The organism is Anabaena sp. FACHB-83, assembly GCF_014697485.1.
Lineage (GTDB): Bacteria > Cyanobacteriota > Cyanobacteriia > Cyanobacteriales > Nostocaceae > Nostoc_B.
On record NZ_JACJRY010000017.1, the window covers coordinates 1 to 56,944 of the forward strand.

Sequence of the window (56,944 nt, forward strand, 5' to 3'; positions counted from 1 at the left end):
ATCTTTTTTACGCAATTTTGCTCCAACTACAACAGAAATGGTTGATAAACTAATCTCAGTTGCACTCGACTTAATAAATCCTCAACATTTAAGAAACTGGTTTGCTAGTTGCTGCTACTGTACCTCATAACAGCCGTAGGTGCTGTATATAAAATATATAACGGAAGAATTACAATTGAACATATTTTACCTCAACGTAATCTCAATGAGTATTGGAGAGAAAGATTTACAGATAAAGAGCATGGTGAATGGTTACACAAACTTGGAAATTTAACATTGATTAGTGGTACAAAAAACTCTGAAGCACAAAATAGTTCATTTGATAAAAAGAAAGAAATTTATGCTAAGAATAATAAAAAAGTTTCATTTGATATAACAAAGGATGTTTGTGAATATTCAGAATGGAATCTTGTTTCGCTTACTAGCAGGCATCAAGTTTTAGTAAACATAGCAAAAAATATTTGGATGGTTTAGACAATTCCTAAATCAACCACATTCTCAGTCTTTTTTATACCTTTTTCAATCCATATTAAATTCACTTCAGTTTAGTGAAAATGTCAGATGATTTTGATGAGCCATTGGCAGACTTTGAGGAATACGCTCCATGAGGCTCATGCTAGATAAACAAAACGTATTGACAATGTAAATACACTTTGTCTACCATATTAAGGTATGGATGTGTATTTCGTGCTTAATGGTGTCACCTTCGTCTGGAATGAAGAAAAAGCTTGGATAAATCCCAGCAATCATGATGGCGTGACATTTCAACAAGCCACAGAGGCATTTTTCGATCCGTTTTTAGTGATTGTTGATGCAAGTCGCAATAATGAGGAAAGGGATGCTGTAATTGGCTTAGACAGACGTTGGAATCTTCTATATGTCGTCTACATTGAACGTGAAAACGACATAATTCGGATCATTTCTGCTCGTAAAGCGACACGCAAGGAGCGAGAATATTATGAAAGCTGAAGCACTTAAAAAGCGACTAGATAAAAATCGTCCAATGACGACAATCACAATTCGCATTCCCGAAGATGTCATTGAAGATTTGAAGCGCATAGCACCATTGCTGGGATTTTCTGGCTATCAGCCACTAGTTCGTGCTTACATTGGGCAAGGGCTAAGAGTTGATTTGGAAAGACTAGAGGATGATACAGTCTCAGCACTGATTAGCAGCTTGAAACGTCATGGTGTGAGTGATGAAGTTATCCATGAAGCCCTTAGTGAAGTTACTCAAAGGTAGTTTGATGGCGATCGCCACAACTCACATGAAAGGTTATTAGTGGGAAGCGATCGCCTATCCATTCTCTAAGGAAGTTGAAAACGAAATGGAAGATGAATTACGTCCTGAGTACGATTTCGCTCAAATGCAGGTAGGCGTTAAGGGTAAATATGTTGAGAGATATCGTACACAAACAAACTTAGTGCGTTTAGATCCCGATGTTACCGAAGCTTTTCCCAACGATGAAGCGGTGAATAACGCATTAAGATTACTAATTCAGATTACCCAACGTCAGCAATCTAAGACTGATGTACAGCAAACTGAATAAAAGTTGTTTTTAGTGAAGTTTTTTGGCTGTGAATTATAGCAATATCAAAGTTATGACGATTAGCGATCGCTCTCATCTTTTACAATAAAATTTTCAGCCTGAGATTCTGCTTCATAAATCAAGGGATATAGTGAAAGCCTATCTCTAATGTCTCTAGCTAATTGATCAAATGTGATACAAATTATCTTCCGTGAGTCTACTAAAACCTTATTTAAACGCCATGTCAATCTAGCTTTATCAATAGGAGAAATAAAAGCATCTCTACCGATAACAAGAATGCCATAAAATTCTATATTCTCACTGCCGAAAATAGAACGTGCTAGAGAGGTATTTTTAAAATCATCGATTTTCCAAAACCAATCAATGATTTGACTAAATCCATGTTCAAATTTAGGCGACCAATCTGATGTGCTTCTGCCTTTATCTATAAAAATACTATCTTGAGCAGCATCTTCAAATTCAATAAAACAGTAAGTATTATTTACAGAATCGCCGATTACCAAGTCAGCACGAAAATCACCATATAAGGTGAACTCATGTTTAATTTGGTTAAATCTTACAATCAGAGGAACGTAAGAACCAATAAACGCAGACAAATGTAGTCTTTGCTTAAAGAAAGGAAGTATATCCTGATTCTCTTTTAATACACTATTACTATTAAGTAAATTCTCAAGTTCTTCAAGTTCATATAGACACTGTTTAAGGTCTAAAGTAAAAGAATCCAGACCTTTCATTTTTCAGCCTCTTTTGATGAGCCATATAATATCTCCAGGCGCTCATGATTAACTATATCAATAACAGTTACTTTTCCCGGCTTAAAATCAAAAATAATTCTATATGCGCCTGCTCGCCCAATAAAACAATTAGGTATATAGTTTAGTTTATTAATTGACATTGATGAATAATCAGGAAATAAGGCCAGGCTATCGATAGCACGAATAATTTTTTCTTGTTCTTGATTTGGTAGGCTATCAAGTGATATTTGTGCTTTATCTAGTAAAAAAACTTTATTTATGTTTAACTGTTGATTATTAAATTCAATACCTGAACTCATAAAAATGGCGTAATTTTATGGATGATATTTATATTATACGTCTTATTACCTGACATCCACTGTGTTTCTAAGACTTGACATTCTGCTTGATATTGAGCAATTTCTTGTTCCATAGCTTCCTGATTAGCGTAATAATAGGCAAGCGCGGCATAAACTTGCGCCAAGGATAAGTATGGATACTCTGTCACAATATCTTGAGGAGATAAGCCAGCTTGAAAATCCATGATAATGTTCTGCACTGTCATGCGTGTACCAGCAATGCAAGGGCGATCGCCAGCAACTCCAGGTGTGCTTACAATTAAGCTACCAATATCAACTATTGCTACCATGTTTTTCCTAGTTATGAACCTCTTGAAAGGTGATCGGCGTTATCTAATCATAACTGTTTATGAAGTTACTGAGCTTGAGGGCTAGACTTATGTATGGATATAGATGTGAATATTGTGAATGCACTGTGCAACCTCGAACAGTTAAGCGTGAAGCATTTAAACATAGGGATGGTTTCGTCATTCTTGAAGATGTGACTATAGGCGTTTGTGATACCTGTGGAAATCGCTACTATTCAGCCGATATTCTTCATACGGTTCATGCTGTAGCAACTGGAACAAAACCCCCTGAAAGAACCGAACAAATTCCGGTTTCCCATCTAGAATCAGCATAATTAATGCTGTATAACTTTAGGGGGTCAAGTTAACAGTAAACATAAAGAAATTGAAACCAAAATGGAAGATGAATTACGTCCTGAGTATGATTTTGCTCAAATGGAAGGCGGGGTTAGAGGTAAATATGTTGAGCGATATCGTACAAAAACAAATATAGTACGCTTAGATCCTGATGTTGCTGAAGCTTTTCCTAACGATGAAGCGGTAAATAACGCATTAAGATGACTAATTCAGATTGCCCAGCGTCAGCAAGCTAACACTAATGTACAGCCAACAGAATAAAAGTTGTGTTTGGTGAAGTTTTTTGTTGGTGGATTGAGGTTATGACGATGAGCGATCGCTCTCATTTTTCACAATAACATTTTCAGCTTCTACCTATGCCTTATAAATCAAATCCAGATTGCCAAGTATCAGTAAGCTAACAATAATTTACAGCAAACAGAATAAAATTCCTCTGATGTAGCAGCTTTTAGCCAAGTTCTCATGAATTAGCAACGCTGAATGTTAAACTAAATTGAGTTTTAGAAGCATAGATTGAGACATAAGGATGGTTAGCAATTGAAGGAGTTTGACAAACCCATTCCACAAGAAAGGCTTGACATTGTTGAGAAGACACGAGCTAACTTATTTGCTTGGCGTGGTCAGTTTTCACCTCAACTTATTGAAGTTATATTAGACTCATATTGTCTACCTAACTCAGTTATTCTTGACCCTTTTGTGGGTAGTGGAACTGTTTTGCTAGAAGCTGGCACTCTCGGATTTAAATCCTATGGTTTTGAAATCAATCCATCCGCCTTAATTCTTAGTAAAATCTATGAATTCATAAATAATTCTCAAAGAAAACAGGTTATAAAAGTTATTAAGAATTTAATAGATAAAGAATTTATATGTAAAATTTGTGCTAGTAGTAACCAGTTATCAGATTTAGCAGTAAAATTAAGAGAAGTCAGAAATAATTTATGTGAAGAAGAACGCAAACTATTTGAGGCTTTAATCATACTCCTAGATATCGGTAAAAGTAATATTAATAATGAATTTGTCCAGTGTAAATTTGCTGATTTGACTAGCTTAATCGAGAAACTTCATTATTCTGAAAACCCAATTATAGTTGCTTTAAACGATGCCCGTTCTCTTCCATTAAAAAACGACAAAATAGATTTTGTGATCACATCACCACCTTATATAAATGTATTTAATTATCATCAAAATTATCGGATCTCTGCTGAGATATTGGGGTGGGACATATTAAAGGTAGCCAAGTCAGAAATTGGATCTAATAGAGCAAATAGAAGTAACAGATTTTACACGGTAGTACAATATTGTCTAGATATGGCTGATGCTCTAAGGGAGCTTTCAAGAGTCACGAAAGATAAGGCTAGGCTTGTGTTTGTTGTGGGACATCAATCTAATGTCTTGGGATTACCTTTTTACAACGCTGACATTATTGAAAAAATTGGAGTAAGAACAAATCTCTTTCATAAAGTTTTGAGGCAAAAGAGAGAATTTAAGAATAAGTTTGGAAAAATCATTAGAGAAGACGTAATTAACTTTATCAACTTGAAAAATCAGTGTGATCAGGAAAATGTTGATCAAATTGCCAGAGAAGTAGCATTTGATGTACTGAAAAGTAGTATTGTCTTAGTCCCACCCAAAAACCTTGAATATTTAGAAAATGCAATTTCCAAAATTAACGATATTCAAGGAACACCAATTCTAGAAAGAAAATCACATATATATCAATCCCATTATTCTGTTTAATTAGGAAAAATCAAAATTATCAGCAAATTCAATTTATGTCTGAACTTTCTCGTCCTCACTACACGAAACTAAGTGCTTGTCTCAATAACCGTCGGCTACCGGAAGCTGATAAAGAAAGGCTAGAAGAGGCTGTGAGAAAGTATCACCAGTGGATTGCTGATTTAGAAGCAATTGAACGTGGTCAAGTAGATACAGTAGAAAAGTTAGTAGAAGCTACTAATCGATACAAACGTTTTATTGAGCTTGATTTAATATTCGACAGTTCAGAGAACTTTTTATATAGGCAGAAGGGCCAGCTAAAACTAGATAATACTATTTTAGAGGAATTTTTACCGCAAGTAGTTTTTCGTAGTTTGCGAGGAATAGATGATTCTTTTGAGTTAGGGCCAAGAAGTACATTCTCAGGTCTTTCTTTTCTATCATCTCTGGGAAATCTTGGTCAAGGCGGTGAACCAAGTATTAGGACTAAAGATCAGGATTTCATACTTGGTAAAAGATTATATTTAAAGTCATCCTTTGACCCTGGATTTCAGGACTATAAGTTGATTGAGTCACATTTAGGATATGTGTGTGCAGAATGCAAGACCAACTTAGATAAAACTATGTTTCAAGAAGCAGTAGCCACCAGTAGGGATTTGAAGATAGCTGTTCCTGGCTCTTTATACTTTCTCATTTGTGAATTTCTTGATATGACACCAATTTCCATAATTTCAACTCAAATTGATGATGTGTTAATCGTACGAAAAACTAAGCGGATGTCTTCTAATATTCGACAAGAGTATCGAACACCAGAGGAAAGACAGTTTCATAGACAGGAATATGTAGACTTTTTGGATGCTTCTAAATACTACCCTGATGTATTTCAAAGGATGATTGATAAGATACAGGCTCTAATTGATGATACAAGTCCATCAATGGAAAACGTTTTAGAGCAGGGGCATTTTTAATAATATTTCTTGTGACCACAATGGATTTTATTAATCTGGATGTGCTTCTGTGTTTGCGATCGCAATTCAGCAAGATACAACCTACAAAGCTTGCAAGCTATAATGCCACAATTTTAAACAGGACTTACGCACCAAAATTGTCTGTGGGGATTGGGTGTGGGGGTGAAAGGGTATGGGGTGTAAGGGTTTTGAATACTTACACCCTTACACTCTCATACCCCTGCACCCTTTACTAAAACCTTATTTTTTCGTTTTTTTGCGTAAGTCCTATTAAATTAGGGATGTTAATTCAAAGAAAGTCGCAGAAATAGACTTCGTATACCCATTTGTTATTTATGCGATCGCTAATTTTGTAACTTGTTTTACAGCAACGCCATTATCCTGTACCTTGCTGTTTCTGTTTATCCAGTTTCTCTTGAATTGCTTCACGACAAAATTCAGGCGGATCATCTTGTTGTTGTATCGCCTCCTTCATTTCTTTCGTGACACGTAAATTGACTTGTTCAGTCAAGGGTTTATCACCTTTTCTTTTTCCTGGTTCTAAATTTTCCGGCGTTCCTTTAGGGTTCGGCATTCATGTAGAAATATAAATATACCTTGAATCGATTGATAGCAATCGAATAGATTGTTTAATCGGTAGGTAATTGAGCCTGGAAAACTTGTTACCTACCGAACCACTTTATGAAATGGCAATTTCTATTCTATGTTCACAAGAACAGAACTTGAACTGTTGACGCTGGCTCAACTGAAAATTTTGTGTAACCGCTATGGTTTACGTCCAACAGGGAACCCAGGATACAAAGTCAGCTACATCACGACACTGATGGCGTTCCCTGTATTGGCGATAAGTCAGATGAAGGATAACCGAGGTTTGAGAATACCATCATTCGAGAGTTATCAACATCTCAGCGTTGCGTTGGATGAAATGAATCAACCAACCTTAGAACAGATAGCATTAATCAGGATTTCAATGGAAGGTAGGCGTATGGAATATCCGGCGAGATATGACCAGGAACAATTACTCAATCGTTATCATGCCAAAAATTACCTAGAACAAGCGATCGCTTTGCTGGAAATCAAGTAATATCTATTCCGTCGCCAGTCGCAGAAATAGCTTTTGCATACACATTTGTTATTTCTGCGATCGCATTTGCCACATAGCGGTTCTCGCTGGAGTCAAATATAGAGTGTTAGAATTTAACTATTGGCAGTACATACTTACTGGTGTAAAAGTTAGCAGGGTTCTACAGAAAAACATCACCAAAGAGTTAATTAGCGTGAAAAATTCAACGCTAACTTTAGTAAGCAAGGTAAAAAGTTGCTAGGCGGTAAACATATCCCACGTAAGTTAATGAGGATGACGACAAACTTACTATTTGCTGAATTATGTAAAATGACATTAACCTGATCTAATGTTTAACCCTTCATTGTTCATGAAGGGTCTTAGAATCTATGAAACTTTCAGTTACCCTGAACAGCAAGAATCAATTTGTTTTAGCATTAGTCTTGAAAAGTGCGATCGCATTTTCACCCTTGCTGCTGTCTACTGGTGTGGCGAGTGGACAAACTACACCACCCATCACCCAAGAACAAACTATCGCGCAAGTTCTCTCTAATCAAGAACGCGCAGAATTAAACCAACTGCGAAAGCAAGCACCATCTAATGGCATTTCAACAACTATCTTGCTCAATCTTTGGTTAGTCATATTAAGTTTATTTCCTGTAGCTGTGATTGCTTTATTTTGGTTGTTACGGCGGGTAGCCATTAGAGAAATTGTTGATAAAGCAATGGGACAGCTACAAGGCATCGAAAATTTGCAAAATCAAATAGTGATTGTTAAGCAAGAAGCGGAAAATCTGATTCAAGAAGTCAAAAAAATCAATCGAGAGTTAGAAAATGAATCGGAAGCCCTCAAGCAGAATATACAGCAAGAAAAAGAGAATTTATCTAATTTTCAATCTGAGATATTGCAATCCAAACACAATATTTTATCGGGGTTAGAAGTAGAAATCAAGAATCTACAAAATCATCTAGATAATTTAGAAGCTGAATTTAGTCAGCAATTACAACAATTGCACCTAACCATCCAGCAAAAACGCGATACCAGTTTGGAAAATATCGGTAATTTAGAATCTGATTTTGCTTCCCAGATTGCTGAAATCAAAATAGGCACTGAAAAACATAAGCAGATAACTTGGGAATATTTGGAAAAATCCCAAAATGAATTTATATCTCAGTTTGCCAATTTACACGCAGATTTTCAACAACAAAAAGATAATTTAATTGCGGAATTGCTCAAAACGCAACAAGAATTTATCTCAGAATTGGCGGGAATTAGAGTCGATACCGAACAACAAAAAGATAGAACTAAAAATAATATTGCAGAATTAGAAAATAGCTTTAATTTGCATATATCTAGCTTAAACTCGGCAACTCAGCAGCAAAAAGATGACTTACTGGCAGAATTAGTCAAAAACCAACAAGAATTTATCTCAGAATTGGCAGGAATTAGAGTCGATGCTGAACAACAAAAAGATAGAACTAAAAATAATATTGCAGAATTAGAAAATAGCTTTAATTTGCATATATCTAGCTTAAATTCGGCAACTCAGCAGCAAAAAGATGACTTACTGGCAGAATTAGTTAAAACGCAACAAGAATTTATCTCAGAGTTGGCGGGAATTAGAGTAAATGCTGAACAGCAAAAAGATAAAACACTGGATAATATTAGAGAAATAGTCAATAGTTTAACTGCTCAACTCTCTGGCTTACCATTGGAGTATGAGCAACAAAAGCAGGTTTTATTAGAAAATCTAGAAAAAATCCAAACAGCCGCACAGTTAGATATTAGCAACCATAAAGATTCAATTATCGAAAATCTGGAAAAATCTGGTTTAGAGTTTGCGGAACAATTTTCAGAACTGCAAGTAAATGCTCAAAAACAAAAGTTATTCCTTCTTGAAAAGCTGGAAAAATTAGAAACTGAATTTGTGTCTCAACTGTCAGAATTACAATTAGATGCTCAACAACGTAAAGAGTTAATTCTCCAAGAAATTACAGAGTCAAAAACAACCCAACCTCAAGCACCACCAGTATCAGTAGAAGCTGATATCCAACAAGGTGATGATTTATTTGCCCAAAAACAATATGAAGCAGCGATCGCCTGTTACAATCAAGCAATAAAAATCCAGCCGGAGAATGCCACCGCTTGGTTAAAACATGGTCTGACGTTAGCAAGACTGAAGCGTTATCAAGATGCGATCGCTTCTTATGACCAGGCTATCAAACTGCAACCAGATTATCATCAAGCGTGGTGCGATCGCGGCGTGGCGTTTGGTAATCTGCGTCAGCATAAGCAGGCTTTTGCTTGTTTCAATAAAGCCACAAAAATCAAACCCGATGATGTCACGGCTTGGTTAAACCGGGGTTTATCTCTCATAGAATTGGAAGAATATGAAGAAGCATTAGCTTCATTTGAGCAAGCGATTAAATTACAACCCAACTCGCCCAAAATCTGGGATAAACGCGGTTACACGCTGGTAAGATTAGGTATGGATGACGATGCGATCGCTGCATTTAATAAAGCCATAGAACTTAAGCCAGATTACGCAATTTCTTATTATAATAAAGCAGCTTGTTATGCTCTCCAAAAACAAGCTCAATTAGCAATTGAATGTCTCCAACAAGCAATAGAAATTAATCCCAGATATAAAGAAGATGCGGCCAATGATATCGATTTTGACGAAATCGCTAAAAATGAACGATTTCAACAGTTAATTGCTGATTAATTTGATATAGCAATTCTAAATGATGTACAAACATCCATCTCCCTTGTCTACCTTGTCTACCTTGTCTCTGTTATTCACCTATAAAATCAGACTGCTATATCCTATTAAACTTGCAACTCAAATCCAGCCAATACATCTTCCCCAGATAAAATTGCAGGTATTGACACAATTTCTACAGCTTTTCCTTGTCGATAAATTTCCACGTTGGCATTTTGGGTATTAATCAACCAACCCAAACGTAACCCATTATTTATATATTCCTGCATTTTCTCTTGAATAGTTATCAGGCTATCTGTTTCCGAACGTAATTCAATTAAAAAGTCAGGTACGAGTGGCGGAAATTTTTTGCGTTGTTCTGGCGTTAAGGCTTCCCAGCGTTCTAACTTTACCCAAGCCGCATCAGGAGAACGTTTTGCACCATTCGGTAGTATAAAGATAGTCGAAGAACTAAAAACCTTGCCTAATTTATTTTGACGATTCCAGTTATTGAAGTCTGTAATTAAATCTGCTTCTAGATTTCCGCTTTCTCCTCCCACGGGTGCCATAATTATCAACTCCCCTGCGGCATTCATTTCTAGGCTTAAATCACGATTAGCAATACACAATTGGTAAAATTGCTCATCAGTTAAATGAGTTATCGGTTCTAAATTCAACACAACTGTATTCATGTCAACTCTTCCTGATATCTTTTTTGTTATATGATAATTTTATTTAATTATTAATTCTACAGTTTAACTTACTTCATACTTGAAATTATTTGGTTAATAATTTCATCTTCCTTCCCAGTGACAAAGTTAGCAAAACGTTGTGCTAAAGGTGGAACAAAAACAAGAGGATTACTAAATCCTGAAAAAATATGCAAACCTGCAAATTCTGGGATAGCACCAATTACAGGTAAACGATTGTTGCTAAAGGCAACTAAACAATGATGCCAAGTTCCTGGTAATTTAGCCATATCCGGTAACACAGCAGCAATACTATTTCGTAACCAATTTTCGCTGTCTTCGGTGTTTACCTCTGCATCAGGATTTGTAAGCACACGACTAATTTGACCTACACGCAAGCTACCATCTAAAAATTGCACTGCACCTACATCTAATATTGGCGAAACTAATTCATCGTTCAATTCATCCCACAATTCATCAGCTTGTGTCGATGCTGCTTCTAATTGAAATCTTTGCAGATTCGCAGGCATTACTAAAGTTTGCAAATGTAAATCTACAGGTGGAATTTCAATCATTTCGGCGTGAGTAAAATACACTTTAATAGAAATACCTGCTGATTTGAGTAATTTGCGGCTGAGTCCACCAGCGCAAATTACAACATTTGTACTGTGATAAGTTCCGGTATTTGTTTGGACACCACCTTTCAATATTTGCAGAACTTGACTAATTTGCATTTCCCCACCAGCGCGTAAAAAAGCTTGGATGTAAGCTTGTGCGGTTTTCTCTGGATGAATATGTCCATGTTTCACAGTTAAAGCGCCGGAAATAACTTCCCGATTTATTAGTGGTTCTAACTCATAAGCGTCTTGTACACTGAGTAAACTTGGCGGTACAGCACAATTAGCATAGACGCTGGCGGCGGTTTCTGGGTGAGTATCGGCTGCAATTGTCAGTAATAAATCTAATTCTCGCAATTCAATATCAGCATCTAATTCTTGAGACAAGACTTGATAACGATCGCTCGCTTCTTGGCATAATTGACGAGTGAGTGGTGTTGTTCCTGACCAATAAGCTAGTCCACCATAACTATATCGAGTTGCATTGTCTGGTGTGGCGTGTTGTTCCAACAACAGCACACGCAAGCCGACTTTGACTAATTCATAACCCAGTGTCGCACCTGTAATTCCGCCACCAACCACAATCCAATCGTAGGTTTTCATTTAATATGTTGCTTGTAGACGACTCAAAAGATATTCTCCCGCAAGGATGGGAGAATAAATAGGCGCACGTTCCTTTTGGCAAGTTTCCAAACAAGCAATTTCTGTATCATCATTAGGATGACAGAAAAATGCTATTGAATAGCGCGATCGCTTTACCCTATAATCATTGGGAATCATTACCCGATGCTTAGTTGAACAAAACACATCATTTGTCCAACGCTGCATCAAATCTCCTGTATTCACAATCACCGTATCAGGAATTGTCGGCGCAGTTATCCACTCTCCAGTTGTTGTTTGCACTTCCAAACCACCCACATCATCTTGGAATAGCAAAGTAATACTGCCATAATCAGAATGCTCCCCCGCACGCACTTGTCCAGGTTTCGGAAGTTCTTGGATTGGCGGATAATGTAGCAGTCGCAGAGTATGATTTTGCTGATTGTGTCTAATCGTTAAAAAATCTGTTGGTAATCCCAACGCCAAAGCAAATGTTGTTAATACTTTGTTAGCTAGTTCTGTACAAGCTTTATAAAATGCAATAATACAAGAGTTGTTTGCTAAACTCACACCATCAATAGAAAACGCAACTTCTACCTTGCTAAAATTAAAAGCTTCTTTTAAGTCTCCTGGTTGACTTGGATTAAGTCGCTCTCTTTCTCTGCCAACATAACCAGTATTACTAAATTCATCTTGCCAAGCTATTTGTTGTTTAACTTCTAGCGGTAAATTAAAAATATGTTGACTATAGCTAAATACTTCTGCAATCAATTCTTTTGAAATGCCATGATTTTGCAAATACATAAAGCCAACTTCATGGCAAGCTTGATAAATTTGTTTCACCACAGCATCTTGAGCTTGTGAATCACTATTTATCAAAGCTGGTAAATCAATAATTGGTATTCTGCACATTGGAGAAATTATATATAGCGTTTGTCAGTTTAGTGCAGTACAAGAGGCTAGAGGCTAGGAACTAGAGAAATGCACCTCATTGAGATGAGAAACATAAATCTTAAATCATGCGGTAACAACTTCTTTCTTCTCTTCCTTTGTGTACTTTGCGTACTTTGCGGTGCGTTTTCATAATTTCTTGTTCACGACTGATCTAAAATATACATAGTAAGGAAATTATTTTGCTAAAAATTACTCAATGCGAAACTGACAAAGACAAAGCCCATATCAAAGATTTGCTCTTGGAATATTTTAGCTGGATAAATTCTATGTGGAACCAGGAATTTAACCTGAGTTTTGATGTTAATTCCTCCTTAGAAGAATGTCTTGCTCAACTTGATGAATTTATGCCGCCAGCCGGACGCTTACTTTTAGCAAGATATAAAGGCAAAATTGTTGGTTGTGTTGGCTTACGCCGCATTGAGCAGGAAATTGGAGAAATAAAAAGGCTGTACGTCCAGCCAAAGTTTCGCGCCCAAGGTATAGGCCGAGAATTATTAGAAAATATTATCTATGAAGCTGCCAATTTAGGTTACTCAAAACTGCGCTTAGATACGGCTCCTTTTACGAAAGCCGCGCAGGCACTGTATCATTCACTCGGTTTTCAAGATATCGCACCATATTTTGAAAAAACAGAAGTCCCTCCAGAATATCGAGATAACTGGATTTTTCTGGAATTGAGACTTTATTGAATCTAAAGTGTGTAATTATTCAGTTTTTAGGCAAATAAACACCATTATTACTTATATTTAAACAACTTTACTAGTATCGCAACATTGGCATAATCAATTCCTTCTATAGCAATCTGCGATAAAGATTTATGAAGAAAATTTAACATAATTGCATATAATGAAGTTATTCAACTATAAGTATTTTTGCTTACTGCCATGATAGCGGATGGATTTCCTTGGCTAACCGCGATTATTCTGCTCCCACTCGTTGCTTCCATGCTCATTCCCGTGCTGCCTGATAAAGACGGCAAACTTGTGCGCTGGTATGCCCTAGGTGTGGCGATCGCGGATTTTATCTTGATGTGCTACGCCTTTTGGAAGCATTACGATGCCAGCAGTGCAACGTTTCAACTCGCGGAGAAATATACCTGGGTGCCTCAGTTGGGGTTCAGTTGGGCAGTTTCAGTCGATGGAATATCCGCGCCACTTGTGCTACTGGCAGGACTAGTCACAACCCTTTCAATGTTTGCGGCATGGCAAGTTAACCTCAAGCCACGCCTGTTTTACTTCTTAATGTTGCTGCTATATAGCGCACAAATCGGCGTATTCGTCGCCCAAGACTTACTGTTGTTCTTTATTATGTGGGAACTAGAATTAGTTCCTGTTTACCTACTAGTCTCCATTTGGGGTGGTCAAAAACGCCGTTACGCTGCCACCAAATTCTTACTTTACACCGCCGCCGCTTCTATTTTTATTCTCGTAGCAGGCCTAGCAATGGCACTCTACGGCGACAATACAACCTTTGATATAGTCGAACTTAGTGCCAAGAATTATCCCTTAGCTTTAGAACTGTGGTTATATGCTGGGTTATTAATTGCCTTTGGTGTCAAATTAGCAGTATTTCCCTTGCATACATGGTTGCCCGATGCCCACGGTGAAGCATCTGCTCCTGTATCCATGCTATTAGCAGGTGTACTGCTGAAAATGGGTGGATATGGATTAATTCGCATCAATTTAGAAATGCTCTCCGATGCCCATGTTTACTTTGCACCAGTTCTCGCAACTCTTGGTGTCATCAATATTATCTATGGTGCATTAAACTCCTTCGCTCAGACGAACATGAAGCGCCGCCTCGCTTATTCGTCTATTTCTCACATGGGTTTTGTATTGCTGGGAATTGCCTCCTTCACCGATGTCGGTGTCAGTGGTGCAATGCTGCAAATGCTTTCCCACGGTTTAATTGCCGCAGTTCTATTCTTCTTAGCTGGTGTTACCTACGATCGCACCCATACAATGGCAATGGAAAGTATGGGCGGTATTGGTCAGCTTATGCCAAAGGTATTTGCCCTGTTTACTGCTGGTGCAATGGCATCACTCGCACTTCCCGGTATGAGTGGCTTTGTGAGTGAACTGCAAGTATTTGTTGGCATTACTACCAGTGACATTTACAGCCCTACATTCTGCACCGTGATGGTGTTCTTAGCCGCAGTCGGCGTGATCCTCACCCCGATTTATCTGCTGTCGATGTTGCGACAAGTATTTTACGGTACTGGCTCAGAACTCACCTGTGATATTGGTAACTCTGCTTTTGAAAATCAAGAAGATGAAGGAACAGTTTGCTTCGGTACAGACTGTCTCCTACCCAGCGAAGCAGTTTACCGAGATGCCCAACCCCGTGAAATCTTTATCGCCGCTTGTTTCTTGGTGCTGATTATTGGTGTTGGGATTTATCCTAAATTGGCTACACAAATGTATGATGTCAAAACCGTGGCGGTGAATAGCCAAGTACGTCAATCATATATTCAATTTGCCGAAGCCAAGCCCGAAATCTATGCCAAGGGATTATTTGCACCCCAAGTTACCCAGCCGGAAGTTTTAGGAATCATTAAATAAATTCTTCCACCAAAAAATTAATTAGCCGTTATTAACTGCGTGGTGATGTATGCAGTTGATGACGGCTAGTTTGTTGATTATGTACTTCACTCACTTACAGGACTGACGCACAAAGATTATTCATGGAGATTGGGTGTAAGGATTTTGTTATCATTTGCAGGTTTTGTTGTAATTTTGTTTTCTTATCTGAACTGTATTGGGTGATGTGGTGCGATCGCAAATCTTCAGAACAGTAGATTGGTTAAACCCAACCAAGCCCAGTAATTAAAAATACATTTACTATACTTACTAGTATAAATACTGAATTACCTAGCAAATTCACTAATATTTTTAAGAATATCACCGGATTACAACCAGTATTAGCACGAGTAACATTTAGCTCATAACACCATATCAAATGCTGAGTTAAGGGCGAAACGTCAAATTCACCTTCCCCTACTCAGATAGTGTTGTACAAACACACAGCATGAGTCTTTCTCAGCATTAAATGATTGTTATACAAAAAGCACATGGCGATTAAGTATAAACAGCTATTACTGGTTGGCTAATCTTATGCAAGAAATTTTGAACTTACTGAAAAACATTGACTACTCTGGCATACCTATCGGCAAAATAGTGACTGTCATTGTTGTCTTAACTTTGACACAGACCTTAAGACGATTCGTAGTGGAATTAATAGTTAGAACTATTGAACGCTTTACAAAACAAACCAAAACCGACCTCGACGATGAACTAGTAGGGATTATCAAACCGTCTTTAAGTTGGTTAATTTTGATTGCTGGACTATGGTTTGTCAAAGAAATTCTGTCACCAGAATTAGGCATTCAATTAAGCGAGTCAATTGGTAAAACCCTTAACTTAATCGTCGTTTTTATCGTTGCTTATGCTATTTATCGAGCCGCTTCCATTTTAGGTCAGATTATTGCTAACTTAGTACTGCATACTGACACAGACCTTGATGAATTACTGAGACCATTAATGCCGAAAATATTTCAATCGGCAGCAGTTATAGTCATTACGATTAAAGTCAGTGAAATCTTTTTAGGACAATCAGCCGCCGCCTTAGTTGGTTTATTAGGTGGTGCTGGTATTACTCTAGGTTTGTTGTTCAAAGATATTGTCTACGACTGGTTTTGTACAATTATTATCTACTCTGATAACCTTTATCGAGAAGGTGACTGGGTGGGAGTAGCAGGCGTTGAAGGTTTTGTTCAAGTTCTCAATATTGGATTTAGAACCACAACCTTGCATGTATACAAATGGGGTTCTATTTTAAAAATGCCCAACTCTAGAATGATTACTGGCATTGTTGAGAATTGGTCACAAAATCCTGGTGAGGAATTAAAATGGGGCATTAGCTTAACCCTAAAGATTGATAATATTTCCGCCCAACAAACTGCTAGAATCTGCGATGCAATTCAAGTAATGCCTGAATCTATTAAAGGCTTATCAAAAGAAATTATCGTCCGCTTTAGTCAGATAGAGAATAATGCCCGTGTGATTAATATCGTTGGTTTTGTTAATGATGACAAACTCTATTTTGCCGCAGAGAAAAACTTAAATCTAGCCATTCTGGAACTGTTAGAAAAAGAAGGCATTGATTTTCTATCTGTGGAACTGGAAACTACCCCAGAAAAGCATAAGCTTAGTCAACTGGGAGTGAATAATTAACTTACAATGACTGAATTAAACCTAACTTGCAATTGACGGGTTTCGACTGCGCTCAACCCTCTTTTAGTAAGACTATCGAGCATTGAGCGTTCGCGTAGCGTCTCCCTTGGGGAGAAGTCGAAATGCACCTTCTAAATAATTCTGTCAACCTGATTTTAAAGTACTGAGTGCTGAGTAAAAAGAAGGGTTACTTTTTTATGTTTTCTTGTGTACGTAGTTCATAACAGCTATTTAATAAGTTACAAAACGGATTTAAATTTATTTAAATCCCTACTTTTAGATATATGACCATTCACTCTATTGCTAGTTAAGCTAAAACCAGATACTAAAACAAGTGCCAAGATATGAATAAAACATTAATCACTAGTGTGATTTTTGCCATGTTAATTTTGTTGATTTTTTCTCCTTTTGCTGCGCTGGCTAGTTTAATGATTGTTTTGCTAATAGCAGCAACCTTTTGGTTTATCAAAAACCTATTGCAAATAATTTTTAGTGGCAATGTTCAGCCAACAGAAGAAAGAGATTGACAATCTATTACACGTAATTCGCTAATCTTATTCGTTCATTTCTTTATATGTAGCCAATGCTGAAGGTGACAAGCGGCTGAGGTAACGGAATATCCAATATTTCACAACCGTATCTAAAATCACGGGAAATGTGGCAATAAATAGAAATATCAAACTTGTATTAGGTGCTAGTCCCAAATGCTCGGCTAACCCTTCGAGAATTACTTCCCAACCGTGTGGTGAGTGGAAACCTACAAATATATCGGTAAACAAAATAATCACAAAAGCTTTAGCACTATCACTCAAGCCAAATATCAGTTCATCTATCAAAGACTTAATCGCTGCAATTTCTTTTTTACCATTAGCAACTACAACAGCAAAGGCGACTAAAGAAATTAAATCAGCAAAAACATTACTGATCGCTTCTTTACTTTTTTTGCGGAATTCTTGAGCTATTTCAATAGCTTTTTCTTTAACACTAGACTCAATTTCCTCTGGAGATAAACTAGGCGATTTCTTGAGGAGGGTTTGAAATTTTAACTGTTCTTCAAAGGTTTTTAACTCTTTGAAAGCTTCTTCCTCCATTTCAGAATTAATAAAAACAGCAGCGAGTTGTTGACTTCTAACACGCTCTACTATAGGACTCACTAAAAATTCTTTAGAAAAACGCTGTGTTAATAACGGAATCACAATTAACAGTAACAAGAACCGCACGGAAGTTCGGGTGCGATTTTGGGAAATGTGGTAATTCCGAATAAAATCGGCTTCGGCGTTGGGCGAAAAGTCTGTGGTAATTCGATTAATGGTTCTCCCGATAGAACTGGGGAGAAAACCTATACTTTGATTGTTGCCGGCAGGATTGACAACATTAGATGTATTTTGATAAATTTCACTGTCAATTTTTAGGGGCTGAGATACCGATTGTTGATTTACTTTGCTAATTATTAAGGTTTGTTGCTGATACTTTTCAATAACTTCATCAATAAACTGGAGTTTCTCTAATAAAACAGGGTTGGAAATTTCTAATAGTGCGCGGCTGGACTGGAATTCTGCGAGTCTCAGTTTAATAATAGTTAAATTTTGGCTCAGTACGTTCTGCCAATACGACATGACATTTGGTGTCTCATTTACGGATGCGGCAGAAATGATTTGATTGTTAAAATGCTCTACTTCAATATTTCTGATTTTCTTGGCAGCATCATAAGCTTGGGCAAGCGATCGCTCCGGTGTATTGACAAACCATTGTTTCAGCACTTCCCAATATTCATATACCTTTTGCCGCAGCAAATCACTATTCTTTGTAAACAAAAAATTCTTCATTGCCGTATTCAGTGTAAACTAGAATTAAGATAGGGTAATCATGAGTTTAAAATCTCACGATTACCCTATCAAGCATTAATAATTAATTACTCTGAATATACACCAATCAACGGATTTGGTACAGGGAAGGGACGATTTTCTAAAATCTTAAATTGACCAATCTCGGCATCATAAGCAAAAACTTCACCAGTCTCAATTTCATAAATCCAAGCATGAAGAGTCAATTGACCACTATGCAGTCGAGAACGAATAATTGGATGAGTTTCGAGATTTTCTATTTGTGTCAGTACATTCTGTTCAATAGCAATTCTTAAAAGCTTATCGCTGGGGCAATCTTTATAGTTATCCATCACCAAACGGCGAGTTGGTTCAGCGTACTGCCTCAACCAGTCATAAACTAATGGCATTTGCTGTGCCAAGCTACCTATCTGTAATAGTCCTCGCATGGCTCCGCAATGAGAATGACCACAGACAACTACATCGTTGATATCTAAAGCCTGAATTGCATATTCAATTCCTGCACCTTCCGCACCGTGATGGGAGCCATACGGAGGAATAATATTCCCAACATTACGAATAACAAATAAATCTCCTGGCTGACTCTGGGTAATTAAAAAAGGATCAATCCGAGAGTCAGAACAAGTAATAAATAATACTTCTGGTGTTTGTCCTTGCGATAAATTTTCAAATAATTCGCGGTGTGTAATAAAATAATTATCGTGAAATTCATTCAGCCCCGCAATTATGCGTTTAATCGGCACGGTTAAAAACTCCTGAGTAATCAGATAAATAGGATTTTTAGAGACGTTGATACTATCAATACGTCTCTTCAGAGCTTATCTAATGTGCAATCCACTTGGCATCAGAGACAATACACACACCTCCGAATTTTTTTAAAATCGGCTCAATTTCTGTTACTAATTCTTCTTCTTGTTCTTGTGTGCATACACTCATAATATAGCCATTAGTGAGTATATGACTTTCTAAATCATTAAAAACTCTACCTCTATCTCCTTTACCTGTAACATCTTCAATTACAGTGTAACCGGAAACTCCGATTTTCTCTAAAATATCTAGAACTTTTGGTAGTTCTAAAGAATTTGTGACTATCTCAACTTTCTTGATGGCTTCCACTTATTTAAACTCCGATAGCTTTGATAATGTTGAAATACAAAGGAATGCCAATAATAATGTTGAAAGGAAAGGTCAGTGCTAAGGCCATAGATACATACAAACTAGGATTAGCTTCTGGAACTGTCATTCGCATCGCTGCGGGAACTGCTATGTAAGAAGCACTGGCGCAAAGGACTGCAAATAGCAAAGCATTACCCGCAGACATACCAATTAATTTGGCAATAATTATGCCGAAAATGGCATTAGCTACAGGCATTAATATCGAAAAGGCAATTAAAAAAGAACCAGTTTTCCGCATATCTTTGATTCTTCTGGCCGCAACCATCCCCATATCGAGTAAAAAGAAGGCTAAGACTCCATAAAAAATTTCTTGGGTGAATGGATGTAATTTATCCCAACCTCTTTCACCTGTGAGTGTACCAATAATCACGCTACCAATCAGGAGAAAAACTGAACCATTTAAGAATGCTTCCCGTAAAACTTCACTCCAAGAAAATTCTCCTTTTTGGTTTTCTTTCGGTGGCGCAAACAATCTCACTAGCAAAATCCCCACAATAATTGCTGGTGATTCCATTAATGCTAATGCGGCTACCATGTGTCCGCCAGAAGAAATATTTAAAATTTTGAGAAATGATTGAGCAGTAATAAATGTCACTGCACTAATCGAACCATAAGTTGCTGCGATCGCGGCTGCATTGTACGCATCTAATTTGACTTTTAAAATGAAAAATGAGTAAACAGGTACAGCCGAAGCCATCAAAATCGCGGCAAAAAGTGTGATGGCAATTTCAGGATTGATGCCACTTTCGGTAATTTCATATCCGCCTTTGAAACCAATAGCTAGTAATAGGTAAAGGGAAAACAATTTAGGTAAAGGCTGCGGAATTTCCAGGTCAGATTGCAAAAAAATTGCCAGCATTCCTAAAAAGAAAAATAACACTGGCGGGTTTAAAATATTGGACAGAATTAAACTGGAATTCATGTCTAGCACCCCTGATATTGATTCTGAAGAACAACCAAAAAACTAGCCGATTGATTCATGAATATAATCTCTGTAACAAAAGATTAACTATTTGCGGTTAATATATTTCAACATTGTGACCAAGGTGTGTTTTTTATATGTCATTGCTATGAATTAGCTCAAGAATACACTTGCTGATCGGTACACACATGAAAATTTCAGTAGTTAATTAAAGCAAATCCCTATCTAAAACAAGACTTTGCTCATACTCAGGGAAACTCGGTTTAAGTTAAATTTATTTTCTAGTGGGAACTATCACCGTGATTTTACGGTCAATGATGTTTTACACTTTCAGTAAGATACCTGATATTTTTGAGGAAGTTAGGTGTTAACCATGAAATTGAGGTTGTTTGGCCAAGGCTTGATGGGAATCGGAGTCTCTTCTGTAGCGGCGTTGAGTATGGTTGCAACTATTGACCAGCCTAGTTATGCAGGCGGGACGATTTTTAAGTGTGAAAAGCGTCAAGGTGTACCTGTGACAGTTGCTCAAACTCAAGATGGTAGGAAAGTTCCGATGATTCAATGGTCATCTCAAGATTACTTTCCTAGAGAATGGAACTCAGAACGTCGTTGTTATGAAGTGTCGCGGAGATTTCAAAGAAGTTATGACAATGGCAGACTCAAGTACATTAAAACAGGCACTTTGCGCGGACAACCTGTAGTGTGTGCGGCGGTAAATCAAAGTGCGCCTTGTACTGATAGTTCTTTGTTGTTTACTCTCAAACGTGGTAGTAATGCGAAAGCAACTTTGAGAAGACTGATGAATCGTCGGGGGTTAGTCGCGGGGAATGTTCTGAATGAAAGTGGGGGAGACTCATTGAACATTGATTTTGATACATATTTAAATAACGCGACAAATGACCAAAATAGCGATATTAATCAAGATATTAATGAATAATGCGATCGCTATTTTTTATCTGTTGTAAACCCCAATGAATGGTTCTCCGTTGACACTGGTTGTCTGTCTTGGCAGTATTTCCGTGATTTTGTCGGCATCAGCACCAGTTGTCAGTATTCCTACACCAAATTACATTGCTCGGTCGATTACTGTCAAAGTTCTATCTCAAGATTTTTTGGGTTCTGGTATTTTGTTGCGGCGTAGTGGTGCAACATATACAGTACTGACCAATGCTCATGTATTACAAGCTGGTGATCCTCCCTATCGTGTACAAGCGCCAGATGGTAGGATTTATAGAGCTAATTTACCTCAAAACTTAAACTTCGGAAAAAACGATTTGGCTGTGTTGCAATTCAAAAGTGCAGGCAGTATCTATGCAATAGCATCTCCTGGTGCATTTCCCGCATCAGGAGATGAGGTATTTACTGCGGGTTATCCGGCTGTGGAAGAACGCGGTAAAAAACAAAGCTTGGCCTTTACCACAGGCAAGGTGAGTTTAGTTCTAGCCAAACCTTTAGAGGGCGGTTATCAACTAGGCTACACCAACAATATTAAAAACGGGATGAGTGGCGGCCCTTTATTAAATGTTCGGGGTCAAGTGGTCGGAATTAATGGGATGCAAGCTTATCCATTGTGGGATCAACCATCAGTATTTGCTGATGGTTCTAAAGTTGATGCAAGATTGCATCAAATGATTATTCGGCTCAGTTGGGCTGTACCGATGACAAAGGTGAGACAGATGATGCCAAAAGCCGAAAACACTACAGTTACTACTGTATTTAGTCAAGCTGATTAGCGGGCGAAAAATTTTGGATTTAAGATGTCTAACGTTCTGTCAATCTACCGTCATCATTTTTTACATTGGTGTGAGATTATGAGACTTAATCGTGGATTTACAACAGCAATTGTCGGGGTAGCGATCGCCTTTACGCAACCAGAAATTGCTCAATCTTTAACTGCACAGGATGTCACTAATCTTGCTCAAAATATTACTGTCATGATTAGTGGCCCGCAACTTGGCTCTGGAGTGATTATTTACCGCAAAGGCAAAACCTACAGCGTGCTGACTAATTGGCATGTTGTTGATGCGCCAGGAACTTACACCATCCAAACAAGAGGTCAGACCCAATATCAAATTCAACCCACGTCTATCACCCGTGTTCCAGAAGCGGATTTAGCAATTCTACAGTTTAACAGCGATCAAGCCTACAACGTGGCGATTTTTGGCAATTCTGATGCCACCAGGGAAGGCACAACAGTATATGTATCCGGCGCACCAGAACCATTACACGGCATTGAAAACCGTACTGTGTTAGTACCAGTGGGACAAATTATTGGGACTAATTCACAAGATAAAGAAGGTTACACCTTAATTTATAGCAACACGACTTATCGCGGAATGAGTGGTGGCCCTGTGCTAGATGATAATGGCCGTTTAATTGGGATTCACGGACGAGGTGCGAGATCCGACGGGGAAAAAGTTGGGTTTAATTTAGGCATTCCTATCAACATCTTTGTTAATTCCAAAGCTGTGAGAACTTTGAAATTAGCAATACCGATTTCTCAACCAAAAGATAAACCTGCATCGGCGAATGTTCCCGCCATTGGTAGACCATCAGTAATCAATGGTTCTGGCGGAGCCGCAGGTTCTTGCCCTGGTAGAATTTGCTAAAGATGGCAGAATTTAGAATAAAACATTTTAATTTACACATTTTTTCAGATGAAAAAAATTTTAAATCTTAGTCTTGTAACTGTATTACTATTGCCAAGTTTGCTAAATTTTACTGGTGAACAAGCGATCGCCCAAACTGCGATCGATGAAGATAAACTCAATACAGTGAATGGGATGCCTTGGGCTGGCGGTGGTTTGCCTTTTAGTAAACTCGTAAATATCCAAGATACCCTAGTCAATTCCGCTTTAGGCAAAGTAGTTATTGATGCCCACGGTGAAGACCCTTTAAGCAGTTTAATTAAAAGTCCCTTTAGCGGCCCTCGTCCTGGCAGATTTGTAGTTGTGTCTCTGTGGGGAAGCAAAATTGAAGGCTGTTTTGCTAAAGTCGTCGTCCAAACCGCCCCAGCCGATGGCCAAGCAACATTAGAACAAATCGCCCCCACCACCATCGAGTTAGGTATTGATGGTCAAATTCTGCAATTAACTCCTAGCCCTAATAGCAAAGTCAGAGGCTTTTCTGGCAAATATACATATACCGAATATGAAAACAATCAAAATGTTTCATATAGCAACACTTGGTATATGTCAGATACTTTGTTTGCTATTAATGCCGATGCTGCTAACATTTTACGCAAAGCTCAACCCAAAGAAGTCCGCGTTCGGTTAACTTTTGCCAATGGTGATACCAAAGTCTTTCCCATCGGTAAAGGAACTGTAAAACATTGGCAAGAAGCCTATGGTTTTAATAGTGCTTGTACTGCACCAAATCAACCGTAAATAAAGTAAAAGGCAAAAGGCAAAAAATAGATGCTATGCCGTAGTTAAAAAACTATAATTAATAGCTAATTATTGGTGATTTTCAAACCTAGCGATTAGCTATTTTTGTTTTTATGAAAATCCCTAAATATAAACCAATACGGTTCAGTTATTACTTTTTTCTTCTCTTCGCGCTCTTTGCGCCCTTTGTGGTTCGTTAAAAAAAATGAATTTAACAAAAAGTTTTAGGAACTCAACAGAGTCTTGAGAATGTTGGGTTACGCTATCGCTACACCCAACCTACACAATAATTACAAAAATCTTGATTCTCTCTGTGCCTTTCCGCCTCTGCGTGAGAAAATTCATCCCGTATTTATGCAATATTTTACATAAAAACAGCGATCGCCACCTTACACAGCATCATAGTAGGTTGAGTGCGATCGCACTTTTTCCTTTTTACTTTTAATTCCTCGGCTTTGGTGATTCAGGAATAATTTCTGTCACGACTCGATTACCTGTTTTACCACCACTCACAACAATGTTGTCTGTTTCCAAATTACCGACGGCTGTATCTCCATTAAATGTTAAGGCTGGGCTGGCTTGGCGATAAACTACATTTCCCTGCGCCTCTAATAATTTTTTATCGAGATACCAAGTTAAATTCTGAGACGTTAAAGACTGGCGACGCTGACCAATGGCGTTGACATTTCCTACTACATAAACTGTTTTTTGGGGGATTTTCATCTCAGCTTGATTACCAGTCACCGTCAGTTTTTCTTTCCGGTGAAATACCCGCACAGGAGAATTTGTTTTGATATTTTCTGTATTCATATCCCAAACCATAGAGTTACCAATGATCTGCACTGGTGGTTCTAATAAATCTGCTTGGGCATTTTTGTTGATGGTAGCAATTTTAGTTTTTAAGTTAAATTCAGCAGAATTACCGCGACCACGGTCAGTAATTTGATTATTTTTATACCGTTCAAATTGTAAAGGGCGATCGCCAATTAATTTTTCTTGTTTAACCTGCCAAATTAAATGTTCTGTCCGCATTTTAATTTGGGGATCAGTCGCATTAGCAACGACTTTACCGATAAATTCGGCTACTTGTTCGCGGGTTTTGACTCGTGCTTCTTGGGCTATGGCTTGTAACTGTTTATGCCTACCATTGATTTGATTCCGCATAATCAGTAAACCATCTTTGGGTAGCCATTCCATTTCGTTACCTTGCAAAACCACACCATTAGTAGGGTCTGTGGCTACAATTTTACCTTTGAGAAATAGCCGTTTACCATCTTGTTCAATATCTGCTAAGTCGGCTTTAATTTGATAAACTATTTTGCCATCTTGATATAATTCTCCATAAGGATTTTCGGCTTGAGCTATTTCTTTTTCTTTGGTGTATCTTGCCTTTTTGGCTTTGACTGTCCAAAGCGGTCGTCCAACTTCATCAGCTTGTTCTAAGGTGACATCAAAAAAAGTTAATTTACTCTCAGAATCTTCTGGCGAGGAACTTTGATTATTTTGATTGGAGTTTGTCGCAGGTTTACCACAAGCCCCTAAACTGAGCATTAACAGTAAAGTCAAGAGTAGGTAAGACCATTTAGTTTTAAGTGAGTAGAATTTTAAAAAACTCAAGTCATGAAAGTGGGGGGATTTATTTATTCCCCCCAAAAATCTAAAATTTATTTTTGCTATGTGCCTACCTTGCTGCTTCATGTATCTTGAATTTCTAGATGTCCGTCATGGTCTGTTGGGTCATCCAAAAAACCCATTCCCGATAAGGGGCGATAGGGGTAACTTTGGCGTGGTGTTTTTTGGATATCTTCTTTGATAGCTTCTAAATCAATGTAGCGATCGCTCACATTAATTAAACTATCACTGGTCATGGAGCGTAAACTCACAACCTCTACCCTGACACCACGATAGCTTACAGAATTGACGGCGTAGGCTAAATCGCCATCTCCACTCACCAACACCGCCGTATCATAAGAATCAACCAACGCCATCATATCAACGGCGATTTCGACATCTAAGTTGGCTTTCTTGGAACCATCTGGGAGTTGTACTAAGTCTTTGGCAATGACGCGATAGCCATTCCGACGCATCCACAACAAAAAACCTTGCTGCTTTTCGTTGGTTCTATCGACACCAGTGTAGAAAAAAGCCCGCAACAGCCGAGATCCACCTGTTAAACGACACAACAACTTGGTGTAATCAATTTCAATTCCTAATTGCAAAGCCGCATAAAATAGATTTGAGCCATCAATAAATATAGCGACTCGGCCTCGATTCTCTAAAACTTGTTCCGGCGTAAATATCGAGTCGTTTTCTAAATTATTCAACATTGTTGTCATACCTCATTTTTATCTTGATATTTTTGATACAAATTTCCAACTTTGACTTTTAGCTAGAGAGTTTTATGATAATTTTCCGGGGCTAATGATTTAAGTTCAGCCCCGATAAATTTTTTGAGAGATTTGAGAGATTAGAAAATGTTCTGAAAGAAATTAAAAAAACTAATCGTTTTTCGGAGGTTCTATGCGTTTAAAAATTGGTTGAGGATTCCCCAACAGTTGTTTATTAGATAGTAACCCCCATTGGGAATGAATGGAAAATGGGGCAGCAGTTGCTGTTTGATTTTGTTCGTTAAAGTTGATTCCAAAACCCAGTTGCTGATAAATTTCGCTACTGATATTGGGAATAACTGGTGAAAGAAGATATGCTGACAGTCTAACTGATTCCAAAACTGCGTAAAGCACTTTTTCTACTTCCTGCTGCTGTCCTTGTTTATATAGTGACCAAGGGGCTTGATCATCAATAAACTTATTACTGGCTTGTACCAATGACAGAACAGCTTCGCAGGCTTGGTTAAAAGCTAGTGCTTGATATGCTTGTTGTACCTGTTCCCCTAGACCTAAACCAATCGTTTTCAAAGGATTTGCCGCAGAAATGGTTTCATCTGAAACTGACACTTGATTGCCAGCACAGTATTTTTTCACCATGTTCAAGGAGCGATTTAACAAATTACCTAAATCATTTGCCAAATCTGCATTTAAAACGTTGATGAATCTACTTTCATTAAAGTCGCCATCTTTGCCAAATTCGATTTCCTTAAGAAAGTAATAACGAACGGCATCACTACCATATCTCTCAACTAGAGCGATCGGATCAAGGGTATTACCCAGCGCCTTCCCCATTTTCTGCCCATCTTTGGTCAAAAATCCATGCCCAAATACTCTGTCTGGTAAAGGTAAGTCTGCCGACATGAGCATTGCTGGCCAGTAAACTGCATGAAACCGCAGAATATCTTTGCCAATTAAATGCAAGTTAATCGGCCACCATGTTGCTAAAGCGTTGGCTAAGGTTGGTTCAGCATCAGGTTCTAATAATGCTGTGACATAACCCAGCAGCGCATCAAACCAGACATATAAAGTTTGGTTAGGATCAGTCGGAACAGGAAAACCCCAGTCAAGATTAATCCGGGAAATGGAAAAATCTTGTAAACCTCGGCTGACAAAGCTTAAAACTTCATTACGACGGCTTTCGGGTTGAATAAAATCTGGGTGCGATTGATAAAACTCTTCTAATTGAGTTTGGTATTTAGATAAGCGAAAGAAATAATTTTGTTCGTCTCGCCATTCAACTTCTTTATTGGTATGAATTGGGCAACGCTTACCATCTAATAATTCTCTTTCTTCTTTAAATTCTTCGCAGGCTACGCAATACCAGCCTTTTTGCTGCCCTTGGTAGATATCGCCTTTTTGCCAAACGCGCCCAAAAAATTCTTTAACAATCGCTGCATGTCGCGGCGCAGTTGTCCGGCTAAAGCGATCATATTGAATGTTTAATTTCTCCCATAAGCTAACAAAACTGGGAACAATCCCATCACAAAATTCTTGGGGCGCTTTGCCTAAAGACTCTGCTGAACGTTGAATTTTCTGCCCATGTTCATCTGTACCTGTAATTAACAGGACACGATGTCCCTTGAGTCTCTGATATCTAGCCACTACGTCTGCGGCGATGGTTGTATAAGCACTTCCAATATGAGGGACATCGTTTACATAGTAAAGGGGTGTTGTCAGTGCAAATGTCTGGTCTGTTTTATCCACTAGGTTCATGCAGAATAAAAAACAAATTATTAAAACGTTTTATACTTAGTTATGAAAGCAAAACTACGCAATTATATTACATTACTATCTCTTTTTCAAAGTTCACCTTAATATTAGCAAATTTCTAGAGTTCAGAAATGTTTTGTAATAAGTACAAATTTGGCTAATTTCGGCTCTAAAAACAGAAAGGAGAATTTCATAAGGTTGATCTGAGGTTGTTTCTTACATAGATTGTGACCAAAAGTACAACGCTCTAAACATAGAAAAATCGTTTGCTTTTATAGATAAGACATTTCTATCCTAAGAGGGTCGTAGTATCAGTAAAGAAATGTAAAAATTAAATCAAGATAAACTACGATATTTTCCCAAAAATATATTTAGATATGAGTCTAAATAGCCCCTTAGATATTTCTCGCTTATTTTTAGCAACTTTTTCCACACGAATGTTTTGCTATTACGAGGATCGCATTCCTCGTGATGCAAGTTTGTTAATAGTGAGCAATCATCGCAGCTTTATGGATGCCATGATTTTAATGAAGGCGTTATCAAGTCCGATTCGTTTTGCTTGTCATCACTACATGGGACAAGTGCCAATTTTGCGCGAAATTGTCACCGGACAATTAGGTTGTTTTCCGTTAGAAACAGTGGAGAATCGGCAGCAAAGCTTTTTTGCTCAATCACAGATGCTATTAAAGTCTAAGCAGATGGTAGGCGTTTTTCCTGAAGGGGCCGAACCGATGGTGCAATCGACTCCAGCATCGGCGGTGGGGGAATTTCAGCGTGGATTTGCCCATTTAGCGTTGCGGACTGGCGTACCAGACTTAGCCATTTTACCAATTGCGATCGCCTCTTTAGAAGAAGTCAACACCACAGCTTTTCCCCTAAAACTGTTGAGTTTGTTTGACCCTTCCGAACCTTTATTTAACCAATATGGATGGCATCCATTAGTGATATATCAACGGGTAGCTGTACTCATTGGTCGCCCTTATTGGATTACAAACGATCATCAAAGTCAATATCACGGCAAACAAGCCAGAAAAGTTATAGCTGAACTCACACAACACTGCCACAGTGAAATCGCAAATTTACTACAACAAGGATGTTATTGATATACAACACCACGGCAGAATTTTAAAGATGACTTTGCTGGTGTTTTAATTGTAATTTTTTTGCTGATTTTAGATATATATTGCTAAATATGATCTGACAGAATCTTTATATAAGACTAAATTATATTTACAATAATTTGATTGCAGGTTTAAGTGAGTTTTTATTAGCTGAGTTATGATTTTAACAGACTTTTACCTGTAATACTGTCGAAAACTTAAATTCACTATTTTGAACTGATAATTTTTGTCTGTTTATGGGAATCATTTAAAAAAAAATCTCAAAGGATAATAATTGTATGCAGGTAAAACGATAAAAATCCTCAAGAAAATTAAAGTTGTACAATGCCAGAAGTTGAGTTAAAGCCGTGTTTTCTGACTCCGAAACGAGTCCAACCAGAGTATCCGTTGTTTGTTTATTTACCGGGAATGGATGGTACTGGTGAGTTACTGCGATCGCAAACATCGGGACTAGAAGCAGGCTTTGATGTTCGCTGTTTGGCGATCCCCAGAAAAGACTTAACGACTTGGGAAGAGTTGACTAATAACGTCTTGGACTTAATTCACGCAGAATTGGAGAAAAGTTCCCAAAGGTCAATTTATTTGTGTGGAGAATCATTTGGTGGCTGCTTGGCGATGAAGGTAGCTACTAAAGCCCCGCATTTATTTAAACGGATTATTTTGATTAACCCCGCCTCAGCTTTTCGCCTGCGTCCGTTTTTAGATTGGGCATCCCATTTATCATGCTTAATACCAGAATCTTTGTATGATATTGGTGCATTGGGTTTATTACCGTTTCTGGCATCTTTAGAACGCCTAGACAGAAGCGATCGCTATGAGTTGCTAAAAACTATGCGTTCTGTCCCATCCGTAACAGTAAATTGGCGATTGACTTTATTGCGAGAATTTGAGGTTGACGATGACAAATTACGCCGTCTCACCCAACCAGTATTGTTAATTGCTGGTGCAAGCGATCGGCTTTTACCTTCGGTTACAGAAGTGAAGCGAATCGCTGCTATTTTACCTAAATCTCAGGTTTTCATCCTGCCTAATAGCGGTCACGCCTGTTTGCTCGAACAAGATGTCAGTCTGTATGAAATTCTGCAAAACAACAACTTCTTAGAAACTTTGAATCACAAGCTTTACAAGCTACCAGTGAAGGAATTCGGTTGAGCAGGAGGCAGTGGTTCGGCTACGCTCACCAACCGGAGGCACTTTGGCAAAGCCGGAGAAGTCAAAAGTAAAAAATCAAAAGTCAAAAGTATTCTTCATTTTTGCCTTTTTACTTACCACTAAGCGGTTGAGGCAGGGAGTAGACAAAAAGTTTTTCACTCAGTACTCAGTACTCACACTTCGACTTACCTCGACTTCGCTCGGTACAAGTCGCTCAGTGTACGGCACTCAAACTTGTACTTGTTGGAAGATGTCAAGTTAGTCTGGATTTCGCTACAAACAGATTAGAGCGACTGGCATAACAATGACAAACCAACCCCAAAAACAACCAGAAGTAGAAATCACTAATCAAACATCCGCTAAAGAGAAATCATCGTTATTTGACTCTTTGGCGACGACTGGTAAAACATTGTTTGATACAGCCTTGGGCGTGGGTGTAGCCACAGCTAAACAAACACATAAGTTATTTGGACAAGCAACTCAAACTACTGGCCAAATAGTTGATCGCCTCAGTCAAAATTGGCTGATTAGAAGGCTATCGGGTTTTTTAAATCTGAATTGGCTGATTGGTGCTAGTGAAAATGTTGATCTAGAAAAAGCCGCCACCACCGTTAACAAACTCAAACAAAAATACCCCCAGGAATCGCCTAGCCAGATTTCTCACCGCATCATGCTAGATACCGCCACCAAAGCAGGTGGGATTGGGTTTGCCAGTAGCATTTTACCAGGGGTAGCAGCAGCATTATTAGCAGTTGATTTAGCTGCGACGCTGAAATTGCAATCGGAAATGCTGTATAAAATTGCGGCTGCTTACGACTTAGATTTAAAAGATCCAGCCAGGAAAGGCGAAGTTTTAACAATTTTTGGTTTGGGGTTGGGTGGTAATCGTTTGTTAAAAGCTGCTGGATTGGCGTTACTGCGAAATGTGCCGTTTGCAGGTGCAGCGATCGCCACTAGTTCTAATGCGGCCTTAAGCTATTCTCTAGGGTATGCAGCTTGTCGATTTTACGAAGCCAAACTAGATGAATCTGTTTCCTTAACATCACCAGAAACTTTGGCAACCCTGAAAGCAGAAAGTGAAAATTACTTAGAAACTGCGATCGCTCAACAAGCCATCATGGATAAAATTCTTGTTCATGTGATTCTCGCCAGCCATCCCGAAAAAACCTGGGAAGAAATTTTACCAGAATTGCAAGCATTGAACCTCAGCCCAAATTCCCTGGATGCGATCGCCAACAATATCAAGTCACCGCAACCATTAGATACACTCCTCAATCAACTCAACCGTGATTTTGCAATCCCACTGTTGGCACAATGCCAAAGAATTGCTCAACTTGACCAGCAAACCACAGGAGTAGAACAAGAAATAATTAATGCGATCGTCAATAAATTTGACATTGACACCACTGAATTGTGATTCCAAAACTAGCCTCTAGCCTCCAGTCCCTAGTACAGGTCGGCGTAAATAAACAGACCATAAGAAAATGCTAAAAGGCTTGTATTATCGTTATTCTTTCTTTTTACTTTTGCCTTTTTACTTTTGCCTTGTTGTACTAGCCTCTATTCCTGTTCAATCTGCTCAGGATCAATACCCATTTCTCGGAGACGTTGCTTTAATTGCTCTACTTGCTGTTCAGCCTGCTGTCGAGCCTGTTCAGCTTGCTGTCGAGCTAAAGCTTCTGCATCTATTCTTTGTTGTGCTTCACGTAGTGCTTGCGCCTGTTCTGTGGGATTCAGTAGCTTCTCTCCTGTATCTTCTCGGTAAAAACTAATCAGTTCTCCTTCTACCTGCAAGCGCAAACCTAATGGTTCACTACGATTGTCGGTAATCAACTCATAAGAATCTTGGCGCAACCGATAACCCCGCAACTGTCCTTGTACCCATTCGCCTCTGGGGTCAAATAACCAGTATTCTTTAACACCAAGTTGCTCGTACAAAGTCTTCTTAAATTCCTGATCGTGATTTTTCGTCCCCGCCGAAGTCATCTCAAAAATCACCGATGGAACTTCCCCTTCTTCCCACACTTTATAGTTATCTCGCCCACCAGGTGCGACATTAAAAATTACCATCACATCAGGGGCAACACGCAACTTAGGAAATCCTTGAGCGTAGTAGAGAAATTGATTGGCAAGGACTGTTGCTTGTTGTCCTACTAAATACTGACGCAGAATTTCTAGTGTCGCCAGTAATACACATAAATGAGCATAGCTTTCTGCCACTGGTTCACCATCGGAACTAGGATAGAACACTTCTGCCCGTTGGTTTGGAGTTAAGGCTGAGGTCATAGTCATGCCATACAGAAGGTTAGGATGTTTTAATTATAAAAGTCAGTGGTGATTCGCCCTTTCATACTTCACACTTCATACTTCTAACTTCTCTTCACACTTCAAATTTTTGAGCAATACTGGTACAAGAAGGAATCTTTAAACAAAATCCCAAAATGGCAACAATTAAACTTAGTAATCAGCCTCTGCTGGAGTGGGCAGGCGATAGTTTGGCAATTGGATTATTTGAAGATGCGGTAGAGTTAACAGGTGAACTGGCGACTTTGAATGAAAAGTTCGCTGGCATCTTAAAAGAAGTCATTGCCGAAGAAGAATTTACAGCCAAAGCCAACAGCACTGTCTTTATTCGTGTCGCTGGCGGCGGTGCGGTTAAAAAAGTAATCTTGGTTGGCTTAGGAAAATCAGACGCACTGAAAGTAGATAGTCTGCGGCGGGCGGCGGCGGCGGCGGCGAAGGTAGCCAAAAAGCAAAAAAGCAAAACTCTCGGATTTAGCTTTCCCTTATGGAATAACGACCCAGCCGCCACAGCCCAAGCGATCGCAGAAGGTGTAGAGTTAGCTTTATATCAAGATGTGCGCTTTAAATCAGAACCAGATGATAAAGGCGCAAAAGTTGAAACTGTCGAGTTACTGGGCTTTGAAGGTCAAGAGGATGCAATCAAGCGTGCCAATCAAATTGTATCTGGGGTAATTTTAGCCAGAGAATTGGTAGCCGCCCCAGCCAATACAGTTACACCCATTACAATGGCCGAGACTGCCCAAGAAATTGCCAAAGACTACGGCTTGCAATTACAAATCTTGGAAAAAGAAGATTGTGAGAAATTGGGTATGGGTGCCTTTTTAGGAGTCGCCCAAGCCTCTGATTTACCACCCAAATTCATTCACCTCACCTACAAACCAGAAGGTACACCCACCAAGAAACTAGCCATTATCGGTAAAGGTTTAACCTTTGATTCTGGTGGGTTGAATATTAAAGGTGCTGGTAGCGGCATTGAAACCATGAAAATTGATATGGGTGGTGCAGCTGCTACCTTGGGTGCAGCAAAAGCAATTGCCCAACTCAAGCCCGATGCCGAAGTTCACTTCATCTCTGCCGTTACCGAAAACATGATTAGCGGTCGCGCTATGCACCCAGGCGACATCCTCAAAGCTTCTAACGGCAAAACAATCGAAGTGAATAACACCGATGCTGAAGGGCGTTTAACCTTAGCTGATGCTTTGGTATATACAGATAAATTGGGATTAGATGCGATCGTTGATTTAGCCACCCTCACAGGTGCAAACGTCATTGCTTTGGGTGAAGATATCGCCGGGTTATACACCCCCCATGATGCCTTAGCTTCGCAGTTAGAAACAGCTGCTGGCACATCAGGCGAAAAAATTTGGCGGATGCCAATGGAAGAAAAATATTTTGAAGGCTTGAAATCGGGGATTGCCGATATGAAAAACACCGGGCCGCGTCCTGGTGGTTCAATTACCGCCGCCCTATTCCTCAAGCAATTCGTCAAAGATACCCCTTGGGCGCACTTAGACATTGCAGGGCCAGTCTGGGCAGACAAAGAAAACGGCTACAACGGCCCCGGCGCAACTGGCTACGGTGTGCGGATGTTGGTTAACTGGGTACTAGGAACTGAAGTGTGAAGTCGGAAGTATGAAGTCTGAAATATGAGTTTTTAGACTTCATACTTCATAATTCATACTTTATTCGTGTTATCTTGGGCTTGCCGCCACAATTATGTTGCAATAATGACAAATAATGCGGAGTACTGAGCAGTTGTTACTGGACTTAGCACTTAGCATAGTAATTTGGCAGTGAAGAAGTTACGGTTTTTTAACAAAGCCAATCTGGTAAAATTTGTAAGGTTTCTATAAGCTCTGAGCAATGGGATCGACTAGCGCACGGATAGCAATTGACGCAATGGGGGGGGATCACGCACCCAAAGAAATCGTTGCTGGTGCATTACGCGCCAGTGAAGAATTGGGTGTGAAAGTCTTGCTAGTTGGTGATCCCCAACAAATTAAAGCTGTCATGCCGCCAAAAACTACTTTGGAGCGGGTGGAGATAGTTCCTGCTGAAGAAGCGATCGCTATGGATGAGGAGCCTTTAAATGCGGTTAGACGCAAACGTAAGGCTTCGATTAATGTAGCGATGGATTTGGTCAAAAATCAACAGGCAGACGCTGTATTTTCTGCTGGACACTCTGGGGCAGCTATGGCATCAGCATTGCTGCGTTTAGGAAGATTGCCAGGAATTGATCGCCCAGCCATTGGTACAGTTTTCCCCACGATTATGGCTGGCAAGCCAGTATTGATACTGGATGTCGGTGCAAATGTAGACTGCCGCCCTAAATTTTTAGAGCAGTTTGCTGTGATGGGTTCAATTTACAGCCAATATGTTTTGGGTATGGATACACCAAAGGTAGGCTTACTCAATATTGGTGAAGAAGATACCAAGGGCAATGAGCAAGCACTCCGCGCCCATCAACTGCTGCGGGAAAATTCTAGTATCAATTTTATTGGTAATGCCGAAGGGCGTGATGTACTTTCGGGACAATTTGATGTAATTGTCTGTGATGGGTTTGTGGGTAATGTGTTACTCAAATTTGCCGAATCTCTGGGAGGAGTAATTCTGCAAATCTTACGTGAAGAACTGCCCCAAGGCTTGCACGGTCAAATAGGGACTGCCCTGTTAAAACCAAATCTCAAGCGAATTAAGCAACGGATGGATCATGCGGAGCATGGAGGTGCTTTACTGTTAGGTGTGGCTGGAGTTTGTTTTATCGGCCACGGTAGTTCACAAGCACCTTCAATTTTTAGTGCAATACGTATGGCAAAAGAAGCAGTTGATAACCAAGTGCTGCACAGACTTAAATCGCAGTACGAAATCCTACAGCGTGAGAACGGTTAGTCATAGTTGATATTGTCATCCGTGATTTGTCCTGAGAAGGATGAATGATGAAAACGCTGAGAGCTTGGGAGAGCAGGAGTGCAAAAGTTAGGCATCGCATTTACAGGAAGTGGCTCGGCAGTTCCCGAAACTTCCCTCGACAACCAGGCACTAACAGCACTGGTTGAAACATCAGATGAATGGATTACCACAAGAACGGGTATTCGTCAACGACGAGTATCACTTTCTTCAGGTTCATTGACTGAATTAGCGGCGGCAGCAGGGGAAAGAGCGATCGCCGCCGCCGGCATTCAAGCTACGGACTTAGATTTGATTTTGCTGGCAACATCTACCCCAGATGATTTGTTCGGCACGGCTTGTAAAGTCCAAGCCCAGTTAGGCGCAACCAAAGCAGTTGCCTTTGATTTAACCGCCGCTTGTTCTGGCTTTGTATTTGGGCTGGTAACGGCTGCTCAATACATCCGCACAGGGGTATATCAGAATGTACTGGTGATTGGGGCAGACATCCTCTCCCGTTGGGTAGATTGGCAAGACCGTAAAACTTGCGTGTTATTTGGTGATGGGGCAGGTGCGGTAGTATTACAAGCAGCTGAAAGCGATCGCTTGCTAGGATTTGCCCTCAAAAGCGACGGTAGCCTCAATCATCAGCTTAACCTCGGCTATGCAGCGACTCCCCAAGAACTACTCCCAGGCATCAACGTTTCTCAAGGCACTTACCAACCCATCAGTATGAATGGCAAAGAAGTATACCGCTTTGCTGTCCAAAAAGTGCCGGAAATTATTGATAAAGCTTTATTTGAAGCCAACTTGACCGTTGATCAAATAGATTGGTTAGTCTTACATCAAGCTAATCAACGCATTCTAGATGCTGTTGCCCAACGTCTAGAAATTCCCGAACAAAAAGTTATTAGTAACCTTGCCAATTACGGCAATACCTCCGCCGCTTCTATCCCCCTCGCCTTAGATGAAGCAGTGCAACAAGGCAAAATTAAACCCAATGACATCATTGCTGCATCCGGTTTTGGTGCAGGTCTGACCTGGGGTGCAGCTATCTTCCAATGGGGAAGATAAGTATTAATAAGTAAAAAGTAAAAAGTAAAAACGTAAAACTTTTTACTTTTGCTTTTTTCCTTTTGACTTTTTAATTGACGATTGACCAATGACTAAAACCGTATGGGTGTTTCCCGGACAAGGTTCCCAAGCACTGGGAATGGGAACAGACTTATTAGATATACCAAGTGCTAAAGCAAAATTTACTCAAGCTGAAGAAATCTTAGGCTGGTCTGTTAGCGATATCTGCCAAAACCAAGAAGAAAAGCTAGGACAAACTCTTTATACTCAGCCCTGTCTTTATGTAGTGGAAAGTATTCTCGCTGACTTGATGCGAGAACGGGGACATCAACCAGATGTGGTGGCTGGACATAGTTTAGGTGAATATATTGCCCTTTACGTTGCTGGGGTTTTTGAATGGTCAGCAGGTTTGCGTTTAGTTAAACGCCGTGCTGAACTAATGGATAGTGCGGCTGGTGGAATGATGGCGGCTTTAATGAACTTTGACCGCGAACAATTAGATACAGTTATAGCCGAAACGCCAAATGTAGTTTTGGCAAATGATAACAGTCCAGGACAAGTGGTCATCTCTGGAACTCCTGATGCGGTACAAGCGGTAATGTCGCAGGTTAAAGCCAAACGTGCGACACCCTTAAAAGTTTCTGGCGCGTTTCACTCACATTTAATGTCGGCTGCTGCGGCTGAGTTCCAAGAAATTCTGGAGACAGTAGAATTTCAGTCTGCAACTGTACCTGTAATGTCGAATGTTGAACCTACACCCGCCACTGACGCAGAAATTTTAAAACAGCGTCTTACGCAGCAAATGACTGGTTCAGTACGTTGGCGAGAAATTTCGCTGCAATTACCAGCTAACAACATTGAACAAGTCATAGAAATTGGCCCTGGCAATGTTTTAACTGGGTTAATTAAACGCACCGTTACTGATTTAATCTTAAAGAACGTCCGTAATGCTGCTGAATTAACAGAATAGGGAGTAGGGACGAAAAAATCAAAAGTTAAAAGGCAAAAGTAAAAAATATACTAACTTTTAATTTTTAATTTTTAGTTTGTGAAGGGTATTCCAAAAAAGAAATTATCCCATTTGTTGACTACCTCTATCCACCTTGTCTTCCTTGTCCCCCTTGTCCCCCTTTTCCTAATTCCTACTCCCCACTCCCTAATGTCCTATGTCTCGCAGTCGTGAACCGTTAATTAGTCTGGCGCTTTACCACGCTTTCAAATGGTCGGTTGTCAGCCCCATGCTTCATACTTACTTTCGTGGGAAGATTTATGGGGTCGAAAATGTGCCGCAATCAGATCCTTTGGTAGTTGTGAGTAATCATGCTAGTTATTTTGACCCGCCAATTGTTTCTAATTGTGTGCGCCGTCCGGTAGCATATATGGCGAAACAGGAGTTATTTGAAATTCCGGTTTTGGCACAAGCTATTAAATTATATGGTGCTTACCCCGTGAGTCGCGGTAGTGCCGATCGCAATGCCATTCGGGCTGCTTTAGAATGTTTAGAAAATGGTTGGGCTGTGGGAGTGTTTTTACAAGGGACTCGCACACCTGATGGCAAAATTACTGACCCCAAAAAAGGCGCAGCACTCTTAGCCGCAAAGGCGCAAGCACCAATTTTACCTGTGAGTTTGTGGGGAAGTGAAGGAATTTTAGAAAAAGGCTCATCCATACCGCGTGCTGTTCCCCTGACGATTAGAATTGGTGAGGTAATTGCACCACCAAGTTCTACTAACAAAGATGAATTAGACCGTGTAACCCAAAAGTGTGCAAAGGTCATCAACGAAATGCACGATTTAGGGCGTTGATGAGAAATATGCTTTTCGGTAGTAGCGATCGCCACTGTATTTTTATATGTTGCTAATGTCTACTAGCGATCGCTAAATTAACTAATTTTTAAAATATTATATGACCGGCTCTGATGCCAAGAACTTTTGGAATCGCTTGAATAATTCGGCGTTAGTCCGCTTTTTGTTGTTAGTGGCTTCTGGCTGGGCTTTCGTACAACTTTTAGCATACTTTGAAGCCGTCATTGTTATTTTTACATTTGCGGCAATTTTAGCTTTTTTACTCAGCTATCCTGTAAATTGGTTGCGGCGGTTTTTACCTCATGGGGTAGCTGTAATTGTTGTCTTCTTAATCAGCATTGTGATTTTAGGCGGATTATTAATCACCGTTGGGATAGCAGTATTATCCCAAGGACAGCAATTAATTGATAGTATTTCGGGATTTTTAACTTCTCTTGCGCCTTTTTTAGAAAGAATCGAAGAATTTCTCCGTAACCGCAATCTGCAAATAGACTTGAGTTTAATTGAAGAACAATTGCGGAATCAGGCTATATCAGGTTTAGTCACCAGCTTAACTTTTCTACAACAGTTATTAACTAATTTTGTCACCTTTATTTTAATTGCTGTTGTAGCATTCTTCATGCTACTAGATGGCGAAAAACTATGGAATTTTATCTTAAAGATAGTCCCTAAACAACGCCGCATCAGATTTACCAATATCATTAGACGCAGCTTTTTAGGGTTTTTTCGTGGTCAGCTATTACTGAGTTTATTTTTAACCACAACTACTTTCATTGTCTTTGTAATCTTGCAAGTACCTTTTGCCTTACTATTATCTGTAATTGTTGGTTTTTTAGATATCATTCCAGGTATTGGAGCAACTTTAGGTGTTAGCACAATTACTTTAATTGTCTTATCTCAAAATGTTTGGCTGGCATTGAAAGTATTGATTGCTTGTATTATCCTCCAACAAATTCAAGACAATCTCATTGCACCTCGGATTATGCAAGGTGCGCTAAATCTCAATCCGGTTGTGGTATTTTTCGCCTTATTAGTAGGTGCTAGAGTCGCAGGCTTATTAGGAGTTTTCATTTCTATTCCAATTACGGGAGTAATTGTATCTTTATTTGAAATTGATGAGATGAAAGCTGAGGTTTAGTCAAGAGTTATGGAGTAGCGATCGCATTTTGTTCTTCTGTTGGTAATTTTTCAATTTCTGCGATCGCAAGCTGTAGTAATTCAGTCATGGTTGAGTAGTTTGAATAGCTTTTTACCATTGATGATATCAAGTATTTGATTGCGTTAGCGTAGCTGACCGTCGGTATCGCCTCTAGTACAGTCTTCTTATCTAATCCTTTTCAACAGAGAAAATAAATACCTCTGCTGATGTAGTCGGCCAGATAAATAGATTTTCCTTTTCCGTATCTAAATCAATAGCAACTGCTTCTATTTGATTTGGAACCCTATTTTTATCTCTATATTTCACTAATGTAGTGAATTGTCTAATTTCTAAACTTGGTTCAATAATTGTGAATTTTACTGGTGAGTTAAGTTGAGTTGGTTCCCAAATACCAATTTCTTTATCAATTTCTATTCCTGTAATATGGTAGAGTGTAGCATTTCTGTTATCTAGCTGACTCCACCACTGAGTAATTGTCTGAACTTCAATGCTATTTTCTATTGTTTTGTCACAGTACCACCGGATAGCAGTTGAACTATCTTTAACAGCTTTTTTAATTGCTTTTTTAACTTGTTCTTCCCAATTCTCATCACTCATGTCTAAAGTGACCATTCTCCCTTCAGATTTTGAACGATCAATATACACATGAAAAGCTTCAATATCTTCGCGGTGGGTAAGAACATATCGGCGTAGGTCATTAAGACTCATTGCTTGATACTTAGCTACAGTCATGGTTCAAAACCTCCGCTTGGTTTGATTTCAAAGTCTAACTCTTCCCCAGCCACAAGTACATACAAATTGCCAGTACGTTCATCTATCCTAACAAGTTCGATGCTTTTGCATTGCCATCCCAATCCAGGATAAATTACATTAGTAAACCGGTAACAAAGCCTGTAGAGTCCCTGAGTTTGTTCATTTGTCGGCTTCATGTATATTTGACAGGATATATTTGTTGAGTATAATAATACTTTAGTTACTTTAAGTGTAAAACAACTTACAAGTATTTCTGAATCATTGAATTTCGATGATTCACAAGATAAATTACTTCCATCACTTGCGGGAATAAGTATTGATTTCCGTTGTTGATCCTGCGACGGTGTATTTAACGGTCAGCTTTACGAGGATTCTGTTCTCCTGAATTGACTCCTTTTCCTTTCCCGAATAGGCGAGAATACACCCGCAAGTGATATTTTTTATTAATTATTTACAAATATTCAATATCAATAATATAACTATTGTCTAACAGATAGCTAGTTAAGGATAATTTAGTTGACAAAGTGAAAGAAAGTTCTAAATTAATTCTCACAGACAAACCCGAATCTTTACGAGAACAATTTTATTCTCTCAAGCAGCCATCAGATATAGCTGACCTTTTAGGTGTTTCCTATTCTCGCCTTGTTTATCATATATATGTTGTTGAGCCTAACCAGCGTTATAAAACCTTTGAAATATCAAAAAAGTCTGGTGGGGTTCGTCAAATATCAACTCCTGTAACTGCGCTGAAAATTATCCAAAGAAAACTTAATCAGGTTTTACAAGCAGTATATGAGATAAAGCCATCTGTACATGGGTTTGTTAAGGGAAAAAACATTGTAACTAATGCTCAAGCTCATGCTAAGAAACGCTATGTTCTCAATATTGATTTAAAAGATTTTTTTCCTTCTATTAATTTTGGTAGGGTGCGGGGTATGTTCATAGCTACCCCGTATGGTTTACATCCAGAAGTTGCTACAGTTTTAGCGCAAATTTGCTGCCATAACAACCAATTACCTCAAGGCGCACCAACTTCACCGATAATTACTAATATGATTTGTGCCAAGATGGATAGCCAATTGCAGAGATTAGCTAAAGATTGTAAAGCTACTTATACAAGATATGCTGATGATATTACTTTCTCAACCACTTTACCTAAATTTCCTAGAGACTTAGCATATATAGTCAATGATGAGGATAGAGAAAAACTAATTGTTGGCAATACTTTACTGAACACCATCAGTGACAATGGATTTGAGCTAAATGAGGAGAAAGTTAGATTACAAGTTAAAGGAAATCATCAAGAAGTAACAGGATTAACAATAAATATTTTTCCTAACGTTGACCGTAATTATATACGCCAAGTTCGTGCTATGCTTCACGCTTGGGCTAAATTTGGGCTTGAAGCTGCGGAGAATGAGTATCAAGAAAAATATGAATGCCAAAGTAAGTTTACAATGAAAGGTAAAACAATATTTAAGCAAGTTTTACTAGGTAAAATAGAGTTTATCGGTATGGTTAAAGGAAAAGAAAATGTTCTGTACAAAAAATGTATAGAGCAGTATAAAATACTTTCTAAATTTAGTAGCTGATAATTATTAATTATTTTTTTAAAAGAGTGTAACAGTAATGGATAAAGCCACTCAAGACTTATTTGAAAATATTAATAGTAATCTCAAAAACCTTTCTTCATTTTTCGACAAGTTATCTAAGCAAGAAATTAAGATTGATTCATCAAGAATATATATAATTGATTATTCACAGTATCTCTGGCTCAATCTACCAAAACATAATGGAATCAAAAAACAACTAGAAGAATATAATCAACAATCAATAAATGCTCTGATTAATGATGATTTTCCTGAATTTTGTAGAAAAGTATATATGCAAATAGAAATTTTGCTAAATCAATTTACATTAAAGCAATCTGGTGCGGTAAAAACGCAAGAACCAGATTATTATAAAAAATCCAAACTTTATGACTTTTTTAAGATCATTAATAATAATCCAGATGATTTTAACCCTTATGATTATCCTGAATACAAGATAATTGCTTTTATTATGGATATTAGAGATTTTGCTAGTCACGGAGATACTAGTGGTAAATCATTATCAGACAGAGTTGAGGCTAAAGGTAAAACTATAAGAATCGAATTTAAAAAGCTAAAAAATAATACTATTGAAAATAATATACAAAAATTGTTTACTCAATACGTAGCTAATGAAAACCCTAATTTTGTTAAAATTAAAATAGATAATCAAACAGGATGGGCAAGTATTCAATTAACTAATTTGAAAGATAACTTTCTGACTAGTGATAAAATTGTATCTGATATTAAACCTACTTTAAAAGCATTACGACATCAATTCGGAAATAATGTGGAAGTTGTTAAAGCTAAAAAGCAGTTTCCTAATGAACTCAAGGATTTTTTTGATCAAAAAAACTATCAAACTATAAATCAGACAATGAATTGGTTTGTTAAGATAGTAGGTGATTTTTTGAATTAAAATTGATTAGAAAATAAAAAAATATAACTTTCCCCATAATTTTGTTTATGAACAAGCAATAAAAAAATTTATGGAGAAGACAATATAGGATGTATACATACTTCTACAAATTCCTAGTTATTCTTTATTTGACATAGTAAGAGGATAATGTGATATTGGTGGACTTATTGGTTATTATTACAATTCGTCAAGCCAATTCTGATAACCACAACTCAGTAAAAGGGTTTTTAAATTAGCAATGGCTTCAGCTTTAGGAATATCAATTGACTGTACTCTGTATACGTCATTGAGTATAACACTATAATCTTTACCAACGTAATAGGCGATAACTTCTGCTACGTTTCTGTCTGACATTTCCTCACTTAGTATTGCTAAAAGTGGTTCATAATTTTCTGCTTCAATACCATCAGGAAAAGCACATTTGATTAATTGATAGGTGCTTTGTAGATGAGGTGGAATAGTTATTTGCATAATTAATTACCAGTTAACGGAAAAGGTGGATGAATATATACAAGAAAATCTACACCTTGAGCAGAAGCGGCTCGATTAGAATAATTCATTAGCCAATAACCTACCTTCAATTGGTTCATACTCATCTTCTAATAACCACAACTTAGCTGCTTCATAATTATTACTAGAAAATACAATCTTATAACCCTGTGCTGGGTCATAAATTTGACAGTTTTGCTTACTATCACAGAGTAATAAAAGAATGTATGGAGGAGATAGCATAGGATCTATCCATACTTCTGTAAATTCCCAATTATTTCTCACTTGGTCTGGTGCGGGGGATGACGTGGTATTGGTCGTCTGCATTGATTTTTATCTCCCCATAATAAAGTGGAATACGGCTACCATCTGGGCTAATTCCATAACCTATCGGTTCATTAAAAAACATTCCGTAGCGTTCATATCCGCGAACGGTTCCAGTGAACTGCCCATTTTCTATTATGGCTTGAGCGACTTGGTTCATGCTAGTCTTATCGTCAAACACATGAGCCGCTAGTCCTCTTTTAAGAAGTCTTTGCATTTGAGGCGTGTTGGCAATATGTTTGGCAACTTGTTTAATTTCAAGAGTAATTTGACGACTAATTCCACGCATGATTATCTTGTCTATAGTGTTGTTACCAGCTTGCCTAGCTGGCTAATCAGTCTGAATAGCAGAATCCCGTCTTAAATGTACGGATATTACTCTATTTGGATGTGACAAATTATTTTGTATATTCTGGTCTTGTTTACGTAAAAAATCTCCCCAACACTAAGAGAGATAAACAGAAAGTAATTGTGATGCTTGAAGAATGAAACCCAACAACAGTAGCGTGCTTGTTGGGTTAAGCGACAGCGAAATCTAACTTCACGTCTGACTATTGCTTCAGGCGTGATGTAGTCTAAATATTGATTGTATCTCTTTCTTCAAGTGATCTAAACTCAAAGAAAAATAACCGTTTCGAGCAGATTTATACTGCTCCAGTAATAACTCATAAATCTCATTTTGACATTTAGTTAAACCATAAGCTCTAATCTCTGATAGCAAGTCTTTAATCCCAGAAAATTCAAATTCTGTGGAAACTGGGTAAAAATTTTGGTGTCCGGAAGCATGACGATTTACATATAAGTCAAATATTTGGATAAACTGCTCTGGGGTCATCCGGTTATCTTGCTCAGAGATGTCTTTGTCACCTATACTAATACTCATAAATTTTTGCTCCAATAGTAGGACTTACTAAACAGCCTAGCCATAATGCCAAGAAAACAAAAACGGTAGAGAAATTTATCCTCTACCGTTTGTTAAATTTACTTGAGACTCAATCCCAAACGTTAATTACGACTCAATTCCTTGAGGTAACAACTCCCGGCGCTGTTGAGAACTAACTTGGACATTGCCGTTTTCATCGACATCAACCACGGCGGTATCGCCATCTTTGATGCGACCAGACAGAATTTCTTCTGCGAGGCTATCTTCCAACAAGCGCATAATTGCCCGACGCAACGGTCTTGCACCGTAACTGGGGCTGTAACCTTCTTGGATGAGTCGGTCTTTGAAGCGTTCGGTGACTTCTAAGGTGATACCTTTTTCTGTCAGGCGACCAAACACTTCTTTGAGCATGATGTCGGCGATTTGGGTGACTTCTTCGCGGTTCAATTGACGGAAGACGATAATTTCATCCAAACGGTTGAGGAATTCTGGACGGAAATACTGCTTGAGTTCTTCGTTAACCAGAGTCTTAATCCGGTTATACTGCGACTCGCCAGCATCTTCGGTGAACTCGAAGCCGATGGTGGAAGCGCCTTTTTCAATTACCTTAGAACCGATGTTGGATGTCAAAATCAGCAAGGTGTTCTTGAAGTCAACGGTGCGACCTTTGGCATCGGTTAACCGACCGTCTTCTAAAATTTGCAGCAGCATATTGAAGACATCGGGGTGGGCTTTTTCGATTTCGTCGAACAGCACCACGGTATATGGACGACGGCGCACAGCTTCGGTTAATTGACCACCTTCGTTATAACCAACGTAACCTGGAGGCGAACCAATTAGTTTGCTGACGGTGTGGCGTTCCATATATTCCGACATATCCAGGCGGATCATTGCTTCTTCAGAACCGAAGAAGTAGGAAGCCAAGGATTTTGCCAACTCAGTTTTACCTACCCCAGTCGGCCCGGAGAAGATAAAGCTGGCGATGGGTCGGTTGGGGTTTTTCAAACCGACACGCGCCCGACGGATTGCCCGTGAAACTGCTTTCACTGCGTCTTCTTGTCCGATGAGTCGCTGATGCAAGGTGTCTTCCATGTGCAGCAGCTTTTCGGATTCAGACTCGGTGAGCTTGTTGACTGGTACACCTGTCCAGGAAGCGACGATGTGAGCAATGTCTTCTTCGGTAACAACGGGTTCTACACCGTCACCACTTGCACCGTTGGTTTTGCTTTGGGCGATCGCGCGGATTTCGGCTTTGATTTCCATTTCCCGATCACGCAGTTCCCCGGCTCTGTCAAAGTCTTGGGAACGCACTGCATCATCTTTTTCTTTTAAGATTTGGCGCAGTTCTTTATCTAACTCTTTAGCTGCGGGGGGCAGTTGGGAGTTGATTAACCGCACGCGCGAACCTGCTTCATCAATCAAGTCGATGGCTTTATCTGGCAAGTAGCGATCGCTGATATAACGGTCAGACAATTTCGCTGCTGCAATCAAAGCTTCATCAGAAATTTTCAACTTGTGATGCTGCTCGTAGCGATCGCGTAGTCCATGCAATATTTCTATAGTTTCATCGACTGACGGCTCACCTACCATGACTGGCTGGAAGCGGCGTTCTAAGGCTGCATCGCGCTCGATGTGTTTGCGGTATTCGTCGAGAGTGGTGGCACCGATACACTGCAATTCACCTCTTGCCAAGGCGGGTTTGAGGATATTTGCTGCGTCGATCGCACCTTCGGCTGCACCTGCACCAATTAGGGTGTGAACTTCGTCAATTACGAGAATGACGTTACCCGCCTGACGAATTTCGTCCATGATTTTCTTCAGGCGTTCTTCAAATTCACCCCGGTATTTGGTACCTGCTACCAGCAAACCGATGTCTAACGTGACTACACGCTTGTCTTCCAGGATGTCGGGGACATCTTTGTTGGCAATGCGGCTCGCCAAACCTTCGGCGATCGCGGTTTTACCAACCCCTGGTTCACCAATCAGCACTGGGTTATTTTTTGTCCGGCGACCCAAGATTTGAATTACACGCTCAATTTCTTTTGCGCGTCCTACGACTGGATCAAGTTTGTTGTCCGTCGCCATCTGGGTTAGGTTCGAGCCGAATTCATCCAAGGTAGGAGTCTTAGTGCGTCCCGATTGACCGGTCGCCGAAACCTCTGCTGTTTCTCCCAGCATTCGGATGACTTGGGTTCTTACCTTAGATAGATCCACCCCAAGGTTTTCTAGCACCCTGGCTGCTACACCTTCCCCTTCCCGGATCAGGCCCAACAGCAGATGCTCGGTGCCAATGTAGTTATGCCCTAATTGGCGCGCTTCTTCTAGGGATAGTTCCAGAACCCGCTTTGCCCGTGGCGTAAACGGAATTTCCACGGCCACAAAGCCTGAACCCCGGCCTATGATTTTTTCTACTTCAATACGGGCATCTTTGAGATTGACACCCATTGATTTCAGCACCTTGGCCGCAACTCCTGTGCCTTCCCCAATCAGACCCAGGAGGATCTGCTCGGTTCCCACAAAGTTGTGACCTAAACGGCGGGCCTCTTCTTGGGCCAGCATGATTACCTTAATGGCTTTTTCTGTGAAGCGTTCAAACATGGCATTTTTCCCATCACCTGCGTCGTGCCGGTACGCTGATTTTAGCACAGGCTAAGGTTTTGGGTGTCTGTATCAGAGATAATAGACATCCAAGGGAGACTACTCAAATTGATGGGTGGATTTGTCAACTGTTGATGAATTTTGCTACGGCTACTGACTTGAGGAGCTTTGATTTACTGGCTTTTCAGCTTGAGTTGTAAATAGTTAGCCGTTGTTATGATAATTTAATTTTACCAGTCACAAATACTAATTATTAGCACATTTTGAATCTAAAAGTCAAAATTTTTCTAAAAGTATTTTTTATTTAAAATATAAAAATTTTTCTTATTAAAAATTCTAATGAATTAACTAGAGGCTAGGGACTAGGGACTAGCCTCTAACTAAATCAATTGCCAAGAAAATTCGCTCAACTGTTGGCTGACAATGGTGTGCCACTGGTCTAAAGTTTGTTGAAAATGTGGATATTGCAATTCTGATAACCACAAAATCAAAGCATCTTCGTCGTTGTCTTTGTAATAACGCCGTCGCCGCCCCGCCGTTTTAAAGCCAAATTTCTCATATAAGGATATGGCTGCAATATTAGAAGCTCTCACTTCCAGGGTGGCGCGTTCTAAACCGCGATCGCAGGCTGCCTTCAAGAGAGCGTACAATAAAGCCTGCCCCAAACCCTGACGGTGATATTGGGGATGAATCGCCAAAATAGTAATGTGGGCTTCGTCAACAATTGACCAAAAACAGCCCATACCCAAAAGTTTAATGCTCGACAATGGCGCAAACAAACCCAGTAACTCGCTGTTTGGGCTTTCTAATTCGCGTTGATAACCTGCTAAAGTCCAAAGACCACCAAAACAAGTTTGATCGAGTTCGAGGATGCTACTAAGGTCATCGGTTGTGAGCGATCGCAATTTTAATTCTGATGAAATCACATTTAACTGATCAAAATTATAAGGAGGACTTAGTGGCAAGGTTTTCAACAAAACTCTGGTGTTCTGGACTAGCCAAACCTTGCTGCAAAACTGCTAAAACTTTTGCTAAATTCCCGGCTAATAATGCCGCTTTATCTAAGCATAAACCCGGAAAAATATGAGAGTAAATCACACCCTCATGATTAGGCGCAAGTTTGATATATTCCCCTTGCTCTAACTTGAACCAATCAAATTCATTATCATACACACGCCAGACTAAATATTCTTGCACTTGATTGCGGCGGTATACTTTTAACTTTTCGTGCAAATCCAAAGAAACACTACTAGCAGCAACTTCTACAATTAACTCTGGCGCACCTTCAATATAATCATCGTCACTAACACTGGCCTGTCCGTCATTAGTAATCAGCAAACAAGCATCTGGTTGGGGTTCATTATCGGCATCTAAGCGGACAGTGGCATTATCTCCCAACTCTACCCCAGGCGTAGCAGATTCATATAAGCCCAACCAAGCCATAACATAAGCATGGGGTTTACCATGACTTCTAAAACGTAAGGGAGATGCCATATACACAATTCCTTCAATCAGTTCCGCTTTTTTCACTGCTGGCATAGCATGATAACGACGCTCAAATTCTCCACGGGTGAGTTTATCGCCGTTTTCCAAAGGTGGCAGAGTTACTAAAAGAGTCATAGGAGAACTAAGGGTCATAATTTTTTCTCCAAAACTTCGACTTTGAGCCATAAACCCTAATAATCAATAGATTAAAAGAATTATGATGAACTGAAACAACGTTGATCAAAAGTGCTGCATTCAAACTAACTGACCTTAAGAGTTGATTTCCGGCTATGGGAAACTTTTCTTGTACTTTTTACTCAGCACTGAGTTGGTAAACTGAAAATCGGGACACTTCCTCAAGCTCTTAATTTGTATAAGGACAACTTACATAGTTATGGTATCGACTCACCCCACTGAGGTTCAACATGCTGGAACTCAGTATTTGCCTCAAAAGCGCAACCCAAACGCAACTATTTCGCCCAACCAGGAACTGTTACCTTTAACAGCTAAGGTTAACAGTAATGACTGTCTGGAAATTGGTGGGTGTGATGTCACAACCCTAGTTCAGCAGTTTGGTTCGCCATTATATATTTTAGATGAAGACACTCTGCGTGCGGCTTGTCGGCAGTACCGAGATGCTTTTAAGCAATATTACCCTGGTGTATCTCAAGTATTATATGCTTCTAAAGCGTGGAATTGTTTAGCCGTTTGTGCGATCGCAGCCTCGGAAGGCTTGGGAATTGATGTTGTCTCTGGCGGTGAACTTTACACAGCTTTAGCTGCTGGCGTTAGTCCTGAAAAAATTTACCTCCACGGTAATAATAAATCCCAGCCAGAGCTAGTTTTAGCAATTGAATCTGGTGTGACAATTGTTGTCGATAACTGGTATGAGTTAAAAACCTTGGTGGAACTCAGCACTCAGCACTCAGCACTCAGCACTAGGATCATGCTACGGCTAACCCCAGGTATTGAATGCCATACCCACGAATATATCCGCACCGGACACTTAGATAGTAAATTTGGCTTTGATCCCAACGACTTAGACGAAGTATTTACCTTTGTCAGCAAGCAACCTTCCTTAAACTGTGTGGGTTTGCACGCCCATATTGGTTCCCAAATTTTTGAACTGCAACCCCATCAAGATTTAGGGTCTGTGATGGTGCAGTGGTTCCGCGATACTGCTAAGTATGGTTTAAGTTTAACGGAACTCAATATTGGTGGTGGATTAGGTATTCGTTATACAGAATCAGATGATCCCCCAAGTATTGAAGATTGGGTAAAAGTAATTTGTGCAGCTGTTCAAGAAACTTGTGCGGCGGAAAATTTGCCTTTACCAAAGCTATTATGTGAACCAGGGCGATCGCTGATTGCCACATCTTGTATTACTGCCTATACTATTGGCGCAACCAAAGTAGTACCAGACATTCGTACCTACGTATCTGTTGATGGTGGGATGTCCGATAATCCCCGCCCCATCACTTACCAGTCTGTTTATCGGGCGGTAGTTGCTAATAAAATGTCTGCTAATGTAACAGAAACAGTCACCGTAGCTGGTAAACATTGTGAATCAGGAGATATCCTAATTAAAAATGCCCAACTACCCAAAACTGAACCAGGCGACATTCTCGTGGTTATGGCGACTGGTGCGTACAATTACAGTATGGCATCTAACTACAACCGCTTACCCCGACCCGCAGCCGTAGTCGTAGCCAATGGCGAAGCAAATTTGATTTTGCAACGCGAAACTTATCAAGACTTAATTCGGCAAGATTGTCTACCAGAAAGACTAAAAAAGTCTGAAGTCTGAAAAAGTGTGAAGTCTGAAGTCTGAAAACTTACAGGTTGTAGACCAAAGGAAATTGCCCCAGGCTAGGTTAAAAACTCAATGATGAAATTTATATTTCACACTTCATACTTCATACTTCACACTTTACACTTCATACTTTATACTTCATACTTCATACTTGATTCCAGATGTCATGAAAGATTGGTCAAAGCATTGGCTGACAAACCTAGGATGGTCGCAGTCCTTGCTACTTGGGACTCTGGATATAGTATTAGTGCTGGCGCTGACGTACATGATACTAGTGATTATTAGTGAGCGCCGGACACTTTGGATGGTGCGAGGATTTATTATTTTAATGTTGGCATCGGCTCTCAGTGGTAGATTGGGCTTACCACTGCTGAACTTTGTCTTAGAAAAATTAGTGATTGGTTGCGCTGTGGCGATGGCGGTAGCCTTACAGTCAGAATTTCGGCGTTTTTTGGAACAACTAGGGCGGGGAGAGTTACGCCAGTTGTTTCAAACATCAAGTTTATCCATCCCCAAATCTGATAGTGTGATTGATGAAATTGTGGATGCAGTGAAAGAACTTTCCAAAAATCGCATTGGAGCTTTGCTAATTCTGGAAACCACAGGCCCAATTGACGAGCGAGATTTTTCTGTGCCTGGAGTTAAGCTGAATGCTGAGGTATCTAAGGAACTTATACAAACAATTTTTCAGCCAAAAACTTTGTTACATGATGGAGCAACGTTAATTCGCGGCTCACGAATTGTATCATCAGGTATAATTCTACCACTTTCGGGACGCACAGCCTCGCGCCAGTTGGGTACACGCCATCGGGCAGCGATGGGAATTACTGAGCGGGTCGAAAATTGTATTTGTGTAGTTGTATCAGAAGAAACAGGTTCTATTTCCTTAGCGGAACGGGGAACTCTAAATAGACCACTGACCATTAGAAAACTAAAAGAGTCCTTAGAGGCTCGATTATCTCCAACTGTAGATCGGGAAGCAGTTGCTCCGGGTCTGTTAAGCTGGGTGCGTCAGATTGGTAGTAAGGGACTGGTACTATTTTCACGTTTACTTGGATTACCATCGACCGCTTCACGAGACAAAAAATGACTGTACAACCAACTGAACTGCTATATTTGCCTCCCGACTTGAAACGGGAACTACTGCCCAAACACGTTGCGGTGATTATGGATGGCAATGGTCGATGGGCTAAACGTCAAGGTTTACCGCGAATTATGGGACATAAGCGTGGTGTTGATGCTTTGAAGGATTTGCTGCGTTGTTGCAAAGACTGGGGAATTGAGGCACTGACAGCTTATGCTTTTTCTACGGAAAACTGGAAAAGACCGCAGGAAGAAGTGGATTTTTTGATGACTTTATTCCAAGTAGTTTTACGTCAAGAACTGCGGGAAATGGTCGAGGAAAATGTGCAAATTCAGTTTGTGGGGAATTTGCAGGCTTTACCAAAGTCACTGCAAGAAGAAATTACCCGTTCAATGGAAGCGACAAAGAATAATCGCAGTATTAAATTTTCTGTGGCAACTAATTATGGCGGACGGCAGGAAATTTTACAAGCTTGTCGGGCGATCGCGCAAAAAGTCGAGCAAGGTATCCTCAAACCAGATGAAATCGATGAAGCGGTGTTTGAAAGCCATTTGTATACAGCCGGAATTGATGACCCTGATTTATTAATCCGTACTAGCGGTGAAATGCGTCTTTCAAATTTCCTGCTCTGGCAAATGGCTTATGGTGAAATTTACATTACTGATACGCTTTGGCCAGATTTTGACCGGGCTGAATTTCACCGGGCTTTGTGTGCATATCAGCAACGCGACCGGAGATTTGGGAAAGTGTAGCAAAGGGAGTAGGGAATGGGGAATAGGGAGTAGTGAAAGAAGATACAAGGGAGATAAGGTACATGGGGTAAAGGCAGAGATTTTCCCTCTTCTCCCTGTCCCCAGCCCCATTTCCTCTTACCACTCCCCAGTTCACGGGCCAGAAAATACGGCTTGTTCGATATCTTCCCGGCTGAGAGAATACTTGAATGAGCGTTGGATTTCTTGGCGATTTTCGCCAGCTTCGAGATATCTCACTACGATTTGTTCAATATCTAGCCACAGTTCAGCTTGCCAATCAGGTCTTTGCACGCGCCAACAATGAAGTTGTGTTTCATCTTGTTGACAACCTTGGTCTTTTAACCATTGCTCAATTTGTGGCAGAGGATGATTATATAAAGGGGTATCGGCTGGCAGAAGAGACATAAGAATTTGAGATGGTGCGTTAAGAAATGGTTGATTTGAAGATGGGAAAGTTATGGTTTTGGCATTCCCCAGAACTAGGGAAGTGGGAGAGAGAAGAAATTTGCTGTTTTGGGGTTAGTTGGGGTGATTGAGTTTGAAAAGCCGCCTCACCACGGGCGAAGCCAATAGCGATCGCCAGTAATAAACATCCCACAAAAGTCAGCCCCAGAATAAATAAAGCGAAAATTTCCCCAGAAGAAAGAGGGCGATCGCTGGCATCCAGGTAAGCCGATTTCGAGTAATCATAAGAATAACGCACCGGACGATGCAAATCCGCAGGCGCTTGAATTACACCAAAGCGGGAATAACCAATTTTCAAATCATAACTGAGTCGCCTTTCTGGATGGCTTAACGTAGCATAAGCTTCATTAATTTGCTGAAATTTAGCAGTAGCAAGGGACGCAGGTAATTCTGTAGTGTCTGGATGATAGCGTTTACTCATTTCCCGATAAGCACGGCGAATGTCGATTACCGATGCTGAGGGATGCAGTCCTAATAAAGAATAGTAGGAGGTTTCACTACTTTGTGGCATTGCCCCGTTTTGATTCACGGCTGTTTGAGGTTTGCAATCAAGTTTTTCCTAATATTGTAAACCTGCCTGCCTGTTCCACAGGGGGAAAAATCATTAGATTTCAACGCTATTTCTCAGCGCAGACTCCTAGCAAATCCAATAATTGTCAGAACTTACTGTTTTTTGAGAATGGGTGTAGGTATGTAGAATAACAGGGGTGAGAAGGGAGACAAGGGAAATAAGATAGATTATCTATTGGTATTGCTGAAAGCAGTGTGAACCGATGCAAAAAATTATCCCCGCATTCAACAATACCAATAGTATTTCGATACTTACCTTATTTGTTCTGCATTTCTCGGCGCTTTTGTTCTAAAGCAGCCAGTAGTTTCAGCACAGGCGCTTCAAATTCAGCATTTCTCTTTTTGACGGCTTCAATAGGTGGTACAGAAAGAGTATCGGGAAAATTAAAAACTAAATCACCGATACGTATTCCTAATGGTCTTAAATGTCCACCCTTGAGTTTGTCGCGGAAATTTTCTGGGGGTTTTTGCAAGCTATTAAAGAACCATTCCCTGGTAGATTTGCCGATATTGTCTAAAGGAAAATAAATTAACCCCAGCAAATTAAACAAATTACTGTTTTTAATTAAAGCCTCAGTTTCTTGGGGTGTTGGTTTCACGTTAAACCCAAGACTGATAATAAAATCTGCTAAGGCTTTGGGTTTAATGGCGCTGTCTAATCCAGTATTAACTGGTGCTAATAATAGAGATGCTTGGCTTTTAATAAAGATGCTGTTAATCTTGACATCTGATGAACCAAAATCTGTTTGATTCTGGTTTACATCTTGATTAACGTAATAAGAAGTTAATTTTTGAGCATTGATGCGTTGCTTTTCTAAGTCACGAATCAGGGTTAATAAATCGTTGACAATACTTTTAACTTTTTTGGCTTGTTTTTCTGGCGATAAATTTCCTGAAGTTTCTTTGACGATTTTCCAAACAAAATCTTCTATTTTTTCTGGATCTTTCGGCAAAGCACTAAAAGCTTCTAAAAGAGCAATATACTTACAACCAATACTGTGACCTATCCAAGAAAAGTTAGAATCATCGAGATAGATTTTATAGTCATAACCTGCTACTTCTGCCATTCTGACTAATTCTGGGATGATCTTATATTGTTCTCGAATGAGAAAACCTGCTTCTCTATAATGGTCAAAGGTAAAGTTAAACGGTAAGAGAATAATTGTATAGCCTTGCTGATACAAACATTCCAGCAAATAGCGATAAAAAAACATTGGCCCAAATGTGCCGAAAAAAGCTCCACCAATGAATTGAATCACGCCTTTAGGTTGGGGATGTAGTGCTACCCAGCTAAAGGAAACAGGTTTAAATCTCAATTTTAAGTTTGTCATGTTTGTGCTTGATAAACAATAGGAATTGAGGGTGTGCTGATGAATCAGAACACGCCTAAAAAAATATGCTGTGCTGAGATAACTTCTCAGAATCTCATTTGATTCTGAATTTTGCTGTATGTTTGTGGCTTGTCATTAAATACTGCTTATTAAGTAATAATTACGTTAACTGTAATTTTTCTTTACAATTGATGATATTCTCTTGTAGTGTCATCATGTGAACGGCTGTAGCAGATAAGTTGATAAAATCTAGACATAAACAGCAATTATTCCTCAAAAATAGTAAAATTTGGAGAATTTATGCCCAAGCTCAACGTTAAACAGAAAAACTGGTTACTTTCAGCCCATGTTGCATTCGGTAGTATTTGGTTTGGTACGGCTGTGTGTATGATCGCGATCGCCTTAAAAAATAGTCATACTACTAACGGCGATGAATTGTATGCGGTTAATGCTGCTTTGAAATTGCTGGATGATTTTGTAATTATTCCTTCGGCAAACTTGTCTTTACTAACTGGTGGACTGCTTTGCTGGCTAACCATTTGGGGATTTTTTAAACATTACTGGGTAATCTTCAAATGGGTGGTGACAGTTAGTTTGATTACGACTGGAACTGTGTGGTTAGGGCCTTGGTTGAATGCTGCTACAAGTATTTCAGATATTGAGCGATCGCAAGCCTTGAGTAATCCCCTGTACAATTTTGATATCAAAGGTGTTTTAATCGGTGGTGCTATTCAAACTGGCTTTATACTGGCGATTATTGCTGTTTCTGTATTGAAACCTTGGGGTAGAAGAATTACCAAACCCGCAGAATCATCTACTGCTTTAAAAACAGAGACGAAAGTCAATTAACTTGTTTTCGGTCAAAAAACCTCCTGTGATCCTCGGCGTATCAACTTTGATGTTGCCTAGACATCAATAATTATGTTCATCGAAACTCCCTACTTCCCTCCGCCCATTTCACCAAAGCTTGAGTTAGTCCTTCTAAGGTATATTCTTCAGCCTCCACATCTACCCGGCCAAATAAAGCGTGACAAGTTTTAGAAGTTTGGGGGCCGATGGAAGCAATGCAAACATCTGCTAAATTGATCACAGCATGATTCGCAAATGTGCGATCAATAATTTGACAGAAAAACTGCACAGTTTTAGAACTGGCAAAGGTAATAATATCGACTTGGTGATTTTGTAAGGCTAACTTCGCTGATTCGGGAATACTACTAGGACAGCAAGATTGATAAGCTGCAACTTCGATAACTTCTGCACCTTTGGCGGTTAATTCTTTGACTAAAATTTCTCGACCACCGGTTTCAACTCTGGGGAATAAAATCTTTTTACCAGACAAGGTTTCGGGAAAATGTTCTACTAAAGAATCGGCTACAAAGTTCGGTGGAATAAAATCTGGTTTGAGTGCTTGTTGTTTGAGAGATTGGGCTGTTTTTTCACCAACAACGGCAATTTTGACATTAGCTAAAGCGCGAGAATCTTTACCCAATGCGGTTAATCTGGCAAAAAAGTATTCCACACCATTGGTAGAAGTCAGAATTAACCAGTCGAAGTCAGATAAACTAGCGATCGCATGATCCAAATCTGCCCAACTCGCAGGCGGGCCAATTTCTAAAGCTGGCATTTCAATGACTTTAGCACCAACCGCCTGGAGGCGATCGCTAAATTCGCTTGACTGTCCCACAGAACGAGTGACTAAGATAGTTTTTCCAGCGAGGGGGAGGTGGTTGGACATAGTTGGCAGACTGGGAATAATTGCTGTAGTGGAATCCTCAGCATTTATTTTCTCAGATTGTAAGTACTGCCGCAGCCTGACCACTTCACCAATTACAATTACCACTGGCGAGAGGGATAATCCTGTGATTTTTTCGAGGATATTGTTTAATTGACCAGTCCAAACTTGTTGATTCGGTGTTCCTGCCCAACGGATAATGGCAATGGGAGTGAGGCGCGATCGCTTACGCCGCAATAATTGATGTATGATTTCCGGCAAATGTTGTCCACCCATCAAGATTACCAGCGTCTCTAACCTTGACAGCGCCTCCCAGTCCAAAGTATCTGGTTCGTGGGCGGTAAACACAGCAAAACACCGACTCATCGCCGCATCTGTTAATGGAATTCCCGCAAACAACGGC

General features: G+C 39.5%; 61 protein-coding genes (1 of these 61 cut by a window edge). 33 read left to right on the top strand and 28 right to left on the bottom strand.

All coding sequences use genetic code 11. From position 1 onward, the window contains the following. Positions 1 to 108: 108 nt before the first annotated feature. The 4 genes from H6G79_RS19775 (at position 109) to H6G79_RS19790 (ending at position 1,550) form a co-directional block, all read left to right on the top strand. Positions 109 to 474 (top strand): HNH endonuclease family protein, encoded by a 366-nt coding sequence (locus tag H6G79_RS19775; RefSeq protein ID WP_190595283.1) that lies wholly within the window; start codon positions 109 to 111, stop codon positions 472 to 474. A gap of 198 nt (positions 475 to 672) precedes the next feature. Beyond that, positions 673 to 969: a BrnT family toxin gene (locus tag H6G79_RS19780; protein WP_190595284.1), complete on the top strand. Its 297-nt coding sequence runs from the start codon at positions 673 to 675 to the stop codon at positions 967 to 969. Continuing rightward, a complete protein-coding gene (locus H6G79_RS19785; RefSeq protein WP_190595285.1) occupies positions 959 to 1,243 on the top strand; it encodes a hypothetical protein in 285 nt (94 codons plus the stop codon). The genes H6G79_RS19780 and H6G79_RS19785 overlap by 11 nt, the downstream gene beginning before the upstream one ends. A gap of 85 nt (positions 1,244 to 1,328) precedes the next feature. After that, positions 1,329 to 1,550, top strand: a complete 222-nt coding sequence (locus H6G79_RS19790; RefSeq protein ID WP_190595286.1) for a hypothetical protein — start codon at positions 1,329 to 1,331, stop codon at positions 1,548 to 1,550. Positions 1,551 to 1,609: 59 nt separating this feature from the next. Here the strand turns inward: H6G79_RS19790 and H6G79_RS19795 are convergent, their stop codons facing one another. The 3 genes from H6G79_RS19795 to H6G79_RS19805 are packed head-to-tail and all read right to left on the bottom strand — an operon-like array spanning position 1,610 to position 2,933. Then, on the bottom strand, positions 1,610 to 2,284 hold the full coding sequence (locus H6G79_RS19795; protein ID WP_190595287.1) for a Shedu immune nuclease family protein: 675 nt from the start codon (positions 2,282 to 2,284) through the stop codon (positions 1,610 to 1,612). Continuing rightward, positions 2,281 to 2,604, bottom strand: a complete 324-nt coding sequence (locus H6G79_RS19800) for a type II toxin-antitoxin system RelE/ParE family toxin (RefSeq protein WP_190595288.1) — start codon at positions 2,602 to 2,604, stop codon at positions 2,281 to 2,283. Before H6G79_RS19800 ends, H6G79_RS19795 begins: the two co-directional genes overlap by 4 nt. After that, positions 2,601 to 2,933 (bottom strand): DUF433 domain-containing protein, encoded by a 333-nt coding sequence (locus H6G79_RS19805; protein WP_190595289.1) that lies wholly within the window; start codon positions 2,931 to 2,933, stop codon positions 2,601 to 2,603. Before H6G79_RS19805 ends, H6G79_RS19800 begins: the two co-directional genes overlap by 4 nt. 89 nt (positions 2,934 to 3,022) lie before the next feature. Between H6G79_RS19805 and H6G79_RS19810 the strand changes: the two genes are divergently transcribed. The 4 genes from H6G79_RS19810 to H6G79_RS19825 all read left to right on the top strand — a co-directional run bounded on the left by H6G79_RS19810 (position 3,023) and on the right by H6G79_RS19825 (position 5,971). Then, positions 3,023 to 3,265 (top strand): YgiT-type zinc finger protein, encoded by a 243-nt coding sequence (locus H6G79_RS19810; protein ID WP_190595290.1) that lies wholly within the window; start codon positions 3,023 to 3,025, stop codon positions 3,263 to 3,265. 61 nt (positions 3,266 to 3,326) lie between these two features. Continuing rightward, positions 3,327 to 3,491 carry a hypothetical protein gene (locus H6G79_RS19815; RefSeq protein WP_190595291.1) on the top strand — a complete coding sequence of 55 codons (165 nt, stop codon included), beginning with the start codon at positions 3,327 to 3,329 and terminating at the stop codon, positions 3,489 to 3,491. A gap of 333 nt (positions 3,492 to 3,824) precedes the next feature. Beyond that, positions 3,825 to 5,024, top strand: a complete 1,200-nt coding sequence (locus tag H6G79_RS19820; protein ID WP_190595292.1) for a TRM11 family methyltransferase — start codon at positions 3,825 to 3,827, stop codon at positions 5,022 to 5,024. A 35-nt stretch (positions 5,025 to 5,059) separates the two neighbouring features. Beyond that, complete coding sequence (locus H6G79_RS19825; protein ID WP_190595293.1) at positions 5,060 to 5,971, top strand: Bpu10I family restriction endonuclease; 912 nt, start codon at positions 5,060 to 5,062, stop codon at positions 5,969 to 5,971. Positions 5,972 to 6,347: 376 nt separating this feature from the next. On the opposite strand, the gene H6G79_RS19830 is transcribed toward H6G79_RS19825, so the two are convergent. After that, positions 6,348 to 6,545, bottom strand: coding sequence for a hypothetical protein (locus H6G79_RS19830; RefSeq protein ID WP_190591318.1), 198 nt, complete (start codon positions 6,543 to 6,545; stop codon positions 6,348 to 6,350). Between the two features lie 129 nt (positions 6,546 to 6,674). On the opposite strand from H6G79_RS19830, the gene H6G79_RS19835 reads away from it, so the two are divergent. Together H6G79_RS19835 and H6G79_RS19840 are read left to right on the top strand one after the other, a co-directional pair. Beyond that, the gene (locus H6G79_RS19835) at positions 6,675 to 7,055 is read left to right on the top strand and encodes a hypothetical protein (RefSeq protein WP_190591319.1); all 381 of its coding nucleotides are present in this window, start codon (positions 6,675 to 6,677) and stop codon (positions 7,053 to 7,055) included. Positions 7,056 to 7,423: 368 nt separating this feature from the next. Continuing rightward, on the top strand, positions 7,424 to 9,760 hold the full coding sequence (locus H6G79_RS19840; protein ID WP_242048467.1) for a tetratricopeptide repeat protein: 2,337 nt from the start codon (positions 7,424 to 7,426) through the stop codon (positions 9,758 to 9,760). A 104-nt stretch (positions 9,761 to 9,864) separates the two neighbouring features. Here H6G79_RS19840 and H6G79_RS19845 read toward each other — a convergent pair whose 3' ends face one another. The 3 genes from H6G79_RS19845 to H6G79_RS19855 form a co-directional block, all read right to left on the bottom strand. After that, entirely contained in the window at positions 9,865 to 10,428 is a 564-nt protein-coding gene (locus H6G79_RS19845) for a Uma2 family endonuclease (protein ID WP_190591320.1), read from the bottom strand. A 68-nt stretch (positions 10,429 to 10,496) separates the two neighbouring features. Continuing rightward, entirely contained in the window at positions 10,497 to 11,645 is a 1,149-nt protein-coding gene (locus H6G79_RS19850; RefSeq protein ID WP_190591321.1) for an FAD-binding oxidoreductase, read from the bottom strand. Next, entirely contained in the window at positions 11,646 to 12,554 is a 909-nt protein-coding gene (locus H6G79_RS19855; protein ID WP_190591322.1) for an isopenicillin N synthase family oxygenase, read from the bottom strand. Positions 12,555 to 12,775: 221 nt separating this feature from the next. On the opposite strand from H6G79_RS19855, the gene H6G79_RS19860 reads away from it, so the two are divergent. The 4 genes from H6G79_RS19860 to H6G79_RS19875 all read left to right on the top strand — a co-directional run bounded on the left by H6G79_RS19860 (position 12,776) and on the right by H6G79_RS19875 (position 17,355). Beyond that, a complete protein-coding gene (locus H6G79_RS19860; protein WP_190591323.1) occupies positions 12,776 to 13,285 on the top strand; it encodes a GNAT family N-acetyltransferase in 510 nt (169 codons plus the stop codon). A gap of 195 nt (positions 13,286 to 13,480) precedes the next feature. Continuing rightward, positions 13,481 to 15,157, top strand: coding sequence for an NAD(P)H-quinone oxidoreductase subunit 4 (locus H6G79_RS19865; RefSeq protein ID WP_190591456.1), 1,677 nt, complete (start codon positions 13,481 to 13,483; stop codon positions 15,155 to 15,157). Positions 15,158 to 15,709: 552 nt separating this feature from the next. Continuing rightward, entirely contained in the window at positions 15,710 to 16,828 is a 1,119-nt protein-coding gene (locus tag H6G79_RS19870; protein ID WP_190591324.1) for a mechanosensitive ion channel family protein, read from the top strand. Between the two features lie 344 nt (positions 16,829 to 17,172). Continuing rightward, complete coding sequence (locus tag H6G79_RS19875) at positions 17,173 to 17,355, top strand: hypothetical protein (RefSeq protein WP_190591325.1); 183 nt, start codon at positions 17,173 to 17,175, stop codon at positions 17,353 to 17,355. A 27-nt stretch (positions 17,356 to 17,382) separates the two neighbouring features. Here H6G79_RS19875 and H6G79_RS19880 read toward each other — a convergent pair whose 3' ends face one another. The 4 genes from H6G79_RS19880 to H6G79_RS19895 all read right to left on the bottom strand — a co-directional run bounded on the left by H6G79_RS19880 (position 17,383) and on the right by H6G79_RS19895 (position 20,770). Then, entirely contained in the window at positions 17,383 to 18,654 is a 1,272-nt protein-coding gene (locus tag H6G79_RS19880; protein ID WP_190591326.1) for a proton extrusion protein PcxA, read from the bottom strand. Positions 18,655 to 18,740: 86 nt separating this feature from the next. Further along, positions 18,741 to 19,415, bottom strand: coding sequence for a carbonic anhydrase (locus H6G79_RS19885; RefSeq protein WP_190591327.1), 675 nt, complete (start codon positions 19,413 to 19,415; stop codon positions 18,741 to 18,743). A 79-nt stretch (positions 19,416 to 19,494) separates the two neighbouring features. After that, the gene (locus tag H6G79_RS19890) at positions 19,495 to 19,788 is read right to left on the bottom strand and encodes a P-II family nitrogen regulator (RefSeq protein ID WP_190591328.1); all 294 of its coding nucleotides are present in this window, start codon (positions 19,786 to 19,788) and stop codon (positions 19,495 to 19,497) included. Positions 19,789 to 19,792: 4 nt separating this feature from the next. Further along, a complete protein-coding gene (locus tag H6G79_RS19895; protein WP_190591329.1) occupies positions 19,793 to 20,770 on the bottom strand; it encodes a sodium-dependent bicarbonate transport family permease in 978 nt (325 codons plus the stop codon). Between the two features lie 373 nt (positions 20,771 to 21,143). On the opposite strand from H6G79_RS19895, the gene H6G79_RS19900 reads away from it, so the two are divergent. From H6G79_RS19900 to H6G79_RS19915, 4 genes are all read left to right on the top strand, one after another. Continuing rightward, positions 21,144 to 21,707 carry a COP23 domain-containing protein gene (locus H6G79_RS19900; protein ID WP_190591330.1) on the top strand — a complete coding sequence of 188 codons (564 nt, stop codon included), beginning with the start codon at positions 21,144 to 21,146 and terminating at the stop codon, positions 21,705 to 21,707. 34 nt (positions 21,708 to 21,741) lie between these two features. Next, positions 21,742 to 22,503 (top strand): serine protease, encoded by a 762-nt coding sequence (locus H6G79_RS19905; protein WP_190591331.1) that lies wholly within the window; start codon positions 21,742 to 21,744, stop codon positions 22,501 to 22,503. Between the two features lie 78 nt (positions 22,504 to 22,581). After that, positions 22,582 to 23,379, top strand: coding sequence for a serine protease (locus tag H6G79_RS19910; RefSeq protein ID WP_190591332.1), 798 nt, complete (start codon positions 22,582 to 22,584; stop codon positions 23,377 to 23,379). Positions 23,380 to 23,427: 48 nt separating this feature from the next. Continuing rightward, positions 23,428 to 24,156, top strand: coding sequence for a hypothetical protein (locus H6G79_RS19915; protein ID WP_190591333.1), 729 nt, complete (start codon positions 23,428 to 23,430; stop codon positions 24,154 to 24,156). 441 nt (positions 24,157 to 24,597) lie between these two features. Here H6G79_RS19915 and lptC read toward each other — a convergent pair whose 3' ends face one another. From lptC to metG, 3 genes are all read right to left on the bottom strand, one after another. Continuing rightward, positions 24,598 to 25,854: an LPS export ABC transporter periplasmic protein LptC gene (lptC, locus tag H6G79_RS19920; RefSeq protein ID WP_190591334.1), complete on the bottom strand. Its 1,257-nt coding sequence runs from the start codon at positions 25,852 to 25,854 to the stop codon at positions 24,598 to 24,600. Continuing rightward, on the bottom strand, positions 25,851 to 26,483 hold the full coding sequence (locus H6G79_RS19925) for an NYN domain-containing protein (protein ID WP_015112605.1): 633 nt from the start codon (positions 26,481 to 26,483) through the stop codon (positions 25,851 to 25,853). Before H6G79_RS19925 ends, lptC begins: the two co-directional genes overlap by 4 nt. A gap of 171 nt (positions 26,484 to 26,654) precedes the next feature. Further along, on the bottom strand, positions 26,655 to 28,256 hold the full coding sequence (metG, locus tag H6G79_RS19930; protein ID WP_190591335.1) for a methionine--tRNA ligase: 1,602 nt from the start codon (positions 28,254 to 28,256) through the stop codon (positions 26,655 to 26,657). A gap of 374 nt (positions 28,257 to 28,630) precedes the next feature. On the opposite strand from metG, the gene H6G79_RS19935 reads away from it, so the two are divergent. From H6G79_RS19935 to H6G79_RS19945, 3 genes are all read left to right on the top strand, one after another. Continuing rightward, entirely contained in the window at positions 28,631 to 29,356 is a 726-nt protein-coding gene (locus tag H6G79_RS19935; RefSeq protein ID WP_190591336.1) for a 1-acyl-sn-glycerol-3-phosphate acyltransferase, read from the top strand. Positions 29,357 to 29,698: 342 nt separating this feature from the next. Further along, on the top strand, positions 29,699 to 30,526 hold the full coding sequence (locus tag H6G79_RS19940) for an alpha/beta fold hydrolase (RefSeq protein ID WP_190591337.1): 828 nt from the start codon (positions 29,699 to 29,701) through the stop codon (positions 30,524 to 30,526). A gap of 304 nt (positions 30,527 to 30,830) precedes the next feature. Further along, positions 30,831 to 31,943: a hypothetical protein gene (locus tag H6G79_RS19945; protein WP_190591338.1), complete on the top strand. Its 1,113-nt coding sequence runs from the start codon at positions 30,831 to 30,833 to the stop codon at positions 31,941 to 31,943. A gap of 143 nt (positions 31,944 to 32,086) precedes the next feature. Here the strand turns inward: H6G79_RS19945 and H6G79_RS19950 are convergent, their stop codons facing one another. Further along, complete coding sequence (locus H6G79_RS19950; RefSeq protein WP_190591339.1) at positions 32,087 to 32,812, bottom strand: Uma2 family endonuclease; 726 nt, start codon at positions 32,810 to 32,812, stop codon at positions 32,087 to 32,089. Positions 32,813 to 32,967: 155 nt separating this feature from the next. On the opposite strand from H6G79_RS19950, the gene H6G79_RS19955 reads away from it, so the two are divergent. The 6 genes from H6G79_RS19955 (at position 32,968) to H6G79_RS19980 (ending at position 39,733) form a co-directional block, all read left to right on the top strand. Further along, a complete protein-coding gene (locus tag H6G79_RS19955) occupies positions 32,968 to 34,452 on the top strand; it encodes a leucyl aminopeptidase (protein ID WP_190591340.1) in 1,485 nt (494 codons plus the stop codon). Positions 34,453 to 34,693: 241 nt separating this feature from the next. Then, complete coding sequence (gene plsX, locus H6G79_RS19960) at positions 34,694 to 35,719, top strand: phosphate acyltransferase PlsX (protein ID WP_190591341.1); 1,026 nt, start codon at positions 34,694 to 34,696, stop codon at positions 35,717 to 35,719. A gap of 78 nt (positions 35,720 to 35,797) precedes the next feature. Continuing rightward, positions 35,798 to 36,790: a beta-ketoacyl-ACP synthase 3 gene (locus tag H6G79_RS19965; protein ID WP_190591342.1), complete on the top strand. Its 993-nt coding sequence runs from the start codon at positions 35,798 to 35,800 to the stop codon at positions 36,788 to 36,790. 88 nt (positions 36,791 to 36,878) lie between these two features. Continuing rightward, positions 36,879 to 37,760: an ACP S-malonyltransferase gene (fabD, locus tag H6G79_RS19970; protein ID WP_190591343.1), complete on the top strand. Its 882-nt coding sequence runs from the start codon at positions 36,879 to 36,881 to the stop codon at positions 37,758 to 37,760. 196 nt (positions 37,761 to 37,956) lie between these two features. Next, complete coding sequence (locus H6G79_RS19975; protein WP_190591344.1) at positions 37,957 to 38,595, top strand: 1-acyl-sn-glycerol-3-phosphate acyltransferase; 639 nt, start codon at positions 37,957 to 37,959, stop codon at positions 38,593 to 38,595. 100 nt (positions 38,596 to 38,695) lie between these two features. Then, entirely contained in the window at positions 38,696 to 39,733 is a 1,038-nt protein-coding gene (locus tag H6G79_RS19980) for an AI-2E family transporter (protein ID WP_190591345.1), read from the top strand. 189 nt (positions 39,734 to 39,922) lie between these two features. On the opposite strand, the gene H6G79_RS36845 is transcribed toward H6G79_RS19980, so the two are convergent. Further along, positions 39,923 to 40,486: a DUF6887 family protein gene (locus tag H6G79_RS36845; protein ID WP_242048468.1), complete on the bottom strand. Its 564-nt coding sequence runs from the start codon at positions 40,484 to 40,486 to the stop codon at positions 39,923 to 39,925. Further along, on the bottom strand, positions 40,483 to 40,683 hold the full coding sequence (locus tag H6G79_RS19990) for a DUF6888 family protein (RefSeq protein ID WP_190591346.1): 201 nt from the start codon (positions 40,681 to 40,683) through the stop codon (positions 40,483 to 40,485). The genes H6G79_RS36845 and H6G79_RS19990 overlap by 4 nt, the downstream gene beginning before the upstream one ends. Before the next feature lie 348 nt (positions 40,684 to 41,031). On the opposite strand from H6G79_RS19990, the gene H6G79_RS19995 reads away from it, so the two are divergent. Both H6G79_RS19995 and H6G79_RS20000 read left to right on the top strand, forming a co-directional pair. Continuing rightward, entirely contained in the window at positions 41,032 to 42,099 is a 1,068-nt protein-coding gene (locus H6G79_RS19995; RefSeq protein WP_190591347.1) for a reverse transcriptase domain-containing protein, read from the top strand. Positions 42,100 to 42,136: 37 nt separating this feature from the next. Then, on the top strand, positions 42,137 to 43,015 hold the full coding sequence (locus H6G79_RS20000; RefSeq protein ID WP_190591348.1) for a hypothetical protein: 879 nt from the start codon (positions 42,137 to 42,139) through the stop codon (positions 43,013 to 43,015). A 177-nt stretch (positions 43,016 to 43,192) separates the two neighbouring features. Here H6G79_RS20000 and H6G79_RS20005 read toward each other — a convergent pair whose 3' ends face one another. The 7 genes from H6G79_RS20005 to H6G79_RS20035 form a co-directional block, all read right to left on the bottom strand. Further along, the gene (locus H6G79_RS20005; RefSeq protein ID WP_190591349.1) at positions 43,193 to 43,486 is read right to left on the bottom strand and encodes a DUF3349 domain-containing protein; all 294 of its coding nucleotides are present in this window, start codon (positions 43,484 to 43,486) and stop codon (positions 43,193 to 43,195) included. A gap of 75 nt (positions 43,487 to 43,561) precedes the next feature. Then, positions 43,562 to 43,831, bottom strand: coding sequence for a hypothetical protein (locus tag H6G79_RS20010; protein ID WP_190591350.1), 270 nt, complete (start codon positions 43,829 to 43,831; stop codon positions 43,562 to 43,564). Further along, positions 43,779 to 44,045, bottom strand: coding sequence for a DUF6972 family protein (locus H6G79_RS20015; RefSeq protein WP_242048469.1), 267 nt, complete (start codon positions 44,043 to 44,045; stop codon positions 43,779 to 43,781). The genes H6G79_RS20010 and H6G79_RS20015 overlap by 53 nt, the downstream gene beginning before the upstream one ends. A gap of 342 nt (positions 44,046 to 44,387) precedes the next feature. Continuing rightward, positions 44,388 to 44,711 (bottom strand): hypothetical protein, encoded by a 324-nt coding sequence (locus tag H6G79_RS20020; protein WP_190591352.1) that lies wholly within the window; start codon positions 44,709 to 44,711, stop codon positions 44,388 to 44,390. A 126-nt stretch (positions 44,712 to 44,837) separates the two neighbouring features. Continuing rightward, the gene (locus tag H6G79_RS20025) at positions 44,838 to 47,309 is read right to left on the bottom strand and encodes an ATP-dependent Clp protease ATP-binding subunit (RefSeq protein WP_190591353.1); all 2,472 of its coding nucleotides are present in this window, start codon (positions 47,307 to 47,309) and stop codon (positions 44,838 to 44,840) included. A 380-nt stretch (positions 47,310 to 47,689) separates the two neighbouring features. After that, positions 47,690 to 48,235: a ribosomal protein S18-alanine N-acetyltransferase gene (gene rimI, locus H6G79_RS20030; protein WP_190591354.1), complete on the bottom strand. Its 546-nt coding sequence runs from the start codon at positions 48,233 to 48,235 to the stop codon at positions 47,690 to 47,692. 16 nt (positions 48,236 to 48,251) lie between these two features. Beyond that, positions 48,252 to 48,947 carry a Uma2 family endonuclease gene (locus tag H6G79_RS20035; protein WP_242048470.1) on the bottom strand — a complete coding sequence of 232 codons (696 nt, stop codon included), beginning with the start codon at positions 48,945 to 48,947 and terminating at the stop codon, positions 48,252 to 48,254. A 241-nt stretch (positions 48,948 to 49,188) separates the two neighbouring features. Here H6G79_RS20035 and lysA point away from each other — a divergent pair, with 241 nt between their 5' ends. The 3 genes from lysA to uppS all read left to right on the top strand — a co-directional run bounded on the left by lysA (position 49,189) and on the right by uppS (position 52,443). Beyond that, positions 49,189 to 50,601, top strand: coding sequence for a diaminopimelate decarboxylase (lysA, locus tag H6G79_RS20040; protein ID WP_190591355.1), 1,413 nt, complete (start codon positions 49,189 to 49,191; stop codon positions 50,599 to 50,601). Between the two features lie 172 nt (positions 50,602 to 50,773). Beyond that, positions 50,774 to 51,697, top strand: a complete 924-nt coding sequence (cdaA, locus tag H6G79_RS20045) for a diadenylate cyclase CdaA (RefSeq protein WP_190591356.1) — start codon at positions 50,774 to 50,776, stop codon at positions 51,695 to 51,697. Next, positions 51,694 to 52,443, top strand: coding sequence for a polyprenyl diphosphate synthase (uppS, locus tag H6G79_RS20050; RefSeq protein WP_190591357.1), 750 nt, complete (start codon positions 51,694 to 51,696; stop codon positions 52,441 to 52,443). The genes cdaA and uppS overlap by 4 nt, the downstream gene beginning before the upstream one ends. 132 nt (positions 52,444 to 52,575) lie before the next feature. On the opposite strand, the gene H6G79_RS20055 is transcribed toward uppS, so the two are convergent. The 3 genes from H6G79_RS20055 to H6G79_RS20065 form a co-directional block, all read right to left on the bottom strand. Continuing rightward, a complete protein-coding gene (locus H6G79_RS20055; protein WP_062289537.1) occupies positions 52,576 to 52,848 on the bottom strand; it encodes a DUF3143 domain-containing protein in 273 nt (90 codons plus the stop codon). A 19-nt stretch (positions 52,849 to 52,867) separates the two neighbouring features. Continuing rightward, on the bottom strand, positions 52,868 to 53,419 hold the full coding sequence (locus H6G79_RS20060) for a J domain-containing protein (protein ID WP_190591358.1): 552 nt from the start codon (positions 53,417 to 53,419) through the stop codon (positions 52,868 to 52,870). A 316-nt stretch (positions 53,420 to 53,735) separates the two neighbouring features. Continuing rightward, on the bottom strand, positions 53,736 to 54,809 hold the full coding sequence (locus H6G79_RS20065) for a DUF1350 family protein (protein WP_190591359.1): 1,074 nt from the start codon (positions 54,807 to 54,809) through the stop codon (positions 53,736 to 53,738). Between the two features lie 300 nt (positions 54,810 to 55,109). On the opposite strand from H6G79_RS20065, the gene H6G79_RS20070 reads away from it, so the two are divergent. Further along, positions 55,110 to 55,658, top strand: a complete 549-nt coding sequence (locus H6G79_RS20070) for a hypothetical protein (RefSeq protein ID WP_190591360.1) — start codon at positions 55,110 to 55,112, stop codon at positions 55,656 to 55,658. Between the two features lie 76 nt (positions 55,659 to 55,734). On the opposite strand, the gene cobA is transcribed toward H6G79_RS20070, so the two are convergent. Further along, positions 55,735 to 56,944: the 3' portion of a uroporphyrinogen-III C-methyltransferase gene (cobA, locus tag H6G79_RS20075; protein WP_190591361.1), read on the bottom strand. The gene runs 377 nt beyond the window's last position; only the last 1,210 of its 1,587 coding nucleotides appear in the window; the start codon falls outside the window, past its right edge; it ends in the stop codon at positions 55,735 to 55,737.

What these genes read in the sequence shown, in the direction of transcription:
- H6G79_RS19780 (WP_190595284.1), top strand. Translation starts at nt 673, where the DNA reads ATGGATGTGTATTTCGTGCTTAATGGTGTCACCTTCGTCTGGAATGAA.
- H6G79_RS19785 (WP_190595285.1), top strand. Translation starts at nt 959, where the DNA reads ATGAAAGCTGAAGCACTTAAAAAGCGACTAGATAAAAATCGTCCAATG.
- H6G79_RS19790 (WP_190595286.1), top strand. Translation starts at nt 1,329, where the DNA reads ATGGAAGATGAATTACGTCCTGAGTACGATTTCGCTCAAATGCAGGTA.
- H6G79_RS19795 (WP_190595287.1), bottom strand. Translation starts at nt 2,284, where the DNA reads ATGAAAGGTCTGGATTCTTTTACTTTAGACCTTAAACAGTGTCTATAT.
- H6G79_RS19800 (WP_190595288.1), bottom strand. Translation starts at nt 2,604, where the DNA reads ATGAGTTCAGGTATTGAATTTAATAATCAACAGTTAAACATAAATAAA.
- H6G79_RS19805 (WP_190595289.1), bottom strand. Translation starts at nt 2,933, where the DNA reads ATGGTAGCAATAGTTGATATTGGTAGCTTAATTGTAAGCACACCTGGA.
- H6G79_RS19810 (WP_190595290.1), top strand. Translation starts at nt 3,023, where the DNA reads ATGTATGGATATAGATGTGAATATTGTGAATGCACTGTGCAACCTCGA.
- H6G79_RS19815 (WP_190595291.1), top strand. Translation starts at nt 3,327, where the DNA reads ATGGAAGATGAATTACGTCCTGAGTATGATTTTGCTCAAATGGAAGGC.
- H6G79_RS19825 (WP_190595293.1), top strand. Translation starts at nt 5,060, where the DNA reads ATGTCTGAACTTTCTCGTCCTCACTACACGAAACTAAGTGCTTGTCTC.
- H6G79_RS19830 (WP_190591318.1), bottom strand. Translation starts at nt 6,545, where the DNA reads ATGCCGAACCCTAAAGGAACGCCGGAAAATTTAGAACCAGGAAAAAGA.
- H6G79_RS19835 (WP_190591319.1), top strand. Translation starts at nt 6,675, where the DNA reads ATGTTCACAAGAACAGAACTTGAACTGTTGACGCTGGCTCAACTGAAA.
- H6G79_RS19840 (WP_242048467.1), top strand. Translation starts at nt 7,424, where the DNA reads ATGAAACTTTCAGTTACCCTGAACAGCAAGAATCAATTTGTTTTAGCA.
- H6G79_RS19845 (WP_190591320.1), bottom strand. Translation starts at nt 10,428, where the DNA reads ATGAATACAGTTGTGTTGAATTTAGAACCGATAACTCATTTAACTGAT.
- H6G79_RS19850 (WP_190591321.1), bottom strand. Translation starts at nt 11,645, where the DNA reads ATGAAAACCTACGATTGGATTGTGGTTGGTGGCGGAATTACAGGTGCG.
- H6G79_RS19855 (WP_190591322.1), bottom strand. Translation starts at nt 12,554, where the DNA reads ATGTGCAGAATACCAATTATTGATTTACCAGCTTTGATAAATAGTGAT.
- H6G79_RS19865 (WP_190591456.1), top strand. Translation starts at nt 13,481, where the DNA reads ATGATAGCGGATGGATTTCCTTGGCTAACCGCGATTATTCTGCTCCCA.
- H6G79_RS19870 (WP_190591324.1), top strand. Translation starts at nt 15,710, where the DNA reads ATGCAAGAAATTTTGAACTTACTGAAAAACATTGACTACTCTGGCATA.
- H6G79_RS19875 (WP_190591325.1), top strand. Translation starts at nt 17,173, where the DNA reads ATGAATAAAACATTAATCACTAGTGTGATTTTTGCCATGTTAATTTTG.
- H6G79_RS19880 (WP_190591326.1), bottom strand. Translation starts at nt 18,654, where the DNA reads ATGAAGAATTTTTTGTTTACAAAGAATAGTGATTTGCTGCGGCAAAAG.
- H6G79_RS19895 (WP_190591329.1), bottom strand. Translation starts at nt 20,770, where the DNA reads ATGAATTCCAGTTTAATTCTGTCCAATATTTTAAACCCGCCAGTGTTA.
- H6G79_RS19900 (WP_190591330.1), top strand. Translation starts at nt 21,144, where the DNA reads ATGAAATTGAGGTTGTTTGGCCAAGGCTTGATGGGAATCGGAGTCTCT.
- H6G79_RS19905 (WP_190591331.1), top strand. Translation starts at nt 21,742, where the DNA reads ATGAATGGTTCTCCGTTGACACTGGTTGTCTGTCTTGGCAGTATTTCC.
- H6G79_RS19910 (WP_190591332.1), top strand. Translation starts at nt 22,582, where the DNA reads ATGAGACTTAATCGTGGATTTACAACAGCAATTGTCGGGGTAGCGATC.
- H6G79_RS19915 (WP_190591333.1), top strand. Translation starts at nt 23,428, where the DNA reads ATGAAAAAAATTTTAAATCTTAGTCTTGTAACTGTATTACTATTGCCA.
- lptC (WP_190591334.1), bottom strand. Translation starts at nt 25,854, where the DNA reads ATGAAGCAGCAAGGTAGGCACATAGCAAAAATAAATTTTAGATTTTTG.
- H6G79_RS19925 (WP_015112605.1), bottom strand. Translation starts at nt 26,483, where the DNA reads ATGTTGAATAATTTAGAAAACGACTCGATATTTACGCCGGAACAAGTT.
- metG (WP_190591335.1), bottom strand. Translation starts at nt 28,256, where the DNA reads ATGAACCTAGTGGATAAAACAGACCAGACATTTGCACTGACAACACCC.
- H6G79_RS19935 (WP_190591336.1), top strand. Translation starts at nt 28,631, where the DNA reads ATGAGTCTAAATAGCCCCTTAGATATTTCTCGCTTATTTTTAGCAACT.
- H6G79_RS19940 (WP_190591337.1), top strand. Translation starts at nt 29,699, where the DNA reads ATGCCAGAAGTTGAGTTAAAGCCGTGTTTTCTGACTCCGAAACGAGTC.
- H6G79_RS19945 (WP_190591338.1), top strand. Translation starts at nt 30,831, where the DNA reads ATGACAAACCAACCCCAAAAACAACCAGAAGTAGAAATCACTAATCAA.
- H6G79_RS19950 (WP_190591339.1), bottom strand. Translation starts at nt 32,812, where the DNA reads ATGACCTCAGCCTTAACTCCAAACCAACGGGCAGAAGTGTTCTATCCT.
- H6G79_RS19955 (WP_190591340.1), top strand. Translation starts at nt 32,968, where the DNA reads ATGGCAACAATTAAACTTAGTAATCAGCCTCTGCTGGAGTGGGCAGGC.
- plsX (WP_190591341.1), top strand. Translation starts at nt 34,694, where the DNA reads ATGGGATCGACTAGCGCACGGATAGCAATTGACGCAATGGGGGGGGAT.
- fabD (WP_190591343.1), top strand. Translation starts at nt 36,879, where the DNA reads ATGACTAAAACCGTATGGGTGTTTCCCGGACAAGGTTCCCAAGCACTG.
- H6G79_RS19975 (WP_190591344.1), top strand. Translation starts at nt 37,957, where the DNA reads ATGTCTCGCAGTCGTGAACCGTTAATTAGTCTGGCGCTTTACCACGCT.
- H6G79_RS19980 (WP_190591345.1), top strand. Translation starts at nt 38,696, where the DNA reads ATGACCGGCTCTGATGCCAAGAACTTTTGGAATCGCTTGAATAATTCG.
- H6G79_RS36845 (WP_242048468.1), bottom strand. Translation starts at nt 40,486, where the DNA reads ATGACTGTAGCTAAGTATCAAGCAATGAGTCTTAATGACCTACGCCGA.
- H6G79_RS19990 (WP_190591346.1), bottom strand. Translation starts at nt 40,683, where the DNA reads ATGAAGCCGACAAATGAACAAACTCAGGGACTCTACAGGCTTTGTTAC.
- H6G79_RS20000 (WP_190591348.1), top strand. Translation starts at nt 42,137, where the DNA reads ATGGATAAAGCCACTCAAGACTTATTTGAAAATATTAATAGTAATCTC.
- H6G79_RS20005 (WP_190591349.1), bottom strand. Translation starts at nt 43,486, where the DNA reads ATGCAAATAACTATTCCACCTCATCTACAAAGCACCTATCAATTAATC.
- H6G79_RS20010 (WP_190591350.1), bottom strand. Translation starts at nt 43,831, where the DNA reads ATGCAGACGACCAATACCACGTCATCCCCCGCACCAGACCAAGTGAGA.
- H6G79_RS20015 (WP_242048469.1), bottom strand. Translation starts at nt 44,045, where the DNA reads ATGCAAAGACTTCTTAAAAGAGGACTAGCGGCTCATGTGTTTGACGAT.
- H6G79_RS20020 (WP_190591352.1), bottom strand. Translation starts at nt 44,711, where the DNA reads ATGAGTATTAGTATAGGTGACAAAGACATCTCTGAGCAAGATAACCGG.
- H6G79_RS20025 (WP_190591353.1), bottom strand. Translation starts at nt 47,309, where the DNA reads ATGTTTGAACGCTTCACAGAAAAAGCCATTAAGGTAATCATGCTGGCC.
- H6G79_RS20035 (WP_242048470.1), bottom strand. Translation starts at nt 48,947, where the DNA reads ATGACCCTTAGTTCTCCTATGACTCTTTTAGTAACTCTGCCACCTTTG.
- lysA (WP_190591355.1), top strand. Translation starts at nt 49,189, where the DNA reads ATGGTATCGACTCACCCCACTGAGGTTCAACATGCTGGAACTCAGTAT.
- cdaA (WP_190591356.1), top strand. Translation starts at nt 50,774, where the DNA reads ATGAAAGATTGGTCAAAGCATTGGCTGACAAACCTAGGATGGTCGCAG.
- uppS (WP_190591357.1), top strand. Translation starts at nt 51,694, where the DNA reads ATGACTGTACAACCAACTGAACTGCTATATTTGCCTCCCGACTTGAAA.
- H6G79_RS20055 (WP_062289537.1), bottom strand. Translation starts at nt 52,848, where the DNA reads ATGTCTCTTCTGCCAGCCGATACCCCTTTATATAATCATCCTCTGCCA.
- H6G79_RS20060 (WP_190591358.1), bottom strand. Translation starts at nt 53,419, where the DNA reads ATGCCACAAAGTAGTGAAACCTCCTACTATTCTTTATTAGGACTGCAT.
- H6G79_RS20065 (WP_190591359.1), bottom strand. Translation starts at nt 54,809, where the DNA reads ATGACAAACTTAAAATTGAGATTTAAACCTGTTTCCTTTAGCTGGGTA.
- H6G79_RS20070 (WP_190591360.1), top strand. Translation starts at nt 55,110, where the DNA reads ATGCCCAAGCTCAACGTTAAACAGAAAAACTGGTTACTTTCAGCCCAT.